Annotated in this window: 54 protein-coding genes, 1 tRNA gene and 1 riboswitch (1 of these 56 cut by a window edge); of the genes, 30 read left to right on the top strand and 25 right to left on the bottom strand. The window is 68.5% G+C overall.

The annotated features are described in order from the left end of the window. Both HV783_RS09710 and HV783_RS09705 read left to right on the top strand, forming a co-directional pair. Positions 1 to 60 carry the final stretch of a CaiB/BaiF CoA transferase family protein gene (locus HV783_RS09710; RefSeq protein ID WP_175189054.1) on the top strand. Its footprint begins 1170 nt before the window's first position, so only the last 60 of its 1230 coding nucleotides appear in the window; its start codon lies beyond the left edge, outside the window; it ends in the stop codon at positions 58 to 60. Between the two features lie 12 nt (positions 61 to 72). Further along, positions 73 to 1659 carry a 3-hydroxyacyl-CoA dehydrogenase gene (locus tag HV783_RS09705; RefSeq protein ID WP_336236083.1) on the top strand — a complete coding sequence of 529 codons (1587 nt, stop codon included), beginning with the start codon at positions 73 to 75 and terminating at the stop codon, positions 1657 to 1659. Positions 1660 to 1746: 87 nt separating this feature from the next. On the opposite strand, the gene HV783_RS09700 is transcribed toward HV783_RS09705, so the two are convergent. After that, positions 1747 to 2655, bottom strand: coding sequence for a c-type cytochrome (locus HV783_RS09700; RefSeq protein WP_175189052.1), 909 nt, complete (start codon positions 2653 to 2655; stop codon positions 1747 to 1749). A 230-nt stretch (positions 2656 to 2885) separates the two neighbouring features. On the opposite strand from HV783_RS09700, the gene HV783_RS09695 reads away from it, so the two are divergent. The 3 genes from HV783_RS09695 to HV783_RS09685 all read left to right on the top strand — a co-directional run bounded on the left by HV783_RS09695 (position 2886) and on the right by HV783_RS09685 (position 5604). Beyond that, a tRNA-Arg gene (locus HV783_RS09695) sits at positions 2886 to 2960 on the top strand. A 284-nt stretch (positions 2961 to 3244) separates the two neighbouring features. Then, positions 3245 to 4351 (top strand): helix-turn-helix transcriptional regulator, encoded by a 1107-nt coding sequence (locus tag HV783_RS09690; RefSeq protein WP_116792595.1) that lies wholly within the window; start codon positions 3245 to 3247, stop codon positions 4349 to 4351. Positions 4352 to 4446: 95 nt separating this feature from the next. Continuing rightward, entirely contained in the window at positions 4447 to 5604 is a 1158-nt protein-coding gene (locus HV783_RS09685) for a hypothetical protein (protein ID WP_175189051.1), read from the top strand. A 229-nt stretch (positions 5605 to 5833) separates the two neighbouring features. Here the strand turns inward: HV783_RS09685 and HV783_RS09680 are convergent, their stop codons facing one another. After that, the gene (locus HV783_RS09680) at positions 5834 to 6094 is read right to left on the bottom strand and encodes a hypothetical protein (RefSeq protein ID WP_049070880.1); all 261 of its coding nucleotides are present in this window, start codon (positions 6092 to 6094) and stop codon (positions 5834 to 5836) included. Between the two features lie 207 nt (positions 6095 to 6301). Between HV783_RS09680 and HV783_RS09675 the strand changes: the two genes are divergently transcribed. From HV783_RS09675 to HV783_RS09615, 13 genes are all read left to right on the top strand, one after another. After that, positions 6302 to 7426 carry a cupin domain-containing protein gene (locus HV783_RS09675; protein ID WP_116792598.1) on the top strand — a complete coding sequence of 375 codons (1125 nt, stop codon included), beginning with the start codon at positions 6302 to 6304 and terminating at the stop codon, positions 7424 to 7426. A gap of 90 nt (positions 7427 to 7516) precedes the next feature. After that, a complete protein-coding gene (locus tag HV783_RS09670) occupies positions 7517 to 8428 on the top strand; it encodes a fumarylacetoacetate hydrolase family protein (protein ID WP_020925409.1) in 912 nt (303 codons plus the stop codon). A gap of 58 nt (positions 8429 to 8486) precedes the next feature. After that, complete coding sequence (locus HV783_RS09665) at positions 8487 to 9656, top strand: ABC transporter substrate-binding protein (RefSeq protein ID WP_063579951.1); 1170 nt, start codon at positions 8487 to 8489, stop codon at positions 9654 to 9656. Continuing rightward, the gene (locus tag HV783_RS09660; protein WP_006392582.1) at positions 9653 to 10567 is read left to right on the top strand and encodes a branched-chain amino acid ABC transporter permease; all 915 of its coding nucleotides are present in this window, start codon (positions 9653 to 9655) and stop codon (positions 10565 to 10567) included. The genes HV783_RS09665 and HV783_RS09660 overlap by 4 nt, the downstream gene beginning before the upstream one ends. Further along, positions 10564 to 11550, top strand: coding sequence for a branched-chain amino acid ABC transporter permease (locus HV783_RS09655; RefSeq protein WP_049070885.1), 987 nt, complete (start codon positions 10564 to 10566; stop codon positions 11548 to 11550). The genes HV783_RS09660 and HV783_RS09655 overlap by 4 nt, the downstream gene beginning before the upstream one ends. A gap of 100 nt (positions 11551 to 11650) precedes the next feature. Then, positions 11651 to 12415, top strand: coding sequence for an ABC transporter ATP-binding protein (locus tag HV783_RS09650; protein WP_064524954.1), 765 nt, complete (start codon positions 11651 to 11653; stop codon positions 12413 to 12415). Further along, positions 12402 to 13094 (top strand): ABC transporter ATP-binding protein, encoded by a 693-nt coding sequence (locus HV783_RS09645; RefSeq protein WP_175189050.1) that lies wholly within the window; start codon positions 12402 to 12404, stop codon positions 13092 to 13094. Before HV783_RS09650 ends, HV783_RS09645 begins: the two co-directional genes overlap by 14 nt. Positions 13095 to 13113: 19 nt before the next feature. Continuing rightward, positions 13114 to 14139, top strand: a complete 1026-nt coding sequence (locus HV783_RS09640; protein WP_054503586.1) for a carbon-nitrogen hydrolase family protein — start codon at positions 13114 to 13116, stop codon at positions 14137 to 14139. A gap of 82 nt (positions 14140 to 14221) precedes the next feature. Beyond that, on the top strand, positions 14222 to 14983 hold the full coding sequence (locus tag HV783_RS09635) for a GntR family transcriptional regulator (protein ID WP_049070888.1): 762 nt from the start codon (positions 14222 to 14224) through the stop codon (positions 14981 to 14983). Further along, entirely contained in the window at positions 14976 to 15854 is an 879-nt protein-coding gene (locus HV783_RS09630; protein WP_175189049.1) for an alpha/beta hydrolase, read from the top strand. The genes HV783_RS09635 and HV783_RS09630 overlap by 8 nt, the downstream gene beginning before the upstream one ends. Positions 15855 to 15885: 31 nt before the next feature. Beyond that, positions 15886 to 16800: a LysR family transcriptional regulator gene (locus HV783_RS09625; RefSeq protein ID WP_054503584.1), complete on the top strand. Its 915-nt coding sequence runs from the start codon at positions 15886 to 15888 to the stop codon at positions 16798 to 16800. Positions 16801 to 16961: 161 nt separating this feature from the next. Then, a complete protein-coding gene (locus HV783_RS09620) occupies positions 16962 to 17951 on the top strand; it encodes a Bug family tripartite tricarboxylate transporter substrate binding protein (RefSeq protein WP_175167207.1) in 990 nt (329 codons plus the stop codon). 2 nt (positions 17952 to 17953) lie between these two features. Then, the gene (locus tag HV783_RS09615) at positions 17954 to 18895 is read left to right on the top strand and encodes a M14 family metallopeptidase (RefSeq protein WP_054503582.1); all 942 of its coding nucleotides are present in this window, start codon (positions 17954 to 17956) and stop codon (positions 18893 to 18895) included. A gap of 99 nt (positions 18896 to 18994) precedes the next feature. On the opposite strand, the gene HV783_RS09610 is transcribed toward HV783_RS09615, so the two are convergent. Genes HV783_RS09610 through HV783_RS09600 form a run of 3 tightly spaced genes read right to left on the bottom strand, consistent with a single transcriptional unit; the run spans position 18995 to position 22051 of the window. After that, on the bottom strand, positions 18995 to 19516 hold the full coding sequence (locus tag HV783_RS09610; RefSeq protein ID WP_175189048.1) for a lipocalin family protein: 522 nt from the start codon (positions 19514 to 19516) through the stop codon (positions 18995 to 18997). A 37-nt stretch (positions 19517 to 19553) separates the two neighbouring features. After that, positions 19554 to 21125 carry a glutamate--cysteine ligase gene (gshA, locus tag HV783_RS09605; protein ID WP_064524943.1) on the bottom strand — a complete coding sequence of 524 codons (1572 nt, stop codon included), beginning with the start codon at positions 21123 to 21125 and terminating at the stop codon, positions 19554 to 19556. A gap of 32 nt (positions 21126 to 21157) precedes the next feature. Then, the gene (locus HV783_RS09600) at positions 21158 to 22051 is read right to left on the bottom strand and encodes an alpha/beta hydrolase (RefSeq protein WP_175143723.1); all 894 of its coding nucleotides are present in this window, start codon (positions 22049 to 22051) and stop codon (positions 21158 to 21160) included. A gap of 61 nt (positions 22052 to 22112) precedes the next feature. Between HV783_RS09600 and HV783_RS09595 the strand changes: the two genes are divergently transcribed. Continuing rightward, the gene (locus tag HV783_RS09595; protein WP_054503578.1) at positions 22113 to 22652 is read left to right on the top strand and encodes a hypothetical protein; all 540 of its coding nucleotides are present in this window, start codon (positions 22113 to 22115) and stop codon (positions 22650 to 22652) included. Between the two features lie 4 nt (positions 22653 to 22656). Here HV783_RS09595 and HV783_RS09590 read toward each other — a convergent pair whose 3' ends face one another. Then, complete coding sequence (locus HV783_RS09590) at positions 22657 to 22893, bottom strand: helix-turn-helix domain-containing protein (protein WP_054503577.1); 237 nt, start codon at positions 22891 to 22893, stop codon at positions 22657 to 22659. 117 nt (positions 22894 to 23010) lie between these two features. On the opposite strand from HV783_RS09590, the gene HV783_RS09585 reads away from it, so the two are divergent. From HV783_RS09585 to HV783_RS09575, 3 genes are all read left to right on the top strand, one after another. Beyond that, positions 23011 to 23913, top strand: a complete 903-nt coding sequence (locus tag HV783_RS09585; RefSeq protein ID WP_054503576.1) for an AEC family transporter — start codon at positions 23011 to 23013, stop codon at positions 23911 to 23913. Positions 23914 to 24329: 416 nt separating this feature from the next. Then, positions 24330 to 25793: a hypothetical protein gene (locus tag HV783_RS09580; RefSeq protein ID WP_175189047.1), complete on the top strand. Its 1464-nt coding sequence runs from the start codon at positions 24330 to 24332 to the stop codon at positions 25791 to 25793. Further along, the gene (locus HV783_RS09575) at positions 25790 to 28729 is read left to right on the top strand and encodes a putative Ig domain-containing protein (protein WP_175189046.1); all 2940 of its coding nucleotides are present in this window, start codon (positions 25790 to 25792) and stop codon (positions 28727 to 28729) included. Before HV783_RS09580 ends, HV783_RS09575 begins: the two co-directional genes overlap by 4 nt. Before the next feature lie 66 nt (positions 28730 to 28795). Here HV783_RS09575 and HV783_RS09570 read toward each other — a convergent pair whose 3' ends face one another. The 6 genes from HV783_RS09570 to HV783_RS09545 form a co-directional block, all read right to left on the bottom strand. After that, entirely contained in the window at positions 28796 to 29407 is a 612-nt protein-coding gene (locus tag HV783_RS09570) for an SUKH-4 family immunity protein (RefSeq protein WP_144656797.1), read from the bottom strand. Between the two features lie 86 nt (positions 29408 to 29493). Continuing rightward, positions 29494 to 30501 carry an Ldh family oxidoreductase gene (locus HV783_RS09565; RefSeq protein WP_064524929.1) on the bottom strand — a complete coding sequence of 336 codons (1008 nt, stop codon included), beginning with the start codon at positions 30499 to 30501 and terminating at the stop codon, positions 29494 to 29496. Between the two features lie 30 nt (positions 30502 to 30531). Beyond that, on the bottom strand, positions 30532 to 31467 hold the full coding sequence (locus tag HV783_RS09560) for an NAD(P)-dependent oxidoreductase (protein WP_144656804.1): 936 nt from the start codon (positions 31465 to 31467) through the stop codon (positions 30532 to 30534). Between the two features lie 13 nt (positions 31468 to 31480). After that, a complete protein-coding gene (locus tag HV783_RS09555; protein ID WP_054503570.1) occupies positions 31481 to 32494 on the bottom strand; it encodes a Bug family tripartite tricarboxylate transporter substrate binding protein in 1014 nt (337 codons plus the stop codon). Positions 32495 to 32711: 217 nt separating this feature from the next. Continuing rightward, on the bottom strand, positions 32712 to 33887 hold the full coding sequence (locus tag HV783_RS09550) for a UxaA family hydrolase (RefSeq protein ID WP_006386837.1): 1176 nt from the start codon (positions 33885 to 33887) through the stop codon (positions 32712 to 32714). Positions 33888 to 33917: 30 nt separating this feature from the next. Beyond that, positions 33918 to 34199 carry a UxaA family hydrolase gene (locus HV783_RS09545; protein WP_026385179.1) on the bottom strand — a complete coding sequence of 94 codons (282 nt, stop codon included), beginning with the start codon at positions 34197 to 34199 and terminating at the stop codon, positions 33918 to 33920. Between the two features lie 182 nt (positions 34200 to 34381). On the opposite strand from HV783_RS09545, the gene HV783_RS09540 reads away from it, so the two are divergent. The 4 genes from HV783_RS09540 (at position 34382) to HV783_RS09525 (ending at position 38598) form a co-directional block, all read left to right on the top strand. After that, complete coding sequence (locus HV783_RS09540; RefSeq protein WP_054503569.1) at positions 34382 to 35137, top strand: GntR family transcriptional regulator; 756 nt, start codon at positions 34382 to 34384, stop codon at positions 35135 to 35137. Between the two features lie 157 nt (positions 35138 to 35294). Then, a riboswitch (SAM riboswitch) is annotated at positions 35295 to 35376 on the top strand. Beyond that, the gene (metX, locus tag HV783_RS09535; RefSeq protein ID WP_064524922.1) at positions 35366 to 36637 is read left to right on the top strand and encodes a homoserine O-succinyltransferase MetX; all 1272 of its coding nucleotides are present in this window, start codon (positions 35366 to 35368) and stop codon (positions 36635 to 36637) included. Its footprint overlaps the riboswitch before it by 11 nt. Continuing rightward, complete coding sequence (gene metW, locus HV783_RS09530) at positions 36634 to 37248, top strand: methionine biosynthesis protein MetW (RefSeq protein WP_175189045.1); 615 nt, start codon at positions 36634 to 36636, stop codon at positions 37246 to 37248. The genes metX and metW overlap by 4 nt, the downstream gene beginning before the upstream one ends. Positions 37249 to 37317: 69 nt before the next feature. Next, on the top strand, positions 37318 to 38598 hold the full coding sequence (locus HV783_RS09525; RefSeq protein ID WP_081273475.1) for a muropeptide transporter: 1281 nt from the start codon (positions 37318 to 37320) through the stop codon (positions 38596 to 38598). Positions 38599 to 38634: 36 nt separating this feature from the next. Here HV783_RS09525 and HV783_RS09520 read toward each other — a convergent pair whose 3' ends face one another. After that, positions 38635 to 39504 carry a universal stress protein gene (locus HV783_RS09520; RefSeq protein WP_054503566.1) on the bottom strand — a complete coding sequence of 290 codons (870 nt, stop codon included), beginning with the start codon at positions 39502 to 39504 and terminating at the stop codon, positions 38635 to 38637. Between the two features lie 232 nt (positions 39505 to 39736). Between HV783_RS09520 and HV783_RS09515 the strand changes: the two genes are divergently transcribed. Then, positions 39737 to 40375 carry a trimeric intracellular cation channel family protein gene (locus HV783_RS09515; RefSeq protein ID WP_054503565.1) on the top strand — a complete coding sequence of 213 codons (639 nt, stop codon included), beginning with the start codon at positions 39737 to 39739 and terminating at the stop codon, positions 40373 to 40375. A 109-nt stretch (positions 40376 to 40484) separates the two neighbouring features. Next, the gene (locus HV783_RS09510) at positions 40485 to 41186 is read left to right on the top strand and encodes a GntR family transcriptional regulator (protein WP_081273474.1); all 702 of its coding nucleotides are present in this window, start codon (positions 40485 to 40487) and stop codon (positions 41184 to 41186) included. A gap of 6 nt (positions 41187 to 41192) precedes the next feature. On the opposite strand, the gene HV783_RS09505 is transcribed toward HV783_RS09510, so the two are convergent. The 4 genes from HV783_RS09505 to HV783_RS09490 are packed head-to-tail and all read right to left on the bottom strand — an operon-like array spanning position 41193 to position 44205. Further along, complete coding sequence (locus HV783_RS09505) at positions 41193 to 41960, bottom strand: LamB/YcsF family protein (protein ID WP_116792614.1); 768 nt, start codon at positions 41958 to 41960, stop codon at positions 41193 to 41195. Between the two features lie 56 nt (positions 41961 to 42016). Next, the gene (locus HV783_RS09500; protein WP_116792615.1) at positions 42017 to 43018 is read right to left on the bottom strand and encodes a 5-oxoprolinase subunit C family protein; all 1002 of its coding nucleotides are present in this window, start codon (positions 43016 to 43018) and stop codon (positions 42017 to 42019) included. After that, positions 43015 to 43749: a 5-oxoprolinase subunit PxpB gene (pxpB, locus tag HV783_RS09495; protein ID WP_116792616.1), complete on the bottom strand. Its 735-nt coding sequence runs from the start codon at positions 43747 to 43749 to the stop codon at positions 43015 to 43017. The genes HV783_RS09500 and pxpB overlap by 4 nt, the downstream gene beginning before the upstream one ends. Before the next feature lie 24 nt (positions 43750 to 43773). Beyond that, positions 43774 to 44205, bottom strand: a complete 432-nt coding sequence (locus tag HV783_RS09490; protein WP_054503561.1) for a VOC family protein — start codon at positions 44203 to 44205, stop codon at positions 43774 to 43776. A gap of 141 nt (positions 44206 to 44346) precedes the next feature. Here HV783_RS09490 and HV783_RS09485 point away from each other — a divergent pair, with 141 nt between their 5' ends. After that, entirely contained in the window at positions 44347 to 45222 is an 876-nt protein-coding gene (locus HV783_RS09485) for a LysR family transcriptional regulator (protein WP_175189044.1), read from the top strand. Between the two features lie 72 nt (positions 45223 to 45294). Then, positions 45295 to 45903 carry an HD domain-containing protein gene (locus HV783_RS09480; protein WP_175189043.1) on the top strand — a complete coding sequence of 203 codons (609 nt, stop codon included), beginning with the start codon at positions 45295 to 45297 and terminating at the stop codon, positions 45901 to 45903. A gap of 31 nt (positions 45904 to 45934) precedes the next feature. Here HV783_RS09480 and HV783_RS09475 read toward each other — a convergent pair whose 3' ends face one another. The 8 genes from HV783_RS09475 to HV783_RS09440 all read right to left on the bottom strand — a co-directional run. Then, positions 45935 to 47110 (bottom strand): PepSY-associated TM helix domain-containing protein, encoded by a 1176-nt coding sequence (locus HV783_RS09475; RefSeq protein WP_064524900.1) that lies wholly within the window; start codon positions 47108 to 47110, stop codon positions 45935 to 45937. Next, positions 47110 to 49560 (bottom strand): TonB-dependent receptor, encoded by a 2451-nt coding sequence (locus HV783_RS09470; protein WP_081273473.1) that lies wholly within the window; start codon positions 49558 to 49560, stop codon positions 47110 to 47112. Before HV783_RS09470 ends, HV783_RS09475 begins: the two co-directional genes overlap by 1 nt. Positions 49561 to 49746: 186 nt before the next feature. Then, complete coding sequence (locus HV783_RS09465; protein ID WP_054503559.1) at positions 49747 to 50751, bottom strand: FecR domain-containing protein; 1005 nt, start codon at positions 50749 to 50751, stop codon at positions 49747 to 49749. Between the two features lie 2 nt (positions 50752 to 50753). Continuing rightward, the gene (locus tag HV783_RS09460) at positions 50754 to 51278 is read right to left on the bottom strand and encodes a sigma-70 family RNA polymerase sigma factor (RefSeq protein ID WP_054503558.1); all 525 of its coding nucleotides are present in this window, start codon (positions 51276 to 51278) and stop codon (positions 50754 to 50756) included. 176 nt (positions 51279 to 51454) lie between these two features. Next, complete coding sequence (serA, locus tag HV783_RS09455; protein WP_054503557.1) at positions 51455 to 52654, bottom strand: phosphoglycerate dehydrogenase; 1200 nt, start codon at positions 52652 to 52654, stop codon at positions 51455 to 51457. A gap of 135 nt (positions 52655 to 52789) precedes the next feature. Then, a complete protein-coding gene (locus HV783_RS09450; protein ID WP_054503556.1) occupies positions 52790 to 53260 on the bottom strand; it encodes a DUF411 domain-containing protein in 471 nt (156 codons plus the stop codon). Positions 53261 to 53278: 18 nt separating this feature from the next. Next, positions 53279 to 54292 (bottom strand): copper resistance protein B, encoded by a 1014-nt coding sequence (locus HV783_RS09445; protein WP_175189042.1) that lies wholly within the window; start codon positions 54290 to 54292, stop codon positions 53279 to 53281. An 18-nt stretch (positions 54293 to 54310) separates the two neighbouring features. Then, positions 54311 to 56020: copper resistance system multicopper oxidase (locus HV783_RS09440; protein ID WP_175189041.1), on the bottom strand; the 1710-nt coding region annotated here is incomplete at its 5' end.

The following is a 56020-nucleotide window of genomic DNA, read 5'->3' as shown; positions in this document are numbered from 1 at the left end:
GCCGAAAAGCTCGGGCTGTCGGCCGCGGAAATCCAGGCGCTGGCGCAAAGCTCGTCCTGATCCGCCCGCGCCATCCCGTCGCCGCGCTGGGCGCGGCGCACACACCATTCCAATGACAGGCAGGAGAAGTTGATGACGGAGATTCAAACCATCGGCGTCGTGGGCGCCGGGGCCATGGGGCGGGGCATCGCCCAGATCGCGGCGCAGGCCGGCCTGCGCGTGCGCCTGTACGACACCAGCGCCGACGCCGTGGCCGCCGCGCGCGAGTCGCTGCGCCAGACCTGGGACAAGCTGGCCGAGAAGGGCAAGCTGACCGCCGCCGACGCGCAGGCCGCGCTGGCGCGCGTCGAGTCCGCCACGGCGCTGACCGACATGTCGCAATGCCAGTTGGTGGTCGAAGCCATTGTCGAGCGCCTGGACGTCAAGCGCGACCTGTTCGCCGCCCTGGAGGGCGTGGTGGCCGACGACTGCATCCTGGCCTCGAACACCTCGTCGCTGTCGATCACCGCCATCGCCGCGGCTTGCAAGCTGCCGCGGCGCGTCGCGGGCTATCACTTCTTCAACCCGGTGGCGCTGATGAAGGTGGTCGAGGTCATCGACGGCCTGCGCAGCGCGCCCGAGACCGGCGACGCGCTGGCCGAACTGGCGCGCCGCATGGGCCACACGCCGGTGCGCGCCAAGGACATGCCCGGCTTCATCGTCAACCACGCCGGTCGCGGCATGAACACCGAAGGCCTGCGCGTGGCGCAGGAATCGGTGGCGAGCTTCGCGCAGGTGGATGCCATCATGCGCGAGCAGGCCGGTTTCCGCATGGGCCCGTTCGAGCTGCTGGACCTGACCGCGCTGGACGTCTCGCATCCGGTGATGGAATCCATCTACCGCCAGTTCTTCGACGAACCGCGCTTCCGTCCGTCGCCCATCACCACCGTGCGCCTGGCCGGCGGCCTGATCGGCCGCAAGGCCGGCGAGGGCTTCTACAAGTATGTGGATGGACAGAAGCAGGTGCCGGCCGAGCCGCCCGTGCCAGCGCTGCCGCAGGGCCTGAAGGTCTGGGTCAGTCCGCGCCATCCGGAAGGCTACGCACGCGCCACCGCGCTGCTGGAAAAGCTGGGCGCGCCGCTGGTGTCCGGCTCCACGCCGGCGGCCGATGCGCTCATCATCGTCACGCCGTTCGGTGAAGACGTATCCACCACGGTGTCGGCGCAAGGGCTGGATCCTGCGCGCTGCGTCGGCCTCGATACGCTGCACGCGTTCGACAAGGCCAAGCGCCGCACCCTGATGGTGTCGCCGGGAACCGACGCCAAATGGCGCGATGCCGCGCACGCGGTGCTGGCCGGCGACGGCGTGCCGGTGTCGGTGGTCGAGGATTCTCCGGGCTTCGTCGCGCAGCGCATCGTGGCCATGATCGTCAACATCGCCGCCGATATCGCGCAACAGCAGATCGCCACCCCTGAGGACATCGACCGCGCCGTAACGCTGGGGCTGGGTTATCCGGTGGGGCCGTTGGCCCTGGGCGACGCGCTGGGCGCGGAGCGCATCCTGGAGATCCTGAAGAACATCCAGCGCGTCACCGGCGATCCGCGCTATCGTCCCAGCCTGTGGCTGCAACGCCGCGTGCAGTTGGGCATGTCGCTGCTCAAGACCTCGGCCGCCGACTGACGGCGCGACCCGAAACAAAAAGCCCCTCGAATGCATCGAGGGGCTTTTTTTCGACTGGCGCGGCGTCGCGTCCGGGTTATGTGCGGCTTACTTGGCCGCGTCCACCATGTATTGCACGGCCGCGCGGATGTCGTCTTCCGAGGCGTTGGCCGCGCCGCCCTTGGGCGGCATCGGCGGCTTGCCCTGCATCGCGACCTTGACCATGGCGTCCATGCCGGTCTTGATGTACGGCTCCCAGGCGGCCTTGTCGCCGAACTTGGGAGCGTTGGCCACGCCGGTGGCGTGGCAGGCGAAACAGACGCTCTTGTAGAGCTTCTCGCCAGCGGGGTTGACCGCGGCGGCCTGTTGCGGCGCGGGCGCGGCGGCGGGGGCGGGAGCCGGCGCAGCGGCAGCGGGCGCGGCAGCAGCAGGAGCCGCGGCAGCCGGTGCGGCAGCCGCGGGCGCGGCCGGCGCGGCGTCGGCTTCCTTCTTGGCGCCTTCTTCAGCGGGGGCGGCCGGCTCCGGCAGCGAGCCGCCGGATTTGTTGGCCATGTACACCACGGCGCGCGCAACCTCGAAATCGGACAGAGTCGGGTTGCCGCCCTTGGCGGGCATGCCGCCCTTGCCATGCAGGGCGACGTTCATCATCGCGTCGAAGCCGGACTTGATGAAGGGGGCCCAAGCGGCGTTGTCACCGACCTTGGGCGCGCCCGCCACGCCGGCGGTATGACAGGCCGTACAGACGGCCTGGAAGACCTGTTCGCCAGTCTTGAAGACCTTGGGCGCGTTGGCGTCGACCAGTTCGAATCCCGCGACGGGGGCGATGCGTTTCGTGACGGCTTCCGTGGACAGGGTATCGGAGCCGGCGCCGACCTTGGCGCCCGAGGCGACCATGTTCACCAGTAGGATGATGATGGCGATAGGCACCACGAAGGCCAGTATGACCGTGACGATCAGTTGCTTCGGGGTCTTGATGGGGGAGGAGTGCTCTTCTATGTGTTCCTGCTCGTTGCTCATGACCAAATCCTGCTAACGGGTACCGGGGCGCCTGGCGGCGGCAACAGAAAATCAGTACTGCACAAAGGGCGGCAAAAAGCAGACCGCCTTGCAAGCAAACGCTGGATTATATAACGGTGTCAGGGACGCGCGTCCAACGGACGGACGGGGTTTTCACGCAGTTTGCCCGGCGAATCGATCCACTTCATGCAGATTGCGCAAAACTAGGTACAATACCGCCTCCTTGCGCTGCGCCCGTAGTTCAATGGATAGAATGAGAGTTTCCGAAGCTCTTGATACAGGTTCGATTCCTGTCGGGCGCGCCATCAGCAACGTTGCGGCGCTTTGCGCCCACGCCCATGCCGCGTCGGCGGGCCGCCAGAAAATGCCAGCGCCATCATGCTGACTGGCCGGCGCCGAACTCCCCTCTTTCCTCGTATCCACGCCATCGCCTGGCCGCGTCCCGCTTTCCTGCCATGCGGGCGTCTCGTTGCCCGGTCTTTCCCGATTGACGCGGCGCCAGCGCGTTCCTTATCCTGCCCGCACCACCGGCTCCGCCGCATTGTCCGCGGTCGCCTGCTTCATCCACACGAGGCGAAACGTCGCAAGCATGGATTCCAGAGCAGAGAGCATCCGCAGCGCGGCATTGGATGCCGTGATCGAAGACATTTACGCAGCGGGACTGGGCGGGCACGGCTGGGACGTGCCGTTGCAGCGGATCCGGCAACTGGTGGACCGGCGTCTGGTGGTACTGATGGCGCTGGATTCCTCCTCGTTGCGGCCTTCGGTCAACGTCGCGGCCGGAGACGATGAGGCCTGGACGGCCACCTTCCAGCAAGCCTATGACGCTGCATTCTTCAAGGACGACCCGGTCGTGCCGGTGGCGTCCACCTGGCAGGCCGGACGCTGGTTCGAGGACACGCGGGCCTTTTCACAACGTGAGCGCCTGTCCCATCCTTATTACCAGGATTTCCTGCGGCCGCACGGCCTGGGCAGCCTGTCGGGGTTATTCCTGCACCGGGGCGCGTTCGATAGCGCCTATCTGAGCCTGAGCGGCGCCGCGGATTCGCGCGGCTTGTCCGACGGCCAGCGCGACGCCGTCAATATCCTCTATCCGCACGTCAGCCGGGCCCTGCGCTTGCAGGCGCGTGTCGGGGTTCTGGAAGCCCGGCTCGCCATCGCCGAATCCATGCTCGACGGGATCGATACGCCGCTTTTCATCCTGGACGAACAACGTCGGCTGATCCGCGCGAATCGGGCAGCCGAGGCGCTGATGGCGAGCGAACCCGCGCTGCGTTTCGTTGACGGCCGCTTCGTGAGCGCGCATGGCGCCAGCGAGGCCGAGTGGCGAGCCGCCTGCGCGGCCGGCGGCATCCAGTTGCGCAAGCGCTCCGGTGCGCCGTTGCCGCTGGCGTTGACGCCGGTTCCCGAGCGGTCGCGCCTTGCACGGGCGGCGCAAGGCCGCCTGACGCTGATGAGCGGCGTGGCCTTGGCCGCGCCAAAGGCCAAGACGGAGCGCCTGCGCTTGTTCCATGGATTGACCCGGGCCGAGGCCGAACTGGCGATGCTGCTTTGCTGCGATGGCTTGTCGCCGCGGGAGTGTGCCGAGGTGCGCGGCGTATCGCTGGGAACCGTGCGATTCCAACTGAAAGCCATCTATGCCAAAACGGGAATCAGACGGGCCGCGCAGTTGAGCGCATTGGTGTTGCAGGCGTAGGGATGGTAGCCCCGCCGTATCCCCAATCCTGGAGATGCGGGGGCGGCCGGATTGGGAATATCGTCCCAATCCGCTTACTGCGCTTGGAGGGCTTTATGCGCGCGCTTTCCTTCCGTATTGTGGTTCGTCCGCTTTTCTTCCTGTTCGGAATGCTGGCCGCGCACGCCGCCGTGGCCGCGTCCGCCTATTGCGAGGCAGGGATCCTGTTGTCACGCGTTGGCGAGGGCATCGGCGCCGACCAGTTCTATCGAACGGAGATATTCCAGGTTGAAAGGGCCGATGAGGCAACATGGAAAGCGCTCAGGGTCCAATGGATCGATTATCTCAAGGGCATAGGCAAGTACCGCGAGGATAACGGCGAACGCTACGGCAGCCCCCATTACTATCACTGCGCCATCGCGGGCCTGGGCGAGGACAAGGACGACAATGCATTGCGCACGGAATATGAGTATCGCCTTGGCAATCTGAGGAAAAACGGTTTTCCGCCGCAGATCGTCCAGTGGGCGCCGAAGTCGCCGCGGGCAGCGTCCGGCAATCCGCCGCCGGCCTCCCCTGCAAAACCCGTCTGCGAGGCGGAGATACGGCAAATCTATGGACCGAATAATGCCGCGGGCGCTGCGAGCGCGATAACTCGGCACAACAAGCAATTGAATGGCGCGACGCTGGCCGAGGCGCAGGAGGCGCTGCGCAAGTATGAGGCGCTGCAGGCTGGCCGGCAGGGAGCGGAGGCGCCCATGGTGGGCTGTCTGAAAACGGCCTGGGCGCAGAAGGTGGCGCAGTTGAGCAGGTCGTCGGCGCGCCAGGCCGACCGCAGGACCCCAACGCAGGGCGCGGACGCAAGCGCGGCCAAGTCAGGTCAAGGCACCCAGGCGCTCGCATACGGTCCCAATCGCAGTGATTGCCTGAAGCGCGGGCAGACATCCGATGGTTACATCACCTACACCAATATCTGCAAGGTGCCTGTGGCGGTCGGCTATTGCAACGTCTATGCCGCCAATGGGCAGCGCGATGGCACGGTCTGCCAATCGCGCGGCAGCGAGTTCTCGCGCACGAAGCGCACATACGTCACGCAAGGCCTCGGCCTTGAGCCGGGCGCCACGCATCGGCTGGCGTACCGCTACGCGACGCAGTCCACGTTCATCGTGGCCTGCATCGATGGGCAGCCGTTGATCGAATCGTTCGATTCGAGCCAGATCTCCGCGGGCAGCAAGGCGCAGACCGCCTGCTGGCGCTTTGCATCCCGTGGCAGGTAATTGCTGTCTTGCCGCAAGGATGTGACGGGCGGGGACGCTCGACGCAGATAACGTCGCGTGTAGTTGTTGCACGACAGATCGGTACTGGCGTTGGTTTCCAACGCATCAAGGATAACGACGGCTACAAGGACGACGGCTACAAGGAATCGAAGGTCGGCATGTCCAACGGCCAGTCGCTCAACAACTCCAACGTCGTGGCCAAGGACTTCAAGTGCTTTGCGGTCGAGGGTCAGTCGTCCAGCGACGGCACCGTGCCGATCTGCGCCAGGATGCGCGGCGATTCCATGTCGCCGGTTTCCTTGTCGATCATGACCTCGTAGGCGGCGACGCCGGCGAACTTGCCGGCCATGGAGTTGGCGATGCGGATGGCGCCGAACTCGCTGCTGGCGGGGCGGATTTCCCCGGGGGCGACACCATTGGCGGCGGCGCGGTAAGGGACGACGATGTATTGGACGACGTGGGTCTGGGCGATTTGAGCGGCTTCGGACACAGGAGTCTCCTGGACGACGTTGTGCGGGCGAGCGAAATGTAGCATGTTGCACTGTGTTTTTGTACAGTGTTTTTCGTCGCTCCAAAAATATTTTCGGGACGGGGCAGCCGCCCCAGGAAAACCCCTAGCGCGCAACGATTGCCCAAATGCCGGCTCGCCTCTAATATTTTCGAAAATCTTTTGATTTTTATAAAAAAGAGGCAAGGGATGGAAGCGAACAGGTACGACGCCTATCGGGAAGACACCGCCGGTCGCGCCAATGTGGCGGATTCACCGGAGCGCATCGCCTATTACCAGGATCTGGCCCGGCTCGAGACGGGCGCGCTCTGGACGGTGGCCAACAAGATCGAGCCCTGGGCGCCGCGTTCGGCGTCGGTGCCGGTGGTCTGGCGCTACCAGGACCTGCGCGGCCACGTGTTGCGCTCGGCCGAACTGGTGTCGCCCGAGGAAGCGGGCCGCCGCGTGATCTACCTGAACAACCCGGGCCGGCGCGACGTCGCCGCCGCGGTCGGCTGGCTGTATTCGGGCCTGCAGGTGATGCGGCCGGGCGAGCTGGCGTCGGCGCACAAGCATTCGCATTCGGCGCTGCGCTTCATCATGGAAGGCAAGGGCGCGTTCACGGTGGTGGACGGCCACAAGATGACGCTGGGCGCGAATGACTTCGTGCTCACGCCCAACGGCACCTGGCACGAGCACGGCGTGGCCGAGGACGGCACCACCTGCATCTGGCAGGACGGCCTGGACATTCCGCTGGTCAACGCGTTCGAGGCCGGCTTCTACGCCGTGCATCCCGACCTGAACCAGACCGTGACGCACCCGGTGGACGACACCAGCGCGCTGTGGGGCAGCGCGGCGCTGCGGCCGCAGACCACGGGCTGGACCAAGCCGTATTCGCCGCTGTTCAAGTACGAATGGGAACCTACCTACGAGGCGCTGCGCCGCCACGCGCGGGTGTCGGCCGGCAGTCCCTATGACGGCATCCTGATGGAGTACGTCAACCCGGCCACCGGCGGCCCGGTCATGCCGACCATCGGCGCCAGCATGCAGTTGCTGCGCCCGGGCGAGCACACCAAGGCCCATCGCCACACCGGCAGCTTCCTTTACCAGGTGGCCAAGGGCAGCGGCTTTTCGGTCATCGACGGCAAGCGCTACGACTGGACCGAGCGCGACATCTTCTGTGTGCCGTCGTGGGCCGTGCACGAGCACGCCAACCTGTCGTCCAACGACGACGCCTGCCTGTTCTGCTTCAACGACTTGCCGGTGATGCGATCGCTGGCGCTCTACCGCGAGGAAGCGGTCAAGGACAACGACGGTCACCAGAAACTGATCTAGCGGCCGGCGCCAATCCCATCGAATTTTCATCCGCCGCCCGGCGCAGGCCGGGCGCCTGTCTCAACTCGTCTTGAATTTCCTGGAGTTCCTATGCGCTTGGTAACTTTTCGCGCCCATCCCACCGCCGCCGCCCGCCTGGGCGCGCTGGCCGAAGGCTATGTGATCGACCTGGCCCTGCTGGGGCAGGCCGGCGGCGTGGCGCTGCCGGACGACATGCTGGCCTTCATCGACCTGGGCCCGGTGGCCGTGGCGCAGGCCTCGAAGCTGATGGAGTCGTACCGCGGCGCCTGGCCCGTGGGCACCGCGCTGCCGCAGGAGAACGTCAAGCTGCTGGCGCCGATTCCGCGTCCGCGCAAGAACATCTTCGGCATCGGCCTGAACTACGTCGAGCACGTGGCCGAATCGAGCCGCACGCTCGATACCTCGGCCGACCTGCCCAAGCAGCCGGTGATCTTCTCCAAGCCGCCCACCACCGTGATCGGCCCGGGCGACGCCATCGAGCACAACGCCAAGATCACGCAGCAACTGGACTGGGAAGTCGAGCTGGCGGTGATCATGGGCCGCCGCGCCACGCGCGTGGCCGAGGCCGACGCGCTGTCGTACGTGTTCGGCTACAGCGTGATGCTGGACATGAGCGCGCGCGACTGCCGCCGCGCCGGCCAGTGGATCTATTCCAAGGGCCAGGATACCTACGCGCCGTTCGGCCCCTGCATCGTCACGGCCGACGAGATTCCCGATCCGCAGGTGCTGGACCTGTGGCTGACGGTCAACGGCGAAAAGAAGCAGGGCTCGAACACGCGCCACATGCTGTTCAAGGTGCCGTTCCTGATCTCGGACATCAGCGCCGGCATCACGCTGGAGCCGGGCGACATCATTGCCACCGGCACGCCCGAGGGCGTGGGCGCGGGCCGCAAGCCGCAGGAGTGGCTGTGGCCGGGCGACGTGGTGGTGGCGTGCGTGGAAGGCATCGGCACGCTGCGGCATCCGGTGGTGGCGGTCTAGGCGAAATTCCAGCGCCCGCCACGAGACGGCGGGCGCGGCGGTCTCCAAGGGGAAAACAATGATCAAGCAAACCATGTTGGCGGCGGGCCTGGCCTGGACGCTGGGGGGCATCGCGCACGCCGCGGAGCCAGTCAAGATCGGCTTCATCGCCACGCTGTCGACGCCGGCCGGCTACATCGGCGAGGACGAGCGCGACGCCTTCAATCTGGCGATCAAGCAGGGCGGCGGCAAGCTGGGCGGGGTGCCGGTGCAGCTGGTGATCGAGGACGATGGCCTCAAGCCCGCCAACGCCAAGCAGGCGGCCGACCGCATGCTGCAGTCGGGCGTCAAGCTGTTCACGGGCGTGAACTTTTCGAATGTGCTGGCGGCGGTGGCGCCGGGCGTGGTCAAGTCGGGCGCGTTCTACGTCAGCCTGAACCCCGGCCCGTCGAGCTTCGCCGGCGAGAAGTGCGACCCGAACTATTTCGTGGCCTCGTACCAGAACGATGCCTTCCACACGGCGGGCGGCGTGGCCGCCAATGAGCTGGGCTACAAGCGCGTGGCGCTGCTGGCGCCCAACTACCAGGCCGGGCGCGATGCCATCGAAGGCTTCAAGCGCACCTACAAGGGCGAGGTGGTGGCCGAGATCTACACCAAGCTGGACCAGTCGGACTTCTCGGTCGAACTGGCGCGGGTGCGGTCGCTGGCGCCCGACGCCGTCTACCAGTTCCATCCGGGCGGCACCGGCATCAACTTCGTCAAGCAATACGCCGCGGCCGGCCTGAACAAGACCGTGCCGATGCTGATGCCGAGCTTCTCGATGGATGCGCGCATGATCAAGGCCACCGGCGACGCGGCGCAGGGCGCCTACATCACCGGCATCTGGTCGCAGGACTTCGACAATCCGCAATCCAAGGCCTTCGTGCAGGCGTTCAAGGAGGCCTACGGCCGCGTGCCCACCGATTACGCCATGCAGGCCTACGACACGGCCCAACTGATCGGCGTCGGCCTGAAGGCCACCGGCGGCGACCTGTCGCGCCAGGCCGAGTTCCGCGCCGCGCTGCGCAAGCCCGAGTTCGCCTCGCTGCGCGGCAAGTTCAGCATGAACACCAACCAGCATCCGGTGCAGGACCTGTACCTGATGCGCATCGAGAAGGACGCCGACGGCGGCCTGTCGCCGCGCCTGGTGCGCAAGCTGGTGTCCGATGACAAGGACGCCTACGCCCAATTCTGCAAGATGCCGTCATGACATTGCTCTTCGAACAGTTGCTCAACGGGCTGCAGTTCGGCGCGATGCTGTTCCTGCTCGCCGCCGGGCTGACCCTGATCTTCGGGATCATGGGCGTGGTGAACCTGACCCACGGCTCGTTCTACATGGTGGGCGCGTACTGCGCGGCCTACGCCATCGGCACCACCGGCTCGTTCCTGGCGGGCGTGCTGGCGGCGCTGCTGGGGGCGGGGCTGTACGGCCTGTCGGTGGAGGTGCTGGTGATCCGCAAGCTGTACAAGCGCGACCACCTGTACCAGGTGCTGGCCACCTTCGGCCTGCTGTTGTTCTCGAACGAGGCGGTCAGCCTGATCTTCGGCCGGCGGCCGCCGCTGGTGGGCATCCCGTCGTTCCTTGAAGGCGCGGTGACGCTGGCGCCGGGGTTCCAGTATCCGCTGATCCGGCTGTCGTTCATCGCGGTCGGCGCGCTGGTGGCGGTGGGGCTGTGGTGGCTGGTGAACCGCACCCGCATCGGCATGCTGATCCGCGCCGGCGCCGACGACCGTGAAATGGTCGATGCGCTCGGCGTGGATATCAAGAAGCTCTACACCCTGGTGTTCGGCCTGGGCGCGCTGCTGTGCGGACTGGCGGGCGTGATGGCGGCGCCGCTGCTGGCCGTCGAGATCGGCATGGGCGAGCGCATCCTGATCACCACCTTCGTGGTCATCGTGATCGGCGGCGTGGGCTCGGTGCGCGGCGCGCTGGCGGGGGCGCTGCTGGTCGGCATGGTCGACAGCATGGGGCGGGCGTTCCTGCCGCAACTGCTGGGCGCGGTGTTCTCGCCGGCCACGGCCGATCCGCTGGCGGCGGGCCTGGCCTCGGCCAGTATCTATGTGTTGATGGCGATCGTGCTGATCGCCAAGCCGGGCGGGCTGTTCCCGGCGCGAGGATGATGATGGCAAAGACACTTTCGAATCGCGCGCGCTGGGGGCTGGCCGGGCTGATCCTGCTGCTGGCGCTGCCGGGCGCGGCGGCGGCCACCGACACGCCCTTCCTGATCGGCGTGGTGACGCGCTTCCTGATCTACGGCCTGGCCGCGGTCAGCCTGGACCTGGTGATCGGCTACGGCGCGATGGTCAGCTTCGGCCACGCGATGTTCTTCGGGCTGGGCGGCTATGCGGTGGGCATCATCGCCTTCCACACCACCGAAGCCGGCCCATTGTTCGGCTGGGCCGGCAGCAACGCCGCGCTGGTGGTGTGGCCGATCGCGCTGGCGGTGTGCGCGCTGGCGGGCTGGCTGTTCGGCTACCTGGCGCTGCGCACGCGCGGCGTGCAGTTCATCATGATCACGCTGGCGTTCGGGCAGATGGTGTACTTCATCCTGGTGTCGCTGCAGTTCTACGGCGGTGACGACGGCCTGATGATCTCGCAGCGCAACGTGCTGCCCGGCCTGAACCTGGAGAACCCGCTGACGTTCTACTACGTCTGCCTGGCGCTGCTGACCCTCTGGACGCTGCTGTGCATCCGCGTCACCAACTCGCGCTTTGGCATGGTGCTGCAGGCGCTGCGCCAGAGCGAGCGGCGCGCCATCAACCTGGGCGTGGCGCCCACGCCGTATCGCCTGAGCGCCTTCGTGCTGTCGGCGGTGGGCACCGGGCTGGCGGGCGTGCTGTGGGCCAACTATGCCGGGCTGGTGACGCCCGACATGGCGGCCTGGACCAAGTCGGGCGAGCTGATGGCCATCGTCATCCTCGGCGGCGTGGGCACGCTGCTGGGTCCGATCGCGGGCGCGGCGGTGTTCCTGGGACTGGAGCAGATGCTGTCGTCGCTGACCGAGCATTGGCTGCTGTACATGGGGCCGGTGCTGGTGCTGGTCGTGCTGTGGGGGCAGAAAGGGCTGTTCGGTCGCTTGCTGGAGACGCGCCATGCGGATTGAGCCCACCCCCGAGGCGCTTCGCGCTTCCCCCTCCAGGGGGCATGCCGACGGACCGGCGGAGCCGGATCCGTGGCATCCCGATAGTAAGCCGACACCAGGAATGAACGAGACGAAAACCCTGCTGCGCCTGACGCAGCTACGCAAGGCCTTCGACGCGGTCGTCGCCACCAACGGCGTGGACCTGGACGTGCGCGCCGGCGAGATCCACGCCATCATCGGCCCGAACGGCGCCGGCAAGTCGACGCTGATCGCGCAGATCTGCGGCGAGATCCGGCCGGACTCGGGCACCATCGAGCTGGACGGACGCGACGTGACGGCGCTGCGCGCCTTCGAGCGGGCCCGCCTGGGACTGGGCCGCTCGTTCCAGATCACCGAGCTGTGCCAGGAATACACCGCGCTGGAAAACGTCATCCTGTCCAGCATGCTCAAGGGCGGCCGCGCCTTTGGCGCCTGGTCGGATCCGCGCCGCGATGCCGGCCTGAAGGCGCAGGCGATGCAATGGCTGACCCACGTCGGCCTGGCGGACCGGCGCCACGTGCGCACCGCCGACCTGGCGCACGGCGAGAAGCGCCAGCTCGAACTGGCGGTGGCGCTGGCGCGTTCGCCGCGCCTGTTGCTGCTGGACGAGCCCATGGCCGGCATGGGGCCGGAAGAATCCGCGCGCATGACGCGCCTGCTGCTGGGCATGAAGGGCGACTACGGCATCCTGCTGGTGGAGCACGACATGGACGCCGTGTTCGCGCTGGCCGACCGCATCAGCGTGCTGGTCTACGGCAAGGTGGTGTTCAGCGGCGCGCCCGACGAGGTGCGGCGCCATCCGGAAGTGCGCGCCGCCTACCTGGGAGAAGAACATGTTGAAGGTTGAGGGCCTGACCGGCGGCTACGGATCGAGCAAGGTGCTGTTCGGCATGGCCTTCGAGGCCGCCGAGGGCGAGGTGATCTCGTTGATCGGCCGCAACGGCATGGGCAAGACCACCACCATCAAGACGCTGATGGGCATGCTGCCGGCCACCGGCGGACAGGTCCAGTTCCGCGGCCAGAAGCTGGCGCGGCCCGCGCCGAGCGCGGTGGCGCGGCTGGGCGTGGGACTGGTGCCGGAAGGGCGGCGCGTGTTCGGCTCGCTGTCGGTGGAAGAGAACCTGGTGGCGACCTCGCGCGCCGCGCCTGGCGGCTGGGACCTGGCGCGGGTCTACGCGCTGTTCCCGCGCCTGAAGGAGCGCCGCGCGCAGTCGTCGCGCACGCTGTCGGGCGGCGAGCAGCAGATGCTGGTGGTCGGCCGCGCGCTCATGACCAATCCCAAACTGCTGATCCTGGACGAGGCCACCGAAGGCCTGGCCCCGCTGATCCGCCAGGAAATCTGGCGTTGCCTGCGGGCGCTGAAGGCCGAGGGCCAGACCATCCTGGTGATCGACAAGAACCTGCCCGAGATGGCGACGCTGGTGGACCGTCACTACATCGTCGACAAGGGCCGCGTGGCCTGGTCGGGCGCGCCCGCGGAACTGTCCGCGCAGCCCGACCTGGCGCAACGTTATCTCGGCATCTGACCGCAATAGGAGCACACGCATGTTGAACCTGCCCGTTTTCAAGGCCGCCGCCGTCCAGGCCGCCCCGGTGTTCCTGGACACCGACGCCACCGTCGACAAGACCTGCGCGCTGATCGCCGAGGCCGCCGGCAACGGCGCCAGCCTGGTGGCCTTTCCCGAAGTGTTCGTCTCGGCCTATCCCTACTGGAGCTGGGTGATGAACCCGGTGCAGGGCAGCCCGTGGTTCGAAAAGCTCTGCAAGAGCGCCATCGAGCTGCCGGGGCCGGAGATCCGCCGCATCGCCCAGGCCGCGCGCCAGCACCGCGTCAACGTGGTGGTGGGGGTGAACGAGCGTAGCCGGCATGGCGTCGGCACGATCTACAACACCATGGTCTTCATCAACGAAGAGGGCCGCGTCCTGGGCCGCCACCGCAAGCTGGTGCCGACCTGGGCCGAGAAGCTGACCTGGGCCCACGGCGACGGCGAGTCACTGCGCGTGTATGACACGTCCGTCGGCAAGCTCGGCGGCCTGGCCTGCGGCGAGAACACCAACACGCTGGCGCGCTTCTCGCTGCTGGCGCAGGGCGAGATGGTGCACGTCGCCAGCTATATCTCGCTGCCGGTGGCGCCGCCCGACTACGACATGGCCGAGGCCATCCGCCTGCGGGCGGCGGCGCATTCATTCGAGGGCAAGGTGTTCACGGTGGTGTCGTGCTCGACCATTTCCACCGAGATCCAGGACGCCATCAGCGCCAGCCATCCGGAAGCGCGCGAGATGCTGGCGCGCCGCAACAGCGCGTTTTCGGGAATATTGGGGCCGGACGGGCGTGTCATCGGCGAACCGCTGATCGACGACGAAGGCATTGTCTACGCCGAGATCGACCTGTCGCGCTGCATCCAGCCGCGCCAGATGCACGACATCGTCGGCCACTACAACCGCTTCGACGTGTTCGACCTGCGCGTGAACCGGCGGCCGCTGCAGGCGGCGCGCTATGACGACCTGGCCGAATCGGGCGCCGCCGACCTGGACGGAGACTTCGAGCCGTTGCCCGAGGCGCGCGGCTAGGGGCGACCGGGCCGCGGGTAGAATGGGCCGCCTGAGCGCCCGCCGGCCCCGGCCTCAAGGCCGCTGACATCTGGAGAGCACGTTGAAGCCAAGAATCAAAGCTTCCCGCCAGGACGAGCCCGGCGCCGACGGGAACGCCGAGGTAGAGGAAATCACGCTGTCCGAGCAGGTCTACCGCCTGCTCCGGCGCGACATCATGAGCGGGGCGTTCGCGCCGGGCCAGTCGCTGCGCCTGGAATTGCTCAAGCAACGCTACGGCAGCAGCTTTTCCCCGATCCGCGAAGCCCTGAACCGGCTGCGCAGCGAACGCATGGTGATCACCACCACCTCGCGCGGTTTTCGCATCGCGCCGCTGTCGGTCGAGGAAATGTGGGACGCCTGCGAGACCCGCATCCTGATCGATTGCGACGCTCTGCGGCGCTCGCTGGCCAACGCCGATGACGCCTGGGAGGCGCGGCTGGTCGGCGCCTACCACGCGCTGACGCTGGCGGCGCAGCGCGCCGGCGAGGCCGTGCCGCCCAGCCAGGAGCTGGAGGAATCGCTCGAGGCGCGCCACCTGGACTTCCACCACGCGCTGATCGGCGCCTGCCGCTCGCACTGGCTGCTGGACCTGTCCACACAACTGTATGCGCAGACCGAACGCTACCGGCGCCCGGCGCGCGCCGGCGCCACCGCCTACGGCCCCGAACGCAATGTCGACGACGAGCATCGCCAGTTGCTCGATGCCGCGCTCTCGCGCGACGTCGAAGGCTCGGTGGCGATGCTGGCGGCGCATTACCGCAAGACGGCGCAATTCATCGAACACATCATTTCCCAGGACGACAGGCAGGCCATTCATGCGTGACGCGGACATCGATCTCTTTTTCCCCACCATCGCCGAGCGCGAGGTGCAATACAACGCCCGCGAGTCGGTGGCGGACTTCGACGCCTGCGTGCGCCGCTACGCCGAGTCGGCCGCCGCGGTGAAATCGCGCCGCCCCGGCCTGCTGAACCTGCGTTACGGCATGGGTCAGGACGAGCGGCTGGACCTGTTCCTGCCGGCGGCGAACCGCGGCCCGGCGCCGCTGTTCGTGTTCATCCACGGCGGCTACTGGCGCGCGCAGCGCAAGGAAGACGCGCCGGTGATGGCAGAGGCCTTCAACGCGGCCGGCGCGGCGGTGGCGGTGCCGGAATACACCCTGGCGCCCGAAGCGACGCTGCCGGAAATCGTGCGCGAGATGCGCTCGGCGCTGGCCTGGCTGTACCACAACGCGGCGACGTACGGCGTCGATCCCGAGCGTATCTACGTCGGCGGCAGTTCGGCCGGGGGGCATCTGGCGGCGATGCTGGCCGCGCCCGCCTGGCCGGCGCGCTACGGCGTGCCGGATGACGTGGTCAAGGGCACGCTGGCGCTGAGCGGCCTGTTCGACTTGCGACCGCTGTGCGACGTGCTGCCCAATACCTGGTTGCAGTTGACGCCGGAGCAGGCCGCGCGCCACAGCCCGATCTTCAACCTGCCCGAACGCGCCGGCCCCATGTTGCTGGCCGTCGGCGGCCTGGAGACGCAAGGGTTCAAGAACCAGACCGAAGCCTTCGAGCGCGCCTGGACCGGCGCCGGCCTGCAGGCCACGCGCATCCCGACGCCGCATTGCAACCACTTCGACCTGGTGAACGAACTGGAGGACCCGGCCAGCGATCTGACCCGCGCCACCCTGGCGATGATGGGCCTGGCGTAAGCCTGAGCGCGTTCACGGACACGGGCGCGCCATGGCCGACCTGAAACTGCTCGAAGACCTGATTGCGCTGGCGCAGAGCGGCAGCTTCGTGCGCGCCGCCGAGGCGCGGCACGTCACGCATCCGGCCTTCGGGCGCCGGATCCGCGCGCTGGAGGCCTGGGCCGGCGCGCCGCTGGTGGAGCGCCAGCGCGTGCCGGTGACGCTGACCGCCGAGGGCGAGGCGCTGCTCAAGACCGCCACCCAGGTGGTCGAGCAGATGGGCCTGGTGCGCCATCGCATCCGCAGTTCCGGCGCGGGCGGCGAGGCGGTGCTGCGCATCGCTACCGGCCGCAGCCTGTCGCGTACCGTGGTGGGCGACTGGATCGCGCGGCTGCGCCATCGCGCGCCCAAGGTGCTGACCGAAGGCACGCAACTGGAGATTTCCACCGGCAAGATGGAAGACATGGCGATGCGTCTGGAGCAGGGCAAGGTCGACCTGCTGTGCTGCTACGAGCATCCGGCCCTGTCCATGCAGCTCAACCCGGTGCGCTATCGCTACATGACGCTGGGCACCGACAAGCTGGTGCCGGTCAGCCAGGCCGATGGCCGCGGCCGCGCCCGCTATGTGCTGAGCGAGGGCGGCCAGCCGGCGCCGCTGATTACCTACGCCGGCGGCCTGTCGATGGAGCGCATCCTGGGCGACAGGCTCGAATCCACGCCCTATGCGCTGACGCCGTTCGTGCGCATCGATTCGCTCGATGCCGCGCATGGCGCGGCGCTCAAGGGATTGGGCGTGGCCTGGCTGCCCTGGTCGATGGTGGCGGCCGACTGTCGCCGCGGCGTCCTGGTGTCGCTGGGCGGCCGCAGCGACGAGATCGCCTTCGAGGTGCGGCTGTACCGCTCGCGGGCGCGCCTGGCCGACCTCGCCGAGGCGGCTTGGGAAGCCACCGCCAATCGCAAGGCCTGAAGCGGCGCGTCATTGCTCGCAGGGGCAGGCCGGCGGCAATCTGAATTAGCACGGAAATGTGCCGACTTGGCACATCATGCCGCCGGCCCACGCGCAGAATGTCTCCCGAAACTCGAACGAGACGGCGCCGCCGTCCACCTCAGCACCCCAGGGAGAAATTCATGAAATTCGTTCCGCACGCCTTGCGCGGCGCGTCGGTCGCGCTCTGTGCCGCCGTTTCGTTGATCGCCTCGCCGGCCATCGCCGCCGGTTACCCCGACCACCCGGTCTCGTTGATCGTCGGCTATCCGGCAGGCGGCAGCGTCGACCTGACCGCGCGTCTGTTCGGCGAGGAGCTGGCCAAGCGCATCGGCCAGAGCGTGGTGGTCGAGAACGCCGGCGGGGCCGGCGGCACCATCGGCGCGCAGCGCGTGGCCCGCGCCACGCCGGACGGCTACACGCTGTTGCTCGGCTCGACCAATGAAATGGTGGTCGCCCGCATGATCAACAGCGCCGTCAAGTACGACGGCGCCAAGGACTTCACCGCCCTGGGCGTGATCGCCACGCAGCCCATGATGCTGGCGGCCAGCAAGAATTCCGGCGTGAAGACCGCCGCCGAATACCTGCAGAAGCTGCGCGCCGCCGCGCCGGGCAGCTTCAACTACGGCTCGTCCGGCGTCGGCACCACGCTGCACCTGGCCGGCGAGATGATCAACCAGGAAACCAATACGCGCGCTGAACATGTTCCTTACCGGGGCGTGTCGCCGCTGGTGACCGACCTGATGAGCGGCCAACTGGATTTCGGCGTGCTGGTGCTGTCCTCGGGCCTGCCGCAAGTGCGCGCCGACAAGATCGTGGCGCTGGGCGTGACGCAGCCCAAGCGTTCGGCGGTGGCGCCTGACATTCCGGCGCTGGCCGAGACCCCGGGTTTCGAGGCGGTCGACCTCAGCATCACGTTCTCGCTGTACGGCCCGGCCGGCCTGCCCGAGCCGGTGGCCGCCAAGCTGCGCGAGGCCCTGGCCGATACGCTCAAGTCGGAACAATTCCGCGCCAAGATGCTGGAGGCCGGCGGCGTGCTGGCGCAGCCGGATCTGGATCCGGTGGCCTCGCAGGCCGCCGAGGCGCGCAAGTACGGGGCGCTGGTCAAGGCGGCCAAGATCGAGGCGCAGTAATCATGGATTTCACGCTGCCCGTTCCCGATCTCGCCGCCGAGCGGCTGGGCAATACCGATACGCCGGGCGTCTGGCACTTCGACTCGGGCCTGCCCGGCCGCGCGCTGATGCTGTCCGCGCTGGTGCACGGCAACGAGCTGTGCGGCGCCTGGGCGCTGAAGGACCTGCTGGCCGCGGGCCTGCGGCCGCGCCGCGGCCGCCTGACGCTGGCGTTCTGCAACCTGCCGGCCTTCGACCGTTTCGATCTGGCGCGCCATGACGCCTCGCGTTTCGTCGACGAGGACATGAACCGGGTCTGGAGCGCCGAGCGCCTGGACAACCCCACGACCCGCGACCGCCAGCGAGCGGCGCAATTGCGGCCGTGGGTCGAGCGCGCCGATTGGCTGCTGGACCTGCATTCCATGCACGAGCCGGGCGCGCCGCTCTTGTTGACGGGCGTCCTGCCGCGCAATATCGCGCTGGCGCGGCGCCTGAAGGCGCCGCGGCACGTCATCGTGGACGCCGGCCACAAGGACGGCGTGCGCATGCGCGACTTCGCGCAGTTCGGGGATCCGGCGCGCGGCGACGCCTGCGCGCTGTTGATCGAATGCGGCTTTCACGGCGATCCGGCGGCCCGCGACGTGGCGCGCGACATGGTGGCGCGCATGCTGGTCGCGGCGGATGTGGTGGATGCCGCCGACATCCCGGCCGGCTGGCGGCAGCCCGACGCCGCGCAGAGGGTGTTGGAAGTGACCGACGCGGTGGTGGCGCCGTCGATGGACGTGAGCTTCGCGCAGCCCTGGCAGGGCCTGGAGACGCTGGAAAAGGCGGGATCGGTGATCGGCTGGGCCGACGGCCGGGCGATCGTTTCGCCTTATGACCGCTGCACGCTGGTGATGCCGTCGCTGCGTCAGCTCAAGCCGGGCGTGACGGTGGTGCGATTGGCGCGCGACTACGCGGGCTGACCACGCGAGCGGTGGGCGCGGCCTGAACGCCGCGCGTATCGCGCGGTCGCGGGCCGCGTGGCCGGGCCCTGGCCGTATCGCCGCCGGGCCGGCCGCGCATTACTTCTGCGGCGTGTAGCGCAATTCGTCGAGCTGGTAGCCCTGCGCGGTGGCGGCGGCCAGTGCGCGATCCAGTTCTTCCTTGGGCAGTTGCGGCGAGCGCGACAGGATCCACAGGTATTTGCGGTCGGGCGTGCCGACCACTGCCCAGCGGTAGTCCGGGTCCAGCCCGATGACCCAATAGTCGCCCTTGAACGGCTTGAAGAACGAGACTTCGAGCTTGGCGTTGTTGCTGCCTTCGACCACCGTGGCGGTGCCCGTGGCCGAGTCGATGTCGCCGTCCTTGGTGCGGCAGCGGTTGTTGACTCCCACGGTGCCGTCCGGATGCAGCGTGTATTCCGCGGTGGTGTCGCCCACGCAGTTGCGCTGGAAGAACATCGGGAAGTTGGCGATCTCGTACCACATGCCGGCATAGCGCTTCAGGTCGACCGACTCCACGGTCTGCATGGGCGGCGGCGCGGCGTGGGCGATTCCGGCCGCGCTGGCGGCGACGGCCAACAGTAATGTTGCAATGCGGCGCATGGGAAAGCCTCCTGATCCAAAACCCTAACGATACGCCTTATTTGCGCGGCGCCTTGAGCGCGGCGTGATAGCGCGCCACGTAGGTGTCGAAATCGACGTCGTCGGCTTGCTCGATGCGCCGCTGTTCGGCGCTGGAGTCGAGCGCGGCCTGGCGGTATTCGGCCGCCACGTCCGCCGGCAGCGGCTGGGCGCGCAGCGCCTGCGCATGCGCGCGGCTCTGGCGCAGCGAATAGTCGTGGAACGATTCGCCGCTGTCGGTCAGCGCGGCCAGCAGGCGCGCGGACGGCGTGGCGTCGGGCTGGCCCAGCTTGGCGCGCTGCGCGGCCAGGCTGTCGGCATAGGCGCTGCCGCCCAGGGCCGAGTCGTACAGGGCCGCGTACGGCGCGATCTGGTCCAGCAGTTCCTGGCCCCATTGCGCCAGGCCGATGGCCTTGCCGTCGCGGTCCAGTTGCAGGCCGGGCTTGCGGCCTTCCTTGACCACGGTGGCGAAGTTGTCGGCGCTGCGCTGACAGTAGCCGTTGGCGGGGAAGAACGGGCTGTCGGAGGCGGCGCAGAACAGCAGGAAGGCATCCACGAAGCGGCTGGTGTCGGCGTCGATGCCCACCGGCGATTCGGGGTTGATGTCCAGGCAGCGCACTTCCACGTACTGCACGCCGCGTTCGGCCAGCGCGGTGATGGGGCGCTCGCAGCGGCCGGTGGCGCGCTTGGGGCGGATGCTGGAGTAGTACTCGTTTTCGATCTGCAGCACATTGGTGTTGAGCTGGATCCATTCGCCGTTGCGATGCGTGCCGAGCTTCTGGTAGTCGGGCCAGGGCTGGGTGACCGCGTCGTACAGGCGGCCGAGGAAGGTGTCGAGATCGTTGTAGCAGAGCTTGAGCTGCGACTGCGCCTTGTTCTGGTAGCCCAGGTCGCTCATGCGCAGGCTGGTGGCGTAGGGCAGGTACAGGGTGTGGTCGCCCAGGCGCTGCAGGCCGTGTTCGCCATCGCGCAGGAAATCACGCGCCAGCGCCGGCGCCGCGCCGAACAGGTACATCAGCAGCCATGAATAGCGCGTGAAATTGCGGATCAGGCCGATGTAGCCGCGCGAGCGACGGTCCTGGTCGGTGCCGGGCTGCGTGTCCAGCACGGACCACAGCGCTTCGGGCAGCGAGAAGTTGTAGTGGACGCCGGCGATGCATTGCATGGTCTTGCCGTAGCGCTCGGCCAGGCCGCGGCGGTAGACGTGCTTGAGCATGCCGGTGTTGGACGTGCCATACCAGGCGATGGGAATGTCGGCCTCGGCCGGCAGGGTGGCCGGCATCGACTGGTTCCAGATCAGCTCGTGGTCGAGCACGCTGTAGACGTGACGATGCGTGGCGGTCAGCTCGGCCAGCAGGGCGTCGACGTTGTCGTGGGTGCCGGTGATCAGTTCGAGCAGCGATTCCGAATAGTCGGTGGTGACGTGTTCGTTGGTCAGCGCGGAACCGAGCCCGGCCGGGTGCGGCGTGCGGGCCAGGATGCCTTGCTCGTCGACGCGCAGGCCTTCTTTCTCGATGCCCCTCAGGGTCTGGGTCAGGAGCGAGCGGTTGGCCTCCAGGCGGGAGAGGCGTTGGGCGGCGGTATCAGTCACGGAATCTTCTCGATGGGGTCTGTCGCCGGATTTTACGGGGTGCTGGCCTCCTCTGCCGAGGGAGCCAGTACTGGGGACAGGGACAATTGCGCGGCGGTGCGCGCCAGCCACTCGTCCAGGTCGGCGTAGACCGGGTCGGCAATAGGGGCGGTTTCGTTGAAAATCTCGTGCCAGGCGGTGTCGTACCAGCGCAATGTCAGCAATTCGGCGGGCGCGCGCTGGGCGAACTGGCGGCTGCCCTCGGCCGCCACGATGGAGTCGTCGCCGGCCACCATCAGCAGGGTGCGGCAGGCCAGCAGGTGGGCTTCCCGCAGGGAATCGCGGCCGCCGTCATCGACGAAGCGGGCCAGCCGGCCGGTCATGCTGCGCCGCACCAGCGGATCGGACCGGTAGGCCTTGACCACCGCCCGGTCGTGCGAAATCCGGGCGGGCGCCAGGCCGTGGGGCACGCGCAGGTCGGGCGCGTGCAGGGACATCCAGGTCAGGGTGCGGCGCACCCACAGCGGCACGTTGACCACGAACGGCGGCGAACTGAGCACCAGGGCGTCGATCGGCGCCAGCCGCTGCAGCGCGATCCGCACCGCCACCAGGGCGCCCAGGCTGTGGCCCAGGAGGATCGGCGGGCGACCGTGGGCGGCGGTCCAGTCGGCCAGGCGTGCGACGGCGTCGGTCACCAGATCCTCCTGGCGCGCCAGCGTGGCGGGCCGGCCGCCGGAGCGGCCATGGCCGCGATGGTCATGGGCGCCCACGGTCCAGCCGCGGGCGGCCAGCCAGCGCGCCAGCCGGTCATAGCGCCCGGCATGCTCGCTCAGGCCATGCAGCAGGTAGATGCCGGGCGTGCCCGCGCCGATCACGGGCGAGGGCACATTCGGGGCGGCGGACCACACGTAATTGGCCAGGGGCGTGCCGTCGGGCGCTGGGGTCATCGAAATCGGCGACAATTTGGGGCTGTCCTCGAAATGAAAAGACCGTGGGGTCTTTACGGTAATGACGATTTCATCGCTGTTTCGTTTCATGTTCAAGAAAGCCGGGCCGATTGTTGTGTTGGCCCTGCTGGTCAGCGCCTGCTCGCCCCGTTACAACTGGCGCGAAGTGGACGTGGCGGACGGCCGGGTGCGGGCGGCGTTCCCGAACCGGGTGCAGACCGAGACCCGCCAGTTGCGGCTGGACACCCATACGCTGTCATTCACGCTGGCCACGGCCACCGTTGGCGAGGCGGTGTTCGCGATCGGATCGGCGCCCCTGCCGCCGGAGATCGCGGCGGATCCCGTGGCCAGGCAGGCGCTGGGCATGGCCCTGATGCGTTCGCTGTACGTCAACATGCAGGCGCCGCCGCCCACCGAGTGGCCGCCCTACGGGCAGGACATCGACGTGCAGGGCAAGGCCATGGGCAAGCCCGGCTGGCTGCGGGCGCGGGTGTGGGTGACCGACACCATGCTGATCGAGGCGGTGGCGGCGGGCACCGAGGCCAGCCTGCCGCAGGAGCGGGCGCGTGAATTCCTGAGGTCGGTCGTGGTCAAGCCGTGACGGCTCACACCAATCCCCGCCGGATCGCCGCCGCCACCGCGGCGCGGCGGCCGCGCACCTGCAGCTTGCGGCAGGCGTTGCGCAAATGGAAATTGACGGTGCTTTCGCTGATGTCCAGGATGCGGGCGGTTTCCCAACTGGTCTTGCCGGCGGCGCTCCAGAGCAGCGAAGCCGATTCGCGCGGCGACAGCCGGACGCTGAGCGGTGCAAGCGGGGCGACGAGAATGGGGTCGGCGGACATGGCGGCGGGGACGCGGGTTCCTGGCAAAAGACAACCCATGTTCCGGCTGGCCATCGGCCGTGGACAAGCGATGATGCCATTGCGTATCGCCCTTTGAATCTCTGACGGAATAAACGGATGCTGGCCATCGCGCAGTTCTATTTGTCGGCCATCGTGCTGATGTTGCCGCTCCTGTCGTGCGTCGGCATCGGCGTCTTCTGGGGCAAGCGCGACCTGCCGTTCGGCGGCGCCTTCATCACCACGCTGGTCACGTCCGTCACCACGCCGGCGCTGGTGTTCCACACCTTCGTCACGACCCACCTGGACGACCGCGCGCTGGCCGACGTGGCGGCCGCCACGCTGCTGGCGCTGCTGCTGTGCGCGCTGGTTTGCGCCCTGCTCCTCAAGCTGGGCCGCCTGCCGGTGCGCACCCTGTTGCCGACGGCGTTCCTGCCCAATGCCGGCAACCTGGGCCTGCCGATCTCGCAACTGGCGTTCGGCGATGCCGGCCTGTCGGTGGCGGTGGCGTTCTTCGCCGTCAATTCCTTCGTCATGCACACCATCGCGGTGCGGCTGCTGCCTGGCGTCAACACCAAGGGCAGTTGGAAAAGTCCGATCCTGCTGGCCTCGGTGGTGGCTGTCGCCATGCGCATGCTGCACATCCCGGTGCCGGCCTGGCTGATCGAGACCGCCCGCATGCTGGGCGCGGTGACGGTGCCGCTGATGCTGCTGAGCCTGGGCCACGCGCTGGCGCTGATCCCCGCCAACGGCGTGCGCGACGGCGCCAAGGTGGCGGCGATGCGGCTGGTGACCGGGTTGGGCGCGGGCCTGGCGATCGTGTGGATCCTCGATCTGGAGCCGGTGCTGGCCGGCGCGCTGACGCTGCAGATGGCCATGCCGTGCGCGGTGGTCAGCTACATGTACGCCAAGCGCTACACGGACATGGGCGACACCGCCGCCGGCGCGGTGCTGGTGTCCACTGTGGTGTTCCTGCTGTTGGCGCCGCTGATGCTCTGGTTCAGCCGCGCCGCCGGAATGTGACCCCTGGTGTCATTTTCCGGCGCTGATTTTCGCCCTTTGACGATTGCGCATTCTGGCCGTCCGATTCTAGAGGGCGCGCGCTTCTTTCGCCGCAGGCATTCGGATATTTTGCTAGTCCAATTGACCGTGATGGTCGATTCACTCAATTAATTTTGTGTGTCGGCCGCGCGGTCATTTCGCCCCTTCCAGATACCTAGAATCAACGCATTCCTCGTGATTCAGGTTCCGGCGACATCGCCACGGCCGATGTTGGAAATATCAAGATGCCTCAGTCCGTTTCCTTGCGGAAGCCCATCGCCCCTCGGGCGCCCCATCCCAATACGGAATCGTCTCCTCGCAAGATCTCCGTCGACTGTGGCGGGCTTCAGTCCCGCCACTGCGCGCGGGTCCTCTTGGCGTTGGCCGCGGCCTTCGCCTTGACCACGCCTGCCGCGGCGGGCGGGTTGCCCGACCTGCCGGCGCCGCAAGCCGGCGACAAGCGCGAACTCGAACGTGCCTTCGCTGCCTTCCTGCAGGAATCCGCGCGGGCCGAGCAGGCGCGGCGCGATGCCCGGGGCAATCCCATGATGGCCGCGGCGACCGGCACGCGCATGGGCGCGTCGAATCCAAACCTGACCGTGCCCGTGGGCGACGGCACCGTGTCGCTGGGGCGGGATTCCTTCGCGCTGTCCACGCCCGATTCGCGGTTCCGGGTCGGCGGCGGCGCCATGGACAACGCGCCGATCGGCCGCATCGAATACGCCCGGCTCATCACCGATCGTTTCGCCCTCGGTGCGAGCATGCAGCTCGGTGAATACCAGCGCGAACTGATTGGCCGCGGCATTTTCGTCGACGCCAGCAAGCAATACGAATTCGACGCCGCGGTGTCGCTGATGAAAGGCCGGCCGTCGTTCGATTTCGATTCCGGCAGCGCGCGCGTGCCGGTCACGCAACTGGCGGGCGTGCTGTCGGCGCGCCGCCTGTTCACGCCCGAGTCTGGCCTTGGCCTGCATGCGTTGGGCGCGTCCGCTTGGGGCGCGCGGGCGCACAGCCGGAACGACCTGTCGAGCCGCACGGTGCTCGAGGACTACGCCAACTACGCCCGCGTGCTCTACGACCCGCGCCGCATCTCCACCGGCCGGCTGTACGGCGCCAGCGTGGACCTGCAATACGCGCCGTCCTCCTCGCTGGTGCTCAGCTCGTCGCTCGGCCTGGAACACGAACGCTACCCGATGGGCGACGGCTCGGTCGAGAGCCGCCATCGTCCCTATCTCTCCGGCGGCGTGAAGTTCGCGCTCTACAAGGACTACCTGTTCGACATGCGCGTATCCACCGGCGTGTCGCGCGATCTGATCGCCAGCTTGTCGGGCGACAAGGCGCGCCTGTCGTTCGGCATGTCGCGCGGCCGCGATGGCGCGCTCAACAGCAAGACGGTCATGGTTTACGTCGACCTGATGAAACTGATTTCGCCGTCACGCCATACGGCCGACGATACCTCGCTGGCGCTGCGCGAGTCGATGCAGCAATACACCGGCGCCCGCTTGCTCGACAAGGCCATCACGCGTCCGGACCGCATTCCACAGACCTTCCTGGCCAAGGTCGACCGTACCGGGGTGCGGGAAGTCTTCGTCGAAAAGGCCGGCTTGCCGCCCGGCGCCGAGGTCAGCGCCGATGGCCAACGACTCACCATCGCCGTCGGCAGCGGCGCGCTGGTCCTGGCGTCGGTGCAGAAGAACGGCGCCGACATCGGCATTTCGCCGCAGTTTTCGGTGGCGCCCGAGCAGCTCGTGGTGGACCTGCCCAGGCTGCCGGTTCCCACGGCAACGGATGAATACCTGGTGCGCGTCACCGACGCCACCACGTCCGCCTACAACGTCAAGATCACGGTGGGCCGGAAATGACAAACCGCAAGAAGATCGTCCAATTTCTCAAGACGCCGTTCTACCTGGCGCTCTACACCCTGACGGGGGCCTGCCTGGTCCTCGCCCTGGCCTGGGTCGACCTCGCCGTCGCGCAGTCGCGGTTGAGCGTGATCAGCGTGGTCGTGCAAAAGGTCTCCGTCACGCCGCGGCTGGGCTTCGCGCAGGCGTCCGTCACGCTGACGGTCGGGGATGCCGTCGGCAACCCGGCACTCAGCGACCAGCCGGCCAGCAAAGGCGCCATCACCTATCGTTCGAGCGACGACGCCATCGCGCGCGTTGCCGCCGATGGCACGGTCACCGCGGTGGCGGCGGGCTCCGCCACCATCTCCGCCACGCAGGCGGCCGACCTGCCCGGGTTCGAGGCAGGCGCCGGCAGCTATCAGGTGACGGTGGCCGGGCCGCTGTCGGCCAGCGCCAATTTCACGTCGCGAAGCTGGCTGGTCGGCGTAGCGGTCGGCGCCGATGTGGTTCCGGTGAGCGGCGGCGGAGGTATTGGCAAGTTGCACTACGCCGTCACTCCCGCCTTGCCCGCGGGGTTGGAATTTTCCGTGGAAACCGGCGCCGTGACGGGTAGCGCCCTCGTCCCGTCGCCACTGACCGACTATACGGTGACAGTGACCGACAGCGGCACGCCGCCGGGGGCCGCCACGGCCCGGTTCAGCCTGGCGATCGGGGCAGCCTTGCTCTCCACCGTCAATCGTGCCACCTGGGTGGCGCAGGCGGGTGATCCGCTCAATGACACGCCGGTGTCGGCCGTGGGGGGAATCGGTACGCTCGGGTATGCGGTCGCCCCGGCGCTGCCGGCCGGATTGACAATGGATGCGTCGACCGGCGCCATCACGGGATCCGCCGCGATGGCATCGCCCCGGACCGAGTACACCGTGACGGTCACTGACGGGGCCTCGCCCTCGCATGAGGTCAGCGCCAATTTCACGCTGGAGATCAGGGGCTTGCTGACAGCGGTCGCCACTCCCTCGGGGACGACGGACGCCGTCGTCGGCCGCGAGCTCAGCTATCAGCCGGTGACCGCCGCGGGCGGCGTGGGAGCGCTTCATTATTCCGTTTCCCCCGCATTGCCGGCAGGGCTGGCGCTGGACGAGGCGACTGGCATGCTGACGGGGTCCGCCGTCGCGGTAGCGCCTCTGACTACGTACGCGGTCACGGTCACCGATAGCGATTCGCCGGCGCATACGGTCACGGCCTCTTTCATGATGGAGGTTGGTGAGACGATCTCGGTGACGAGCCGGGTCGATGCGATCTCCGTGACGGCGGGGGACCCCGTGACGGTCGCGGCTCCCGTCGAGGCCTCCGGGGGTGTCGGCGCGCGCCATTTCGAGATTTCACCTGCCTTGCCGGCAGGCTTGGCCCTGGATGCAAGCGACGGCGGCATCTCGGGTTCCGCCGTGGGCGAGTCTGCCGAGACCGTCTACACCGTCACTGTCAGCGACAGCGTTGGGCAGAGGGCCAGCTCGGCCTTCTCGCTCCGGGTTTTTCCGATCCTCCAGACCAATGTACCCAACGCCGGCGAAGTACATCGGGTACATGACACGGTTTCCTATACGCCGGCCCTCACCTGGGGCGGCGTGCCTCCGTATCGCTACAGCGTGACGCCGGCACTGCCGGCGGGCCTGGCCCTGAACGCGGGAACCGGCGCGATCACCGGGGTCACGACCACGCCGTCTTTGCTCGCCACATATACCTACACCGTGACGGACAGCGCCATGCCGGAGCATTCGGCGACGGGCACCTTTTCCCTGCTGGTCGTACCGGCGCTGACGGCGGCCACGGTGAAGCCGGCCGTTTCCATCATGGTCGACGCCGAAATCGTCGACGAGGCCCCGGTCAATGCCGTGGGCGGCCTGGGCCTGCTCCACTTCAGCGTGCAGCCCCCTTTGCCGGACGGGCTGCAAATGGAGGAGCGGAACGGCAAGATCAAGAATGTCCCCGGAACGCCGATCGCGGTGTCGCCTGCCACGGAATACACGGTCACGGTGACCGACAGCGCCGATCCCTTGCAGACCGTCACCGCCACCTTCACGCTCGCGGTGCATGGCAACCTGGCGGCCGCGCTCAACCAGCCGTACACCACGCAGGCCTTGAACGAACCGCTGACGGCCTATGCGCCAGTGACGGCGTCGGGCGGCGTCGGGTCGCTATCGTACGACGTGGCGCCGCCCCTGCCGGATGGCTTGACGATGGATCGGGCGACCGGCGTCATTTCGGGCACCCCGACGGTCGAGCAGTTGGACACCAACATTGCGCGCTACACCGTCACTATCAGCGATACCGCCTCGCCGGCGCACACGGTGCAGGAGCGCTTCGGCCTGCTGGCGTTCGAGCGGCCCACCGCGAACGTGCGGGTGCCTGTCAAGGCTTACATGATTGGCGACGCCGTCAGCTACAGCCCTGTGCAAGGAGGGGGCGCGGGCGGACGGAAGCTTGAGTACCGCATGCTCCATGGCGGCTTGCCGGCCGGCTTGACGATGGATTCCACGACCGGCGAGATAACCGGTACGGCGCTCGAAGTGTCGCCCTCCAATACCTTTGCCGTCGCGATCTCGGACCCCTTGGTGGAGGCGGTGCCCACCTCGGCCTTCTTCAACCTGGAGATCGCGCCGGCGCTGGCCGTGCAACTCACCTCGGACGCCCTGGCTGGACCTGCCGTGGGAGAGCCCGACGTGACGCTCGATTCTTTCGTGACGGTATCTGGCGGGGTCGGCGATGTCGCCATGACGGCAGCATTGGGCGTTGCCGACCTGCTGGAATTCACGAAAGCCGGAACGGACAGCCGCGCTCCGCGGAACCTGCGGGTCCGACCCGGCGCTGCGCCGGGCATGTCGTCGGCGATAAAAGTGACCGTGACCGATGCGGCCGGGCATGCGGTGAACAAGATTTTCACGGTCACCTGGCCTTGAGCGGTTGACTCCGTAGAGGTAGGGCCATTCGCCCCGGGAGTTCGGCCGGCGGCGGGGTGCGGCAGGCTACAGCAGGCCGTCGCGCAGTTGTTCCCGGATACGGAGCCACCAACCGCCGCGGGCCAGGGCGGCGGCATCACAGTCGCGCCAGGCCTGCTCGAGCCGGCGCAGCGCGGCAGGGCGGTCAAGGGCCGGCGTGGCGGGTGCTCGTGAGGCGGGCGGGCTCGCGCGCCGGCCCTGGCCCTGGCGCAACGCGTCGAGTCGGGCCTGCATCTCGGCCTGGGTGTACACGCGGGGCCCCGCATCGTCACGGCTGGCCGCGCGTTGGAAGCGTTGGAACGCGGCCAGGAAATGCAGGAAATGCGTGATGCGGCTGTTGATGAGGATCGGTGGCCCGTCCGCGCCTGCCGTCACCACGCGGCCATCCGCCGCGATTCCTATCCACAGCGCGTCGGCCCACGGTTCGCGCGCGATCACGAGGATGGCGGCGTTGCCGCCGGCGTGCATGCGGGGCGGCACGAACTCCAGCAGGGGGATGGCGGGCTCGGGCCGCAACGGCAGGCCGTGGTCGGCGAGCCAGGCGCGGCTGGAGGGATCGAGGCCCGCTGTCGCCAGCGTGGCCGCGTCCAGGTGGGTGGCGCCGCCGGCATATAGGCCGGCCAGATCGTCATCGGTCATAGCGAAGGGCGAGCAGGTCGAAGTGCGTCGGGTCGGCAGTGGGCGGGGCCCGTCCGGCCGCCGGGCAAGCCACCGCCGGGGAATATTCAGGCCACGCCCGACATGGCGCGCAACTGTGCCATCAGCGCTTCGGGGATTTCCACGCCATGCTTGAGCGCCTCGTCGCGCAGCTTGCGGCGGCGGTCGCCGGGCAGGCGCACGCCGTCGTCTTCCAGCATGGCTGCCACCAGCGTCTCGACGCGTTCGAGGTAGGCCTCGTTGCCCGCCAGCGCGCCCGGGTCGATGGCCATGAAGGCCTGCCCAAGCCGCGCGGGGCCGCCCGCGTCGACGAAGAACGACTCGGTCTCGAAACCGAAGTGCGAGCCGGTCAGGGCGCAGGCCAGCAGCTCGATGATCAGCGCCAGCATCGCGCCCTTGACGCCGCCGGCGGGCAGCATGCTGCCGGCCAGGCCGGCCTTGGGATCGGTGGTGGGCTGGCCGTCGGCGTCCAGCGCCCAGCCCAGCGGGATCGGCTGGTTGTCGCGCGCCGCGATCATGAGCTTGCCGCGCGCCACCTGCGACAAGGACAGGTCGATGACGATGCGGCCGCCGCCGCGACGCGGAAAGACGGCGGCGATGGGGTTGGTGCCAAATAGCGGACGCTTTCCGCCCCAGGCCGGCATGGCGGCGGGCGAGTTGCTCAGCGCCAGCGCCACCAGGCCGGCATCGGCCAGCGCTTCCAGGTGATAGCCGGCCTCGCCGAAATGGTGGCTGTTGGCCACGCCGATGAAGGCCACGCCGTGTTCGCGCGCGCGGCGGCTGGCTTCGGCCACCGCCAGCGCGCATGCCGGGAACGCCAGGCCCGAGCCGGCGTCGATCAGCGCCGCGCCGCCGCGCTCGTGCACGATGCGCGGCACGGCGTTGCCGATGGCGCGGCCGGTGCGCAGGTGGCCGGCGTAGAACGGCACGCGCGACAGGCCGTGGGAACTGAGCCCCTGGCTTTCGGCGAAGACCAGCGCGCGGGCGGTGCTGTCGGCCATGGCCGGGTTGGCGCCCGCGGCGGCCAGGCTGGCCGCGGCCAGGTGTTGAAGTTCGTCCAGATAGATGTGAGCCATATCCTTCCTGTCAGCGAGGCGCGCCGCGTTTCATTGGGCGCCGCCGGTAAGCGCTATTGTCACACCGGCGGCCACCATGTCGGAAACGCGGGTGTTGGCTTCCTGCGTCAAGCCGGCAATATGCGGGGTCAGGATCAGGTTGGGCGCCCCGGCCAGCGGGCCGCCGGCCGGCAGCGGCTCCTGTTCGAACACGTCCAGGGCCGCGCCGCCCAGGCGGCCGCCGCGCAAGGCCGCCGCCAGCGCGGCCTCGTCGACGATGCCGCCGCGCGACGTGTTGATCAGCACCGCGCCCGGCCGCATTCGAGCGATGCGGGCGGCGTCCAGCAGATGGCGGGTGCCGGCGGTCAGGGGCACGTGCAGGGTGACGGCGTCGGCCTGCGCCAGCAGGTCGTCCAGTTCCAGCCGCGTGGCGCAGGTTTCGGCCCAGGCGGGATGGGTCGCCGGCAGGGCGGCGTCGCAGGCGACGATGCGTATGCCCAGGCCGGCCGCCAGCCGCGCGGTCAACTGGCCGATGCCGCCGAAACCCACCACGCCCAGGGTGCGCCCGTGCGCCTCCAGCCCCTGCGATAGGGCGGCCCGGGGCCATTGGCCGTCGGCCACGGCGGCGCTGGCGCCGTAGGCGCCGCGCAGCAGCGCCAGCAACGTGCCGATGACGTACTCGGCCACCGCGCGCGCGTTGGCGCCGGTGGCCGGCACCACCTGGATACCGCGCGCCGCGCAGCCGGGCAGGTCGATGTTGTCCAGCCCCACGCCCAGCCGGCCGACCGCCCGCAGCCGCGGCGCGGCCGCCAACAAGGCCGCGTCCACCTGGCTGCGGTTGCGCACGATGAGGGCGTCGGCCTGGCCGGCGGCGCGCAGCAGGGCGTCGCGCTGGTCCACCAGGTCGGGGGCGTAGCGCACGTCGAAGCGCTGGCGCAGCGCGTCGACCGCGGGCGCGTCCATGAATTCCGAGATAAGCACGTGCATGGCGGCTCCGGCGTCAGGCGATCTGGATGTTGGCGTCGCGGATGATCCTGGCCCAGCGGTCGACCTCCGACCGCAGGTAGCTGCCGAACTCGGCCGGTCCGCGCGGCTGCGGCACGAATCCCAACTGCAGCAGCGCCTGCTGCATCGCGGGCTGCGACACCTGCTTGACGATGGCTTCGCCGATGCGCTGCACCAGCTCCGGCGGCGTGCTGGCCGGCGCCATCACGCCGGTGAAGTTCTCCACGATCAAGTCCGGCAGTCCGGCCTGCGCCACCGTGGGCACGTCGGGCAGGTCGGCGCTGCGCGCGCGGGTGGTGATGGCCAGGGCGCGCAGCGAGCCGTTCTTCACATGCGCGAGCGATTCGGGGTAATTGGAAAACACCACGTCCAGGTGGCCGCCGATGAGGTCGGTCAGCGACGGCGCGCCGCCCTTGTAGGGCACGTGCATCAGCGGCGCGCCGGTCAGCTTCTGGTACAGCGCCAGCGTCAGGTGCGGCGGCGTGCCATTGCCGCTGGAGCCGGCGGCCAACGGCTTGGCGGCAGCCGCGCGGGCCAGGTCGTCCATGGTTTTGATGGGGCTCTTGGCGTTGACCACCACCATGATGGGTGACGAAGCCAGGCCGGCCACCGGCGCCAGGTCGCGGGTCAGGTCGTAGCCGGCCTTGCCGGCGAACAGCGTGGCGTTGGCGGCGTGCGACAGGGTGATGGCCAGCCAGGTGTAGCCGTCGGGCGCGGCGTGCGAGACGTGGGCAGCGCCAATGTTGGCGCTGCCGCCCGGGCGGTTCTCGACCACGATGTTCCAGCGTTCGGCATCGTTCAGCGCCTTGCCGACCTGGCGCGCTGCCACGTCGGTCAGGCCTCCCGGGGGAAACGGCACGACGTAATTGATGGGCCGTTCCGGCCAGGCGCCTTTCTGCGCCAGGGCCTGGCGCCAAGGGGCCAGCGCACAGAGGCCGGCCGCGCCCAGGGCGGCCAGCGCGCGGCGGCGCTGCGCGTCGTCGATCGGGGGGTGTTGCTCGCGATTCATCTGTCTTCCTCCTTGGGGGTGGCGCCCGGGTAGGAATGCTTACGCCTGTGCTGCCGTGGCGGCTTGCGCCCGGGTCTGCATGCTTTTGTGCGTGTGCTGCGAGGGAACTGCGGCACGGCGCGGGCGCCGTGTGCTGCCGCGGCGCGCACGGTCGGCGCGCGCCGCGATGAAACCGCTGCGGCAGGCGCGCATTGCGGAGCGCGCCGCGCCGGCGCCGTCAGGCGCTTTCGAAGATACGGGTCAGGACGAACTCGCGGTGTCCCAGGGCCTCGGCCGCGGTCCAGCGGCCGTTGGCGGTGGCCAGCATGCATTCGAGCAGCTTGTCGCCGGCCTGGTTCAGGTCGATCTCGCGCTGCAGCAGGCCGCTGGTGTCGACGTCGATGTGTTCCGACATGGTCCGCACCGTGCGCGGATTGGCGCAGATCTTGATGACCGGCAGGATCGGGTTGCCGATGACGTTGCCCTGGCCGGTGGGGAAGAAGTGCACGGCGTAGCCCGAGGCCGCGCACAGCGTCACCATCTCTGCCGCGGCCGAGGACGAGTCCATGAACCACAGGCCCGGGCCGTCGGGAATCTCGGCCTTGTCGATCACGCCGTCGACCCGGCACTGCTTGCCGATCTTCTGGATGTTGCCCAGCGCCTTTTCCTCGATGGTGGTCAGGCCGCCGGCGATGTTGCCCTTGGTCGGCTGCGATTCGGACAGGTCGCTGGTCTTCCAGCGGTCGATCATGGCCTGGTAGCGGTCGAACATGAACATGAAGCGTTCGCGCACGGCGTCGTTGGCGCAGCGCTCGGCCACGATATGCTCGCCGCCGGTCAGCTCCGAGGTTTCGCCGAACACCAGCGTCGAGCCCAGCGCGTAGAGTTTGTCGAAGGCGTTGCCCACGGTGGGGTTGGCGCCACAGCCCGAGGTGGTGTCGGACTCGCCGCACTTGGTCGAGACCCACAGGTCCGAAATCGGACACGTGCTGCGGGTCAGGGCGGTGGCGTAGTGCACGAATTCCTTGGCGCAGCGCGAGGCGCGCATGATGGTGTCGTGGTCGCCGTGCAGTTCGATGCTGAAGCCCATGACCGGCTTGCCGGTGGCGGCAATGCCATCGACCACGCGCTTGGTCCAGCCTTCCTCGATGCCGATCACCACCACCGCCGCGACGTTGGGGTTGCAGCCGGTGCCGATGAGGGTGCGGAAGTGCAGTTCCAGGTCTTCGCCGAATTGCAGGCGGCCGTAGGGGTGGGGCAGGGCCAGCGTGCCCTTGATGTTGTTGGCGACGGCCTCGGCCGCGGCGTTGGAGATGTCGTCCACGGGCAGCACGATGACGTGGTTGCGCACGCCGACCCGGCCGTTGTCGCGGCGGTAGCCCTGGAAGGTGGTCTGAGCATTGATGACGGACATGATGGTTTCCTGTGTGGGCGAAGGATCGGCTTACCAGCGCTTGGTCTTGATGTTGTGCACGTGGGCGTGCTGGCCGGCCTGGATCGGCGCGACCACGCGGCCGATGTCCACGCCGTACTTGTAGACCGTGTCGCCCACGGCCATGTCCTTCATCGCGACCTTGTGGCCGATGGGGATGTCCTGCGAGGCCCGCACATGGATGATCTTGTCCTCGTCCATGATCCAGGCATTGAGCTCCGTTCCGGCGGTCAGTCCTTCCACCACGGCGACCGCCACCGTGTCCTTGGCATCGTGCAATACGGCGTGAATCATCGTCTTCCTCTCCTGGGTGAGCGCCGCGGCGGAGTGCCGCGGGCGCTTCGGATCACAACGTCCGGCAAATCTTAGGGCGGGCTTTTTTGCATGTCAACTAAATCATATATATGAATTGTATGACTTGAGCGAGGCCCGCTCGCGCCGCTACACTGGAGGCCCGGATTTATTGCGATGCACCCATGAACACCAGCCTGTCATCGACTGTGCCTTTGGGCAGTCCCTTGTACGAGCAGGTCAAGCAGGCCGTGCTTGCCGCGCTGGCCCAAGGCGAATGGAAGCAGGGCGAGGCGATTCCGCCGGAAAAGAACCTGGCCGAGCGTTTCGGCGTGTCGATCGGCACGCTGCGCAAGGCGATCGACGAACTGGCCGCCGAGAACATCCTGGTGCGCCACCAGGGCCGCGGCACCTATGTGGCGGTGCACACCCGCAACCACCACTTCTTCAAGTTCTTCCGCATCCTGCGCCAGGACGGCCACAAGTCGTACCCGACCACCGAGCTGCTGCGCTTTCGTCGCGTCAAGGCCTCGGCCGAGGCGCGCGACAAGCTGGGGCTGCCGGCCGGCGCCTACGTGTTCGAGTTCCTCAACATGCTGTCGCTGAACGGCGACGTGGTCATGGTCGATGACATCTGCCTGCCGGAATCGCGCTTTCCCGGCATGACCGAGGCGCACCTGCGCGAGCGCGCCAGCACGCTGTATGCGCTGTACCAGGATGTGTTCGGCGTCAACGTCATCGCCACCGACGAACGCCTGCGCACCTGCCTGGCGGACCGCGCCCATGCGCGCTGGCTGGGCGTGGCCGAGGGCGCGGCGCTGCTGGAGATCCGGCGCGTGGCTTATTCGTACAACCGCCAGCCGGTCGAATGGCGCATCTCGCGCGTCAATACCGAACGCTACGAATACCTGGGCCATGAGCCCTGGGAGGCGGGGGCCTGAGGCGCCTGCCGCCCCGCAGCGGGAGGATGCGGCCGGCGGGGAAGGGGGCTGGCATTCCGACGCGGGCCTTCCCGCGATCACGGCGCTGACGGCCGCGGCCGTTCCCGGCCGCTTGCCGTCCCCGCCGCCAGCAGTGCTAGAATTCCTGCCGCACTATCCAATTTTCGGCGCCGATTTGCCTGATCCGCTTGCGGGCGCCTTCCAATAAATCCAGCTAAAGAGGTCCGTATGACCACTCCTGCCCAACATTTGGCCGGTGATTCGGCCAGCGCCGCGCTCGCGACCCTGCCCGCCGCCACTCTCACGCAGTCCGATGCCGCTGATCCCGGTTCCGTCGGACTGGTCGCTCCCGTCTTCCTGCGTTTCGACGAGCCGCTGCCGTTGCTCAGCGGCCAGTCGCTGGCCAGCTACGAGCTGGCGGTCGAGACCTATGGCACGCTCAATGCCACGCGCAGCAATGCGGTGCTGATCTGCCACGCCCTGAACGCCTCGCACCACGTGGCCGGCCAGGCCGCCGACAGCCCCAGCGACGTCGGCTGGTGGGACAACATGGTGGGTCCCGGCAAGCCGGTCGACACCAACGTGTTCTTCGTCATCGGCGTCAACAACCTGGGCTCGTGCTTCGGCTCGACCGGCCCGGCCAGCATCAATCCGGAGACCGGCAAGCCCTGGGGCGCCGCCTTTCCGGTGCTGACGGTGGAGGACTGGGTGCAGGCGCAGGCGCGGGTCGCGGACCACTTCGGCATCGAACGCTTCGCCGCCGTGATGGGCGGGTCGCTGGGTGGCATGCAGGCGCTGAGCTGGGCCATCACGCTGCCCGAGCGCGTGGCCCATTGCGTGGTCATCGCCAGCACGCCGCGCCTGTCGGCGCAGAACATCGGCTTTAACGAAGTGGCGCGGCGCGCCATCATCACGGATCCGGATTTCCATGGCGGCGACTATTACGCGCAGGAAACCGTGCCGCGCCGCGGCCTGTCGGTGGCGCGCATGATCGGCCACATCACCTACCTGTCCGACGACGACATGGCCGAGAAATTCGGCCGCGCCCAGCGCGAACCCGCCGCCAACGGCGCCTACCGCTACGGCTACGACGTCGAGTTCGAGGTCGAGTCGTATCTGCGTTACCAGGGCGAGAAGTTCACCCGCTATTTCGACGCCAACACCTATCTGCTGATCACCCGCGCGCTGGATTATTTCGATCCGGCGCGCAAGACCGGCGGCGACCTGGCGCGCGCGCTGGCGCCGGCCAAGGCGGATTTCCTGCTGGTGTCGTTCAGCACCGACTGGCGTTTCCCGCCGGAGCGCTCGCGCGAGATCGTGCGCGCCCTGCTCAAGAACGGCAGCCCGGTCACCTATGCCGAGATCGACGCGCCGCACGGACACGACGCCTTCCTGCTGGACGACGCGCGCTACCATGCCGTGGTGCGCGGCTATTACGAGCGCATCGCCCGCGAGCTGGCGTTGACCGGCGCCACCCAGACCGAAGGACGCTCCGCATGACTCCTGTGACTCCCCGTCCGGCCCTCGTTGCGCTGCGTCCCGACCTGGCGCGCATCGCCAGTTGGATCGAACCCGGCAGCCGGGTGCTGGACCTGGGCTGCGGCGACGGCGCGCTGCTGGCGCACCTGCGCGACCATCGCCAGGTGCGCGGCGCCGGCGTCGAACTGGACGACACCTGCGTCATCGCCTGCGTGCGGCGCGGTGTCGAGGTGATCCAGCAGAACCTGGAAGACGGCCTGGCGCTGTTCGACGACAAGCAATTCGATACCGTGGTGCTGTCGCAGACGCTGCAGTCGATGCATCGCACCGAGCACATCCTGCGCGAAATGGCGCGGGTGGCGCGCCATGGCGTGGTGTCGTTTCCCAACTTCGGCTACTGGCCGCACGGCTGGGCCATCCTGCGCGGGCGCATGCCGGTGACGGGCCAGATGCCGTACCAGTGGTACAACACGCCCAACATCCACCTGTGCACGCTGCGCGATTTCGAGCAGTTGGCCGGCGAACTCGGCCTGCGCATCCTGGAACGCGCCACCTTCAACGAGGGGCGCGAGATCAAGGCCTTTCCGAGCTGGCGCAGCACGCTGGCGGTGTACCGCTTCGCTTCGCCCTGACATTCTGAAACGCAGGCTGACGGCCCGGGCGCCAGCGCCTAAAATGCCGCAAGCCCGCCGTGCCCGCCCGTGCGCCCGGCCGGGCCGTTTCAGGAGACCGTCATTACCGCTGTATCCAACGTCTACACCAGTCCCCGCGTCGCGCCCCTGCTGGTCCTGGGGTTCGCCAGCGGATTGCCGCTGGCCCTGACCAGCGGCACCCTGCAGGCCTGGGCCACGGTGGCCGGCGTGCCCTTGCAGCAGATCGGTTTCCTGACCCTGGTGGGCACCGCCTACACGCTCAAGTTCCTGTGGGCGCCCCTGGTGGACCGCTATGCGCCGCCGCTGCTGGGCCGGCGCCGCGGCTGGATGCTGGTGACACAGGTGCTGCTGGCGCTGGCGATCATGGTCATGGGCACGCTGTCGCCGTCTTCGGCGCTGCAGACGCTGGCCCTGCTGGCGGTGCTGGTGGCGTTCCTGTCGGCCACCCAGGACATCGCCTTCGACGCCTATTGCACCGACGTGCTGCGCAAGGAAGAGCGCGGCGCCGGCGCCGCCATCAAGGTCATGGGCTACCGGGTGGCGATGATCGTCTCGGGCGGTCTGGCGCTGATCCTGGCCGACCAGTGGATCGGCTGGGGCAATACCTATGTGGTGATGGGCGGCCTGATGCTGCTGTGCGCGCTGGCGACGCTGTGGGCGCCCGAGCCGGAGCACGTGGCCAAGCCGCCGCGCAGCCTGGGCGAGGCCGTGTCGGCGCCCCTGCAGGAATTCTTCACCCGGCGCGGCGCCCTGGCGGTGCTGCTGCTGATCGTGCTGTACAAGCTGGGCGACGCCTTTGCCGGCGCGCTCTCGACCACTTTCCTGATCCGCGGCGCCGGCTACACGCCCACCGAGGTCGGCGCGGTCAACAAGGTCATGGGCATGGCCGCGACCGTGGTCGGCGCGCTGGCCGGCGGACTCATCATGTCGCGCTGGACGCTGTACCGCTCGCTGATGGTGTTCGGCCTGCTGCAGGCGGTGTCCAACCTGGGCTACTGGCTGATCGCGGTCAGCCCCAAGAGCATCTGGCTGATGGGCGCGGCGGTCGGGCTGGAAAACCTGTGCGGCGGCCTGGGCACGGCGGCGTTCGTCGGGCTCCTGATGGCCCTGTGCCGCCAGCGTTTCTCGGCCACGCAGTTCGCGCTGCTGTCGGCCTTGTCGGCCGTGGGCCGGACCTATCTGGCCGGGCCATTGACGCCGCCACTGGTGGAGCACCTGGGCTGGCCCGGGTTCTTCCTGGTGACGGTGGTCATCGCGCTGCCGGGGCTGTTGCTGCTGTATCTGCTGCGCGGCCGCATCGAGGCCATGATGCAGGACGGCGACGCCTGACGCCAGGCCCGCCTGGGCCCGGCGCCAGGGCGGGGGTTACGCCTCTTCGGTCAGGCGCACGATCAGCACGTCGCTCGGCAGGGCTTCCAGCAGGCGCTCGGCAACGCTGCCGATGGCCGTGCGCAGCAGGCCGGTGCGGCCATGGGTGCCCGTGACGACCAGGTCGGAACGGTGGTTGAACGAGTATTCCGACAGCACCGTCTCCGGCTGGCCGCATTCCAGCACCACCTTGGGCGGCGCCACGTTGGCCAGTTCCGGCGTTTCGGCGATGAATTCGCGCGAGCTCTGCTCGGCCGCGTGATAAAAGCTGCGGGTCACCGCATCGTCCGGCACGTTCTTGCCCTGGAACGGCACATCGTAGGCATGGAACAGCGTCAGGTCGGCGTTGGGCACCAGTTGCAGTGCGGCGCGCAGCGCCCGGCGCGAGCCGGCCGAGAAGTCGGTAGCCACCAGCACGTCGCGGTACGGCTTGCGCGGCCGGTTCTTGACCACCAGCACCGGCTGGCGCGCCTGGCGCGCCAGCTTCTCTACCGTGGTGCCCAGCAGCAGACGGCCGAGGGTCTCGTCGCGGGCGATGCCGGCGATGATCAGCGAGCAGCCGAAGCTGTCGGCGGTTTCCATGATGCGCACCAGCGGATCACCCGAGACCACCACGACTTCGGTGGCGACGCCGGCGTTGGCGAGGTCCTCGGCCAGCTCGCGTTCGGCCACCGCCTTGTGGTCGGCGGCCAGGCGGCGCCAGACCGGCGTGGTCAGGCGCGGCGACACGCCGTGACTTTCCATCACGTGCAGCACGACCAGCTTGGTATCGAGTTCCTTGGCCAGTTGCAGCGCGCGATCGAGGGCGCGATCGCCCCGCGCGCTGAGGTCCGTGGCCAGTAGGATGGGGCCAGGTTGTTGCGACATACGTTTCTCCCGATATGGGGCCCGCCGGTGGCTCCCGCTAGCCCGCCGGTGGCCGAAATCGCCCTTGCGGGCACATCCCCATTGTCCCGCCGGGGCATGGACAGGGGCTTGACCGATATCAACGCGCTTCCAGGGTAAGGGAGGATCCGGCGAGGAGCAATCGCCCGGGCCGTGGGCTGTCAATACAATGGGGCCTGCCGCGCCGCGGCTTCGTCCATCGCCCACCTGTTTCATGTTCTACGACCTTTCTCCTGCCCTGCTGCACACCCTGTACCTGGTCGCCATCGTGGCCGAAGCGATGACGGCGGCGCTATCGGCCGGCCGGCGCGACATGGACTGGATGGGCGTCTGCATCATCGCCTGCGTCACCGCGCTGGGCGGAGGCTCGCTGCGCGACGTGCTGCTGGGCCACTATCCGCTGACCTGGGTGGTGCACCCCGAATACCTGTGGATGACGGCGGGCGCGGCCTTGCTGACCGCCCTGATCGCGCCGGTGATGCGGCGCTTGCGCAGCGTGTTCCTGCTGGCGGACGCGCTGGGTCTGGTGGCGTTCACGGTCATCGGCTGCCAGGTGGCGCAACTGATGCAACTGCCGATCACGGTCGTGCTGATCAGCGGCATGATCACCGGCTGCGCCGGCGGGGTATTGCGCGACGTGCTCTGCAACGAGGTGCCACTGCTGTTCCGCAAGGAACTGTACGCCAGCGTGTCGGTGGTGACCGGCGGGCTCTACCTGGGCGCGCAGGCTCTGGGAATGCCGGCCAACGCGGCAGTGCCGGTGGCGCTGGCGGTCGGTCTGGCGCTGCGCCTGCTGGCCCTGCGCTTCAATTGGCAGATGCCGAAGTTTGTCTATCGGGACGACTGGCACTGAGCGGACCGCGCGCGATTTCCTGCAACAATTTTCCTATTTGTGTTTCAATAAATTTCTAGTATCTTGTCGCTGTCGCAATACTTGCATCACGCAGTACAAGGGGAGCCGATTGGACGTCAAAGCGCCCGCCACGATTCCGTACTTCCTACAGGAACAGATTCGTGAGTTGATAGTGGATGGCACTATCAGGCCCGGGCAGCCGTTGCGGGAACAGGAACTGGAGCAGCGTTTCGGCACCAGCCGCAGTCCCATCCGGGAAGCGCTGCGTCTGCTGGAACTGAGCGGCCTGGTGACGCATGTCCAGCGCAAGGGCTTCCGGGTCACCCTGTATTCCGAAACCCAGATCCGCCACCTCTACAAGTTGCGCGCGGAACTGGAAGCCTATTGCATCCGCCAGGTTGCCGAGATCGACGACATCTCGCCCCTGGTGGCCGAGCTGCGCAGCTATGACGAGGCGATCGCCGCCGCCATGGCCAAGCGCGACGTGCGCGCCTATATCGCCGCGCTGCGCGAGTTCTACCTGGCCGGCGCCCGTTTCACCGGCAATGCGCCGCTGGCGGACGTGCTGACCAAGCTGTACGAGCAGGTCGAGCCGCTGCGCTACCTGCTGGCCCGGCAGACGATGGCGTCGAACAACCTGCAGACCTACACCCAGGGCATCACGCAGGCGCTGGACAAGCGCGATTTCGACCGCGCCGCCGAGCTGACGCGCAACTACGTGATCGATGTGCTGCCAGGCATCCTGCGGGCCTACCACGAGGCCTCGCAGCAGGATGCGGAAGAGTCGGCGCCGCGCTTCGGGCGCGGCTAGGGCGGCTTAGCGGCGCGCCGGCGTGCGCACGGCGATGCCGGCCCGTTCCAGCGCTTCGCGGATGGCGCGGGCGAACACCAGCGCATTGGGCTGGTCGCCGTGGATACAGAGCGTGTCGGCCTGCACGGGCACGTCCTTGCCGTCGACCGAACGCACCTTGCCTTCCCGAACCATGCGCACCACTTGCGTCACCGCCTGGTCGACGTCCTCGATCATGGCGCCGGCGCGGGTGCGCGGCGTGAGCGAGCCGTCGTCCTGGTAGGAACGGTCGGCGAAGACCTCGTTGGCCGCCGCCAACCCGATGGCGCGCGCGGCGTCGATCAGCTTGCTGCCGGCCAGCCCGTACAGCAGCAGCGAGGCATCCACGTCCTTGACCGCCTGGCAGATGGCGCGCGCCAGGCCCTCGTCCTTGGCGGCCATGTTGTAGAGCGCGCCATGCGCCTTGACGTGGTGCAGCCGCGCGCCTTGCGAGGCGGCCACGCCGGCCAGCGCGCCGATCTGGTAGACCGTGATGTCGTAGGCCTCGTCCGGCGTGATCGGAATCGCGCGGCGGCCGAAGCCGACCAGGTCGTGCAGGCTGGGGTGCGCGCCCAGCGCCACGCCCTGCTTGAGGGCGGCGGCCACGGTCTTGCGCATGGTGGCGGGATCGCCGCCATGAAAGCCGCAGGCAATGTTGGCCGAGCTGACGAAGGCCAGCACCGCGGCGTCGTTGCCCATGCTCCAGGCGCCATAGCTTTCGCCCATGTCGCAGTTCAGGTCGATGCTTGTGCTCATGATGAGGTTCCTGTGGAGGTTCGGGCTGTTATTCGGGGGGCGCGTGCGAGCTGGCCTCACGGGTGGCCAGGTCCCAGCAGCGCGCGCAGCGGCGCCAGCGCGTCCAGCAACTGGGCGAAGGCGCGTTCGCGCTCGCCGTCCAGGCGTTGCGCCTCGTCGAGTTCGATCATGGCAAACCGCAGCGCGCGTCCCGGCGCATACTGCGCCAGCAAGGGCAGGTCGACGGTGGCGATCTGCGCGATCTTGGGGTAGCCCCCGGTGGTCTGACGGTCGGCCATGAGAATGATGGCCTCGCCGCCAGAGGGCACCTGCACGGTGCCGAAACTGGCGGCCTCCGACAGCATCTGGCGCGGCTGGCTCATGGACAGCGCCGGGCCCTGCAGGCGGTAGCCCATGCGGTCGGACTGCGGGCTGATGCGGAATTCCGCGCCGCCGAAGGCATGGCGGGAGGCTTCGGAGAATTCCTGCCACTGCATGCCGGGCAGGAAGCGGATGGTGTCGCGTTGCTTGTTGCCGAGCGCGCCGGGCAGGTAGATGCGCAGGTCCCACAGGGCCTTTCGCAACGCATCGAGGTCGCGGCCGGCAAGCGTGTGGCGCAGGCCGACCTGGTCGCCCTTGGCCAGCGCGCGGCCTCCGAAGCCGCCGAAGCCGCTGCGCAGATAGGTGGTTTCGCTGCCCATCACCGGCGCCAGCGCAAAGCCGCCGTGCACCGCCAGATAGGCGCGCACGCCGTTGGCTGGCCGCGCGCCAAAGGCCAGCGTGTCGCCGGCGCGGGCGACCAGCGGCCGGTGCTGGGGGATGTCCTGACCGTTGAGCGTGGCGCCCAGGTCGGCGCCCGCCAGCGCGAAGCAGGCCGGCGCGTCGAAGCGCAGCGTCGGGCCGGTCAGGGTCATTTCCAGCGTGGCGGGATCGCCGGTGTTGCCGGCGAGCGCGTTGGCCAGGCGATGGGCGCGTTCGTCCATGGCGCCGGCGGCCGGGATGCCCTGGTGCTGGTAGCCCTCGCGGCCGCGGTTCTGGAAGCTGGACAGCATGCCCGGCTTGATGACGGTGAGGCTCACGGCCGGCCCTCCCGCAGGCGTTCGAATTCATCGGGGGTGATGGGCACGAAGCGCACCGAGTCGCCCGGTTGCAAATACGCGGCGGGGTCGCGCGCGGGGTCGAACATGGTCAGCGGGGTGGCGCCAATGATGTGCCAGCCGCCGGGCAGACGGTTGGGGTAGATCACGGTCTGGCGGTTGGCGATGGCCACCGCGCCGGGCGGCACGGCGGTGCGCGGCGAGGCGCGCCGCGGCAGGTTCAGTTTTTCGTCGTGCACGCCCAGGTAGGCGTGGCCGGGCGCGAAGCCCAGCATGAACACCATGCTGCGCGGCCCGCTGTGCAGCGCGATGACGTCGTCGGGGGTCAGGCCGGCGGCGCGGGCGACGTCGTCGAGGTCGGGCCCGTGCTCGCCGCCGTAGCAGACCGGCACGTCGACCTCGCGGCCGGCGGCGGCGTCGGCCTGGATGCCGTCGCCCAGCAGCGCCTCGATGCGCGCGGCCAGGTCGGCGTAGGTGGGACCGTTGCCCAGGCCGTCGGGCCGGTAATGCACCGCCACCGCCACGAACGATGGCACCACGTCGGTCACGCCCGGCAGGCCGGCGTCGCGCAGCTTGCGCGCCGCCGCCAGGCAGGTGCGGCCGATGGTGGCGTCGATCTGGTCACCGAAAGAGACGATCAGGCAGCGGTCGCCCTGGGGCTGGATGCGCCAGGCGGTTTCGGCCGGAGAAGAAGTGTCTGATGTAGCGTTCAACGGCACGAAACCTGTAGAGACGGATTACTTGGCGAACAACGAATCCAGGTTCTTGAACGCCTTGAATTCCAGCGCGTTGCCCGACGGGTCCAGGAAGAACATGGTGGCCTGTTCGCCGACTTCGCCCTTGAAGCGGATGTAGGGCTCGATGACGAACTCGGTGCCGGCATCGGTCAGGCGCTTGGCCATGGCTTCCCATTGTTCCATGGAAAGCACCGCGCCGAAATGGCGCACGGGCACATTGTGCGAATCGACCGCGCTGGTGGCCTTGTGGCCGCACTCGCTGGGGGCCAGGTGGGCGACGATCTGGTGGCCGTAGAAGTTGAAGTCGATCCAGTCGGGCGAGCTGCGGCCCTCCGGACAGCCCAGCTTTTCGCCGTAGAAGGCGCGGGCTTCGGCCAGGTCGCGGACCGGGAAGGCCAGGTGGAACGGCGGCAGGTTGGTTTGAGCGGTCATGAAAAGCTCCGGATAAGGCGGAAAAGGTAATTCAGAATGCGGACCGTCACCATCGGGGCGTGTCCGGAATCGATAGTTTATGAATTGTTTTTTTGATTGAAAAACGATATTTTTTGTTTCTTAGCATCGAAAATATTGATCGTGATCAAAGAATTCAAGACCTTCATTGCCGTGGCGCGCGACGGCACCTTCACCGGGGCGGGCGCTCAGTTGGGCCTGACCCAGTCCGCGGTCAGCGCCCAGATCAAGCGCCTGGAGGACTACCTGGGCGTGGCGCTGTTCGACCGCAGCGCGCGCGCCGCCGTGCTGAACGACCATGGCCGCGAGATGCTGCCGCAGGCCGAGGAACTGGTGGCCATGGCCGAGCGCATGGCATCTTCGGCCGGGGCCGGCCATGTCAGCGGCTCGCTGCGCATCGGCGCCATCGCGTCGGTGCAGCAGGACCTGCTGGTGCGGGCGCTGGGCGAGTTCCGCGCCGGCTACCCCGACGTGCGGGTGCGGATCGTGCCGGGGGTGTCGCTGTCGCTGCTGGGACAGGTGGACGCCGGCGAGGTCGATATGGCGCTGCTGATCCGGCCGCCGTTCGCGCTGCCGCCGGAACTGGGCTGGCAGCCGTTGCTGCGCGAGGAAGTGGTGCTGGCCATGCCGGCCGCGATGGCGTTGGCGCAGTGGCGCGAGGTGTTGGCGTCGCAGCCCTTCATCCGCTACGACCGCGCGTCGTTCGGCGGGCGCGTGGTGGACCTGTTCCTGAAGAAGCAGCGCATCACGGTGCACGAGGCCGTGGAGCTGGACGAGATCGAGGCCATCGCCAACATGGTGCGCCACGGACTGGGCGTGGCGCTGCTGCCGCGCTTGCGCGGCCTGGATACGGATGGCCTGCGGCTGGTGTCGCTGGGCGATGCGGCGTTTCATCGCGAGATCGGCCTCATCGGGCGGTTGCCGTTCGACGCCGGCAGCGTCCGCGGCAAGATGGCCGAGTGCCTGGCGCGGGCGGCGGGGGCCACGTTGGCGCCCTGAGCCTGTCAGGGGGGTACAGTGTCGGGAACGCGATCGGCATTCGCGCCAGGACCGCCACCCACGCAGGACACCATGGCATCGACCTCACTGGAAAAACAGCTGCAATTCCTCCGCGAAATCGACCGGCTCAAGACCGTCGTCCGGCAATCGCCGCTGCTGGACCGCAGCCGCAAGGAGAATTCCGCCGAGCACTCCTGGCACCTGGCGCTGTACGCGCTGGTGCTGAGTGAATACGCCAGCGGTCCGGTGGATACCCAGCGGGTCATGCGGATGCTGCTGCTGCATGACGTGGTCGAGATCGACGTCGGCGACCATCCGATCCATGGCGGTTCGTCGGCGGCGTGGCAGGTCGAGCAGGAGGACAAGGCGGCCGAACGGCTGTTCGGCTTGCTGCCTCCGCCGCAGGGCGAAGAGTTCCTGGCGCTGTGGCGCGAATTCGAGCAGGCCGAGAGCGAGGACGCGCGCTTCGCCAAGGCGCTGGACCGCTTCCAGCCGCTGCTGATCAACGTGTTCACGGGCGGCGGCACCTGGACCGAGAACGGCGTGTCGCGCGAGCAGGTGCTGGCCCGCTACGGTCCGGTGATCCAGCGCGGCGCGCCGAAATTGTTGGACGTCTGTGAACGATGGGTGGCGGCGCATTTCGCGGGAAGTGCGCCGGCGGCGCGCGACGCGGCGGATTGAGCCGGCCGCCGGGGCCCACGGCTGGAAGTCGCTATTGCCCGGCGCGCCGGCGCCAGAGATAGAGGCCGCTTCCAAGGATCACGATCATGATCAGGTCGAGCGCGGCCCAGATCAGTTTGAGCGGCAGGCCGGCGGTGTCGCCATAGTGCAGCGGCCGCGAGAACTGCAGGGCGCGCAGATACCAGGGCATGTCCAGGACTGCAGTCAGCTTGCCCGTGGGGGCATCGACCAGGACGGCGTCGAACAGGTGCGCGCCGAGAGCGGTGTCACCTTTGGCCCACAGCAGATAGTGGCGGGGCAGGCCCAGGCTGGCATCGGGAAAGCGCAGCGATTCGACCTGCCTGCCCGGCACGGCGGCCCGCGCGGTGGCATAGGCCTGCTGCACCGAGGCCCAGGCCGTGGCGCTGGCCGGGGGGGTATCGATCCGGGGCGAAATCGCGACCTGGACCTCGTTCGACAGCCAATGGCGGAAGAAGGGAACCGCCAGTTCGTGCAGGGCGCCGGTCAGGCCCATCATCAGCGCCCAGGCCACGGTAACGATGCCCAGCAGGTTGTGCAGGTCCAGCCATTTCAGGCGGCGCGCGCGGTGGGCGCGGACGGTGCCGAAGGGCAGTTTTTTCATGTACGGGTGATACAGCGCCACGCCCGATATCACCGCCAGCGAGAACAGCAGGGCCATGGCGCCCAGGAACAACTGACCGGGCAAACCGCCATAGAGATCGATGTGCAGGCGCGTCATGAGCGTCACGATGCGGCTGCCCAGCCCTTCGTCCGAGTCGGCGATGGCGGCTCGCGGGGTGCCGTCGCGCGCATCGAACTCCAGGCGCAGCGACGGCGTCCCGGCGGCGGCCTGTGGCCCGGGGGCGAGCCCGAGCGTGACGCGGGGCGGATCGCGCAACACTTCCACGTCGACGACCCGGTGCGCGCGATGGCGCGCCCGCGCCGCATCGATGATGGCGTCGAGCGATGGCGCCGGCGTGCCCGGCGCGAGCGTGGGCCAGGGCGGAGAGGGGTCGAGCCAGGTCACGATCTCTTCATCGAAGATCAATGGCAGGCCCGAGAGGCAGACCACCAGCAGGAACAGCGTACAGGCCAGGCTGGACCATTTGTGGATCCGATACCAGGCTTTGCCGCGCCCCGCCGGCGCGCGCCGCGATGGGGACGCCGGCGGTCGCGCGCCGGGCGTGGCGCGGGCTTGCGGCCGCACTAGAATTCCGCGGTCACGGACAGCAGCAGGGTGCGCGGCGCGGCAACCGTCAGCCCTTCGCGCGCGGCCGATTGCCAGTAGTGCTTGTTGAACACGTTTTCCACCGTCGCCCGCAACGTCACCGGCGTGCGGTTGATGTTCATGGCGTAGCGCGCGCCCACGTCGAAACGGGTCCAGCCGGGCAGTTGCTGGGTGTTGGCCGCGTCCACGTACTGGGTGCTGGTGCGCAGCATGCGTGCGGTCAGGGTAAGGCCCTGTACGAACGGCGTGTCCCATTCCGCCGCCGCGTTGAACTGCCAGCGCGGCACCGCTGGCGCGGTGCGGCCATCGTTCAGGCCGCCTTCGGTCTTGGTCAGCACGCCATTGGTGTACGCCACGCCGCCCAGCAGGCGCACGCGCGGCATCAGTTCTCCCTGCAGCAGGAATTCGACGCCGCGGTTGCGCTGCCGGCCGTCGGCCTGGTAGCGCAGGGTATCCGGGTCGACGTAGGCGCTGGGTTGCTCGATCTGGAACGCGCTCAAGGTCGCCGCGACCGTGCCGAAGTCGTACTTGGCGCCGATCTCGTACTGCTTGGAGACGTCGGGCTTGAAGGTCTCGCCGGCGTTCACGGCTTCCGCTGGCGCCGTGCCGCCCTGGCTCAGGCCTTCGATGTAGTTGCCGTACAGCGACAGGCGCCGGGTCGGTTTGACCACGAGCGCGATGGCTGGCGTGACGGCCGACTTGCCGTAGTCCGAGGTTCGGTCGCCGGTGGCCGGGTTGTAGTTGACCGACTGGACGCGCTGCTGGCGCAGGCCGGCGGTCAATTGCACCGCGTCGTCCATCACGGACAGCGTATCGGCCAGCGCCACGCTGTACAGCCGCGTTTCGCTCGTCTTGCCCAGGTCGGTGGGCCTGGCGATGTTCGGCTTGGCCAGGTCGACGGGATCGTACAGGTCCGAGAACACCGTGGACGAGCGCACCCGCGCCGATGAATAGTCGATGTCGAGGAAGCTGGCGGACAGCGTCGGCTCGTGCTTGACCGGGCCGGTATCGAAGCGGCCGCGGATGCCGACCTCGCCGGTCTTGCTTAGCAGCCGTTCGTTGAGGCGGGCGGGCACGGATCCGATGCGGCCGGCCGAGTCGAGCATCAGCCAGGTGGTTTGCAGGCTTTCGAAGTCGTGCTTGCGGGCGCCCAGCGCGCCATAGACGGTCCAGTCATCGGAAAGGTCATACTCGGCGCGGACGTCGCCGCTCCATTCCTTGGCCTTCCAGTAGGTCCAGTCGGGGAAGAAGTTGCGCTTTGGGTCCGGCGCCCGGCCGATTTCCTGGCCGCCGCCGGGTGGGAACAGCAGGCCGCTGCGGGCATCGGTCACGCGGTTCTGGTAGTTGATGTCGCCATCGATGCGCAAGCGGTTGCCGCGATAGTCTAGGCCGAGCGAGACGGCACCCAGGTCTTCGCCGGCGCCGGAGATGTTCATGTCGCCGCCGCTGCGCAGCACGTTCAGCCGCACGCCGGTGCGCTCGTCCTCGCCGAAGCGGCGGGCGATATCCGCCTGCGCGCCGAACTGGTTGTTCTCGATGTACGACAGCGTCATGCGGTTAAGCGGTTCATCACCCGCGCGCTTGGGCACCAGGTTGATGGAGCCGCCGATCGAGCCGAACGGGGCCATGCCATTGAGCAGCGCATTGGGTCCACGCAGCACCTCGACGCGTTCGATGCCGATCAATGACGTGGCGTTGCGCGGCGAGATGCCGTACAGGCCGTTGTAGGCGACGTCGTAGTTGAACAGCGTGAAGCCGCGGACATTGAATTCGTCGCGACCCGCGCCGCGCGAATAGGTGTTGCGGACCGAAGGGTCGTTGACCAGTACGTCGCCAATGTTCTGCGCCTGCTGGTCTTCGATCAGCTTGGCCGTGTACGACGTCGCGCTGAACGGGGTGTCCAGGAAGTCACGGTTGCCCAGCAGGCCGATGCGCGCGCCGCGCGCCACGTCGCCGCCCGCGTACGCCTCGGGCAGCGCCGAGGCACTGGCGCCGCTCACCACCACGGCGGGCAGGGTGGTGGTGGCGGATGTCGCCGGGGCGGGCCGCAGCGCGTAGCCGCCCTCGGCCCGGCGCACGGCTTCCAGGCCGGTGTTGGCGAGCAGGGCGCGGAACGCGCTGTCGACGTTGTGGGCGCCGCGCACGCCGGGGCTGGTCTTGCCGGCGGTCATGTCGGCCGGCACGCTGAGCAGGATGTTGGCCTGTTCGGCAAAGCGGCTCAGGGCGCCCGCCAGTGGGCCCGCGGGCACGTCATAGGCATGAGTGGCGCTGACGGCGCGGGTCGCGTCCTGGGCATGGGCCGCCGGGGCCAGCGCGGTCATCAGGAGCGCGCCGAGCACGGTCTTGCGCAATACGCGCTGGAGGGCAACGGGCTGGGGCGATGAGGGAGTGGACGGCCCGGGACGGGCGGGGTGTTGCGGGCGGCGCATGGAGCGGTCTTCCTTGGAGCAGGGATGGGCAAGGAGAGGGCCGCGGCTTGCGCGCGCGGGGCGCCGTCTGGCTGCCCGGGGCGGGCCGGGCGGCCGGGACGCGGCACGGGTTTGCGCGGTCCTCTTTCCCTGTTGATCGGACGAGCAGCGGAAAAGCGAACCTTGGCGTGAATTTTTTTGAGAACCTTATTTCGGTTCGAGCGTCACCCACCATGGCAAGGTGCGCTGGATGCGGACCGGCAATTCGCGCTCGAGCATCGCCAGCGCGCGCGGCAGGTCGTTGGCGGGATAGCGGCCCACCACGCGCAGGCCGGCGATGCGGGGGTCCACGCCCGTGTAGCCGCGGTGATAGCGGCCCAGTTCCGCCACCAGATCGGCCAGCGACAGGTTTTCGGCCAGGATCACGCCGCGGGACCAGGCCTCGCGGGCCGGATCGGCCGGCACGGCCTCGGAGATCGCGTCGGCGCGGTAGCGCGCCTGTTCGCCGCTGCGTACCAGCGCTTCCTGCCCGGAGAGGGTGTGGATCCGCACCTGACCCCCGTAGACCGCCAGCAGGATGTCGTCGTCGGCCTGCCTGACCGTGAAGCGGGTGCCGAGGGCCTGCAGCCGGCCGAGGCGGGTGTCGACGAAGAACGGGCGTTGCCGCGCGTCCTTGGCGGTGTCGATCAGGATCTCGCCGCCGGCCAGCGCCACCAGGCGCTGCGTCGGGTCCAGGCGTACGTTGATGGCGCTGCGGGTGTTGAGCCAGACGCGGGTGTCGTCGGCCAGGACCAGTTGGCGTTGCTCGCCGATACCCGTGGCGTAGTCGGAGCGCCAAGCGGTCACGACCCCGGGCAGGGGCGTGAAGCGCCAACCCAGCCAGCCCAGCACGCCGACGCCACCCAGGGCGAGGATGCGGCCTGCCGCCCGGCGGCGGGTGGAAGGCCGCCGCGAGGCGATCTGCACGGCTTGCTCGGCGGCGTCGCGCTCGCCATCCAGGCGTAGCACGGCGAAGCGGCGGCTCACGGCCTCGACGTGTGCCCACGCACTGCGGTGTTCGGGGCGTGCGTCGAGCCAATGCTGCCAGGCGAGGCGTTGTTGCGCGCTGGTATCGGCGTTCTGCAGGCGCGCGTACCATTCGGCCGCGACCTTCAGGCTTTCATAATCCGCCCGGACCGGAAGGGGCGGTGCGGGCTGGATCGCTGCCGCCATGGCTAGTTCAACCCGGCGTCGATCAGCGCCAGATGCAGCATGGCCTGGGCCAGGTACTTCTGCACCATCCGCGGTGACACGCTCATGTGGTCGGCGATCTCGCGGGTGGACAGCCCGTGTATCTGTGCCTGGATAAAGGCCATGCGGGCTTTGTCCGGCAGGCGGCCGAGCCACTCGCCGACTTCCAGCAGGGTCTCGATGACCAGCGCCTGGTGCTCCGGCGACGGCGCATAGGCAGCGGGCTGCGCGGCCAGGCTGTCCAGCCAGGCCTGTTCCACCTGTCGGCGGCGCCAGAGGTCGGTACACAGGCCCTGCGCCATGGTGCGCAGGTAGGCGCGGGCGGCGCCGGCGCTGGCGAAGCCATCGGGCGCGGGCCGGACGATCAGGCGCAGGAAAGCGTCGTGTGCCAGGTCGGCGGCATCCGCCGCATTGCCGAGGCGGCGCCGCAGCCATCCCAGCAGCCAGCCGTGATGATCGCTGTAAAGAGCGTACAGGTCTTGCTGCACGGGGAGATCGGCGGCGGACATCGGACAGACCCAGGCGTGGGAGGACGCCTATTTCAATATGGATAGGAATGGTTATCGTTTATAACTGAAGTCCGATAGGTCGCGCAATGCCGGCAGACCCCGGCCCGCCTGACGCAGCCGCCGCGACCCATGAAAAAGGCCCGCGCGAGCGGGCCTGTTTTTGTCCAGAGCGCCTTTTACAGCCGGTCGCAACGTACCGTGATCGGGTGATCGCGCAGCGTCGTCATGACCAGGTCGTCGACCTGGCCTTCGACGTCGGTGATCACGTAGCCGATCTGGCCCTTGGTCTGCAGCGTCTGGCTGACGATGTTCAGGCCGTGCTGCGCCATCAGGTTGTCCAGCGTGCCGAGCGCGCCGGGGGCGTTGCGGTGCACGTGCAGGATGCGGGTGGCGCCGGCCGGCTCCAGGTAGGGCAGCTCGGGGAAGTTGACCGCGCCCTTGGTGGTGCCGGCCTGCAGGAAGCGCACCAGCTTCTCGGCCACTTCGCGGCCGATGTTCTCTTGCGATTCCTGCGTGCTGCCGCCGATGTGCGGAGTCAGGATGACGTTGGGCAGGCCGATCAGCGGGCTGGCCAGGGGTTCGTCGGCGCCCTTGGGTTCGGTGGGGAACACATCGAGGGCGGCGCCCGCCAGGTGGCCGGACTTGAGCGCCGCGTGCAAGGCGTCGATGTCGACCACGGTGCCGCGCGAGGCGTTGATGAGGATGGCGCCGCGGCGCATGCGCGCGATGGTCTCCGCATTCATGATGTTTTCGGTCGACTTGCCGCCGGGCACGTGCAGGGTGACCACGTCGGCCTGTTCCAGCAGGTCGTTGAGCGAGCCGGCCGGACGCGCGTTGCCCAGCGGCAGCTTGGCTTCGACGTCGTGGTAGATGACGCGCATGCCGAGGCTTTCGGCCAGCGTGCTGATCTGCGAGCCGATGTTGCCGTAGCCGACGATGCCGAGCGTCTTGCCGCGGGTCTCGAAGGCGCCGGCGGCGCTCTTGTCCCAGTGGCCGAGATGGACGCGGGCGTTCTTCTCGGGAATGCGGCGCAACAGCAGGATGGCTTCGCCCAGCACCAGCTCGGCGACCGAGCGGGTGTTGGAGAACGGCGCGTTGAACACCGGGATGCCTCGCTGCATGGCGGTGTCGAGGTCGACCTGGTTGGTGCCGATGCAGAAGCAGCCGACCACGCGCAGGTCGGGGCTGCCGGACAGCAGGGCGGCATCCAGGTGGGTACGAGAACGGATGCCCGCGACGTGGGCGCCGCGCAGGGCGTCCTGCAACTGCGCCGGCGGCAGGGCCGCGGCATGCGTGACGATGTCGGTGTAGCCGGCGGCTTCGAAGACGGCGCGGGCGCTCGGGTGGATGTTCTCGAACAGGACGATGTGTGCCATGACTGCCAGGGGTCGGGTGAAGAATGCGTTTTATTTATTGTGGCGCATTTTTGCTGCGGTGCAAGAGGTACCCATTGCCCGGGTGGGGATGAATTGTTTCAGGCGGGTGGCCGGGGCTTGCCCCGGCCCGGTGCTTCAACGATACGCCTGGAACACCTTGGCGCCGCCGCGCTTGTCCACCAGCAGGACATCATGCGGGGTCTTGCGGCCGCCGTATTCGGGGCCGTCCATGCCGGGTGAACCCAGCGGCATGCCGGGGGCGGCCAGGCCGGCGGCATCGGGCTTTTCGAGCAGCAGGCGGCGCACGTCGCTGGCCGGCACGTGGCCCTCGATGGCATAGCCGTCCACCACGGCCGTGTGGCAGGAGCCATAGTCGGCCATGCCGGCGTTGCGGCGCACCGCGCCGGTGTCCTGCACGTCGTGGGTGGTGACCTCGAAGCCGTTGTCGCGCATGTGCTTGACCCAGTCTTCACAGCAGCCGCAGGTGGGGGTCTTCCAGACCTGCACCTTGGGCGCGGACTGGGCCTGCGCGAGGAGCGGCGCGTACAGGGGCAGGGATAGCGCGGCCGCCAGCAGCAGGCGGGCAGGGGTGAGGATTTTTTTCATGGGTCTCCGCGAGAAGGATCAGAACCAGAAGCGCACGCCCGCCAGCACGGCGGCCTGCGAGCGACCTTGGCCGGCGGCGGAGGCATAGTCCGCGGTGCGGCCGAACTTACGTTCAAAGGATACCCCGACGTAGGGCGCGAACTGGCGCGTGACCTCGTAGCGCAGCCGCAGCGACAGCGAACCGCTGGACAGGCCCGAGCCGATGCCGCGCTCGGGGTCGTTGCGGCCGTAGGCGCTGGCCTCGATTTCGGGCGTGAAAATCAGACGTTGGGTAAGCAGCAGGTCATACTCGGCCTTCATGGCCAGCGCGGTGCGGCCGGACGGGCCGGCGTAGGCGGTGGTCTCGACCTCGATGTTGTAGGGCAGCACGCCCTCGATGCCGAGCGCGGCCCAGTTGCGCTTGGGGCCGGTGCCGAAGTCGCGCCGCGCGCCCAGTTGCAGGTCCCAGAACGGCGAGATGGCGTGGCTCCACAAGGCTTCGACCTTGGCTTCGGAGCCGCCGCCGCTTTCGCGCGCGCCTTCGCTCTTGAGCACCAGGCGGTCGGTGGCGCCGCCCCACCAGAAGCGGCCATCCCATTCCAGCGCGTTCTGGCCGTCGCGGTTGCGCGACCAGCCGAACTTGTCGAACAGCAGCCGCGATGAAGCGTCCTTGTCCATCATGTGCGGATGGATGCCGTAGCTGTCGTAGCCGCGCGGACCGGCGCCGTCGCTGGACGGCAGGCTGCCGACCGGCGGGGCGGCGGCGGGCGCGCCGTGGTCCATGCCGGGCATGGCGGAATGATCCATGGCGGGCGGCATCGCGGGCTGTGGCTTGGCGCCGTCGTGATTCATGCCTGGCATGGAGGAATGGTCCATGCCGGGTGGCATCGCGGGCTGGGGCGTGGCGCCGCCGTGGTTCATGTCCGGCATCGAGCCATGATCCATGCCGGCGTGGTCGCCCGTGGCCTGGCCGAGGGCCGGCTGGCTGGCCAGGGCCGCCAGCAGGGCGATGGCCAGCACGACATGGCGGAACGGGGGAAGGGAAGTGCGCATAGTCCGGTTTCTCATCGCCTACTCCACCACGACCGCCCTGAACATGCCGGCCTCCATGTGGTACAGCAGGTGGCAGTGGTAGGCCCAGTTGCCGCGCGCATCGGCGCTGACGCGGTAGCTCAGCCGCTGCGCGGGGTTGAGCGACAGGGTGTGCTTGCGCACCTGGAAGGCGCCGTCGGGCGATTCCAGGTCGCTCCACAGGCCGTGCAGGTGGATGGGGTGGGTCATCATGGTGTCGTTGACCAGCACGAAGCGCACGCGCTCGCCAAGGCGCAGCACGATGGGCTTGGCGTCGGAGAACGTCACGCCGTTGAACGACCACATGTAGCGTTCCATGTTGCCGGTCAGGTGCAGCTCGATCTCGCGGGTCGGCGCGCGGTTGTCGTCGGGTTCGCGGATCGAGCGCAGGTCGGCGTAGGTCAGCACGCGGCGGCCGTTGTCGCGCAGGCCGATGCCGGGGTCGTCCAGGCGGGTGGAGACCACTTCGGGCAGCATCGAATTGCCGGGGCCGCGTTCCTCGGGATAGGGGTGCCTGACCTCGACGATGCCGCCCTGGTCCGCGCCGCCGCCGTGGGAGCTGCCGTGGTCCATGCCGGGCATGGCGCCATGGTTCATGCCGGCCATCGCGCCGGCGGTCGCCTTCGGCATGGCGCCATGATCCATGCCGCCCATGTCGTGCTTCATGCCCATGTCCATCATGCCGAGCAACCGCGCGCGATCGACCGCGGGCACCTCGGCCTGCATGCCGGGGCGCGGCGCCAGGGTGGCGCGGGCGTAGCCGGAACGGTCCATGGCCTGCGAGAAGATGGTGTATGCGCGGTCCTCGGCGGGCTCGACGATCACGTCGTAGGTCTCGGCCACGGCGATGCGGAATTCCTCCACGTCGACCGGCCGCACGTCCTGGCCGTCGGCCGCCACCACCGTCATCTTCAGGCCGGGGATGCGCACGTCGAAGTACGTCATGGCCGAGCCGTTGATGAAGCGCAGGCGCACGCGTTCACCCGGCTTGAACAGGCCGGTCCAGTTGCCGGCGGGCGTCGCGCCGTTGGTCAGGAAGGTGTACGTGGCGCCGGAGACGTCCGCCAGGTCGGACGGGTTCATGCGCATCTGTTCCCACATCAGGCGCTCGGACAGCGCCGCCCGCCACCCCTTCTCGCCGGCCTCGCGGATCAGGCTCTCGACGCAGGGCTGGTTGCGGCTGTAGTAGTCGGGCATGGCCTTGAGCTTGTCGAACACCCGCATCGGGTCTTCGTCCGTCCAGTCCGACAGCAGCACGGTGTAGTCACGGTCCGCGGCGACGGGATCGGGCCGCTTCGGGTCGATGACGATGGCGCCGTACAGGCCGGTCTGCTCCTGGAACCCCGAGTGGCTGTGATACCAGTAGGTGCCGCTCTGACGCACGTCGAAGCGGTAGGTGAAGGTCTGGCCGGGATCGATGCCCGGGAAACTCAGGCCCGGCACGCCATCCATTTCCGTGGGCAGCAGGATGCCGTGCCAGTGGATCGAGGTCTGTTCGCGCAGGCGGTTGGTCACGTGCAGCGTGACCGTGTCGCCCTCGCGCCAGCGCAGCAGCGGGGCTGGCACCTGGCCATTGACGGTGGTGGCGATGCGGGCGGCGCCGGTGTAGTTGACCGGGGTTTCGCCGATCTCCAGGTGGAATTCGGTGCCGCGCAGTTCGGCGGGCGCGGCCGCGGCCTGCGCCGCGCGCGGGCCCGCGCTGGCGGCGCG

Origin of the sequence: Achromobacter dolens, assembly GCF_902859745.1 — a bacterium.
GTDB lineage: Bacteria > Pseudomonadota > Gammaproteobacteria > Burkholderiales > Burkholderiaceae_B > Achromobacter > Achromobacter dolens.
This window is presented reverse-complemented; position numbering and strand designations above follow the sequence as displayed.

What these genes read in the sequence shown, in the direction of transcription:
- HV783_RS09700 (WP_175189052.1), bottom strand. Translation starts at nt 2,655, where the DNA reads ATGAGCAACGAGCAGGAACACATAGAAGAGCACTCCTCCCCCATCAAG.
- HV783_RS09690 (WP_116792595.1), top strand. Translation starts at nt 3,245, where the DNA reads ATGGATTCCAGAGCAGAGAGCATCCGCAGCGCGGCATTGGATGCCGTG.
- HV783_RS09685 (WP_175189051.1), top strand. Translation starts at nt 4,447, where the DNA reads ATGCGCGCGCTTTCCTTCCGTATTGTGGTTCGTCCGCTTTTCTTCCTG.
- HV783_RS09675 (WP_116792598.1), top strand. Translation starts at nt 6,302, where the DNA reads ATGGAAGCGAACAGGTACGACGCCTATCGGGAAGACACCGCCGGTCGC.
- HV783_RS09670 (WP_020925409.1), top strand. Translation starts at nt 7,517, where the DNA reads ATGCGCTTGGTAACTTTTCGCGCCCATCCCACCGCCGCCGCCCGCCTG.
- HV783_RS09665 (WP_063579951.1), top strand. Translation starts at nt 8,487, where the DNA reads ATGATCAAGCAAACCATGTTGGCGGCGGGCCTGGCCTGGACGCTGGGG.
- HV783_RS09660 (WP_006392582.1), top strand. Translation starts at nt 9,653, where the DNA reads ATGACATTGCTCTTCGAACAGTTGCTCAACGGGCTGCAGTTCGGCGCG.
- HV783_RS09655 (WP_049070885.1), top strand. Translation starts at nt 10,564, where the DNA reads ATGATGATGGCAAAGACACTTTCGAATCGCGCGCGCTGGGGGCTGGCC.
- HV783_RS09650 (WP_064524954.1), top strand. Translation starts at nt 11,651, where the DNA reads ATGAACGAGACGAAAACCCTGCTGCGCCTGACGCAGCTACGCAAGGCC.
- HV783_RS09645 (WP_175189050.1), top strand. Translation starts at nt 12,402, where the DNA reads ATGTTGAAGGTTGAGGGCCTGACCGGCGGCTACGGATCGAGCAAGGTG.
- HV783_RS09640 (WP_054503586.1), top strand. Translation starts at nt 13,114, where the DNA reads ATGTTGAACCTGCCCGTTTTCAAGGCCGCCGCCGTCCAGGCCGCCCCG.
- HV783_RS09630 (WP_175189049.1), top strand. Translation starts at nt 14,976, where the DNA reads ATGCGTGACGCGGACATCGATCTCTTTTTCCCCACCATCGCCGAGCGC.
- HV783_RS09625 (WP_054503584.1), top strand. Translation starts at nt 15,886, where the DNA reads ATGGCCGACCTGAAACTGCTCGAAGACCTGATTGCGCTGGCGCAGAGC.
- HV783_RS09620 (WP_175167207.1), top strand. Translation starts at nt 16,962, where the DNA reads ATGAAATTCGTTCCGCACGCCTTGCGCGGCGCGTCGGTCGCGCTCTGT.
- HV783_RS09615 (WP_054503582.1), top strand. Translation starts at nt 17,954, where the DNA reads ATGGATTTCACGCTGCCCGTTCCCGATCTCGCCGCCGAGCGGCTGGGC.
- HV783_RS09610 (WP_175189048.1), bottom strand. Translation starts at nt 19,516, where the DNA reads ATGCGCCGCATTGCAACATTACTGTTGGCCGTCGCCGCCAGCGCGGCC.
- HV783_RS09600 (WP_175143723.1), bottom strand. Translation starts at nt 22,051, where the DNA reads ATGACCCCAGCGCCCGACGGCACGCCCCTGGCCAATTACGTGTGGTCC.
- HV783_RS09595 (WP_054503578.1), top strand. Translation starts at nt 22,113, where the DNA reads ATGACGATTTCATCGCTGTTTCGTTTCATGTTCAAGAAAGCCGGGCCG.
- HV783_RS09590 (WP_054503577.1), bottom strand. Translation starts at nt 22,893, where the DNA reads ATGTCCGCCGACCCCATTCTCGTCGCCCCGCTTGCACCGCTCAGCGTC.
- HV783_RS09585 (WP_054503576.1), top strand. Translation starts at nt 23,011, where the DNA reads ATGCTGGCCATCGCGCAGTTCTATTTGTCGGCCATCGTGCTGATGTTG.
- HV783_RS09575 (WP_175189046.1), top strand. Translation starts at nt 25,790, where the DNA reads ATGACAAACCGCAAGAAGATCGTCCAATTTCTCAAGACGCCGTTCTAC.
- HV783_RS09570 (WP_144656797.1), bottom strand. Translation starts at nt 29,407, where the DNA reads ATGACCGATGACGATCTGGCCGGCCTATATGCCGGCGGCGCCACCCAC.
- HV783_RS09565 (WP_064524929.1), bottom strand. Translation starts at nt 30,501, where the DNA reads ATGGCTCACATCTATCTGGACGAACTTCAACACCTGGCCGCGGCCAGC.
- HV783_RS09560 (WP_144656804.1), bottom strand. Translation starts at nt 31,467, where the DNA reads ATGCACGTGCTTATCTCGGAATTCATGGACGCGCCCGCGGTCGACGCG.
- HV783_RS09555 (WP_054503570.1), bottom strand. Translation starts at nt 32,494, where the DNA reads ATGAATCGCGAGCAACACCCCCCGATCGACGACGCGCAGCGCCGCCGC.
- HV783_RS09550 (WP_006386837.1), bottom strand. Translation starts at nt 33,887, where the DNA reads ATGTCCGTCATCAATGCTCAGACCACCTTCCAGGGCTACCGCCGCGAC.
- HV783_RS09545 (WP_026385179.1), bottom strand. Translation starts at nt 34,199, where the DNA reads ATGATTCACGCCGTATTGCACGATGCCAAGGACACGGTGGCGGTCGCC.
- HV783_RS09540 (WP_054503569.1), top strand. Translation starts at nt 34,382, where the DNA reads ATGAACACCAGCCTGTCATCGACTGTGCCTTTGGGCAGTCCCTTGTAC.
- metX (WP_064524922.1), top strand. Translation starts at nt 35,366, where the DNA reads ATGACCACTCCTGCCCAACATTTGGCCGGTGATTCGGCCAGCGCCGCG.
- metW (WP_175189045.1), top strand. Translation starts at nt 36,634, where the DNA reads ATGACTCCTGTGACTCCCCGTCCGGCCCTCGTTGCGCTGCGTCCCGAC.
- HV783_RS09520 (WP_054503566.1), bottom strand. Translation starts at nt 39,504, where the DNA reads ATGTCGCAACAACCTGGCCCCATCCTACTGGCCACGGACCTCAGCGCG.
- HV783_RS09515 (WP_054503565.1), top strand. Translation starts at nt 39,737, where the DNA reads ATGTTCTACGACCTTTCTCCTGCCCTGCTGCACACCCTGTACCTGGTC.
- HV783_RS09505 (WP_116792614.1), bottom strand. Translation starts at nt 41,960, where the DNA reads ATGAGCACAAGCATCGACCTGAACTGCGACATGGGCGAAAGCTATGGC.
- HV783_RS09490 (WP_054503561.1), bottom strand. Translation starts at nt 44,205, where the DNA reads ATGACCGCTCAAACCAACCTGCCGCCGTTCCACCTGGCCTTCCCGGTC.
- HV783_RS09480 (WP_175189043.1), top strand. Translation starts at nt 45,295, where the DNA reads ATGGCATCGACCTCACTGGAAAAACAGCTGCAATTCCTCCGCGAAATC.
- HV783_RS09470 (WP_081273473.1), bottom strand. Translation starts at nt 49,560, where the DNA reads ATGCGCCGCCCGCAACACCCCGCCCGTCCCGGGCCGTCCACTCCCTCA.
- HV783_RS09465 (WP_054503559.1), bottom strand. Translation starts at nt 50,751, where the DNA reads ATGGCGGCAGCGATCCAGCCCGCACCGCCCCTTCCGGTCCGGGCGGAT.
- HV783_RS09460 (WP_054503558.1), bottom strand. Translation starts at nt 51,278, where the DNA reads ATGTCCGCCGCCGATCTCCCCGTGCAGCAAGACCTGTACGCTCTTTAC.
- serA (WP_054503557.1), bottom strand. Translation starts at nt 52,654, where the DNA reads ATGGCACACATCGTCCTGTTCGAGAACATCCACCCGAGCGCCCGCGCC.
- HV783_RS09450 (WP_054503556.1), bottom strand. Translation starts at nt 53,260, where the DNA reads ATGAAAAAAATCCTCACCCCTGCCCGCCTGCTGCTGGCGGCCGCGCTA.
- HV783_RS09445 (WP_175189042.1), bottom strand. Translation starts at nt 54,292, where the DNA reads ATGCGCACTTCCCTTCCCCCGTTCCGCCATGTCGTGCTGGCCATCGCC.